Origin of the sequence: Aporhodopirellula rubra (assembly GCF_014192335.1) — a bacterium.
GTDB lineage: Bacteria > Planctomycetota > Planctomycetia > Pirellulales > Pirellulaceae > Rhodopirellula > Rhodopirellula rubra.
Window position 1 is genome coordinate 486,443 of record NZ_JACHXU010000002.1, and the last position, 57,671, is coordinate 544,113.

Sequence of the window (57,671 nt, forward strand, 5' to 3'; positions counted from 1 at the left end):
TCGTCATCATATGCACCGAGATAAATCGAATGCTCGACGTGCGTCAACGCTTCGGTGAAGTCCAGGTTACCCGGTGCGGTGAAGACGACGTTGGCATCGACGACCAACAATCCGTCGACCTCGCCGCCCTTCATCTTCGAAACCAACTTATCCAATCCGACGCGGTTCTTCAGGGCATTCTCAGGGGCAGGCGAGAATGTCTGGATCGTGCCGAAGGAACCCAACTTCGAGTTCATCTCGACACCAGCGGCGATCATTTCGGCGCCGAGAGTTTCGCCGACGACAACAACGCCCCTATCTCCTGCGGCGGCCAAATCGGACGCGGCAGAATCCAAGAATCGCTCCAACCGCCCTTGCGCGTCGAGCTCATTGAACGCTTGATCTTCTTCAACGACGGCCTCCACCGCCAGGCCCGCGTTTTCGAGAGCACCCGACTTGGCTTTCTCGACGCGCCGGCCCAATTCAGCGAGCAAGGCTGGCATTTGGCTCGGACGGATCGCCAACCGGGCATCCGCCGCGGTGCCGGTGGTCGTGTAGCCACCTTCGGCAACATACAGGCGACTCATTTCGCCGAGGTTCGGATCGCGTTTCTTCGAGAACGTCCGCGAATTGACTAGCGACGAGTTCTTGTTTCCGAGGAAGTCTGACTCGAGCGAAACGATCACTTCGGCGTCGGAGAAGTCGAAATTCTGCCGAGCTTCCTGACCGAAGATCTCTTTCGTCGCTTCGGCCATCACGCCGCCGTCGATCGGATCATAAACGCAGATCGTCGCGGCAGGGAACTTCGACTGCATCTTCGAAAGCATGCGAAGAGTCGTCGGAGAAGTCGTCGGCCCCAACAAAACGGCCAAACCGTCGCCCTTTCCGGCTGAACGGAATAACGCGGAACCGTAAGTCACAAACGACTCCCAGTCGGCTTCAACCCGTTTCTTCTCTTCTTTATGGATCGGCACGCCGGTTTCGCCACGCGAGCGATCCGGGTCATACAACCCGAGCATCGAGGCTTGTGCGTAGGTACCCGCGAAACCACCGGCAGGATGCTCCGTGTTCGGCTCGACCTTGGTCGGGCGGCCGTCGACGCAACTGATCAACAGGTGATAAACGTCGCCTGCGATTTCAACGTTCGTCGCCGAGAAGTACGACTCACCGGGCACACGACCGGCCGGACGCAGCACGAACGGCGAGATCAGCTCTTCGGGATAGCGACAACCGGCGACACCGGCCATCGCGAGCGAAGCTCCCATCAACTGCATCCACCGACGGCGCGAGACACCCTCGGGAAACTCCGACGCCGCGACGGGGAACTCACGATGCAGATGATCGTTCACAAACGACTCGTCACCGTTGAGCTCGGACAGACTGCGCCAATAACGCGGGCTAGCCGACCCTGATGTGGCATCAGAACCGTTGGCGCCGGACGAAGCGTTGGAGTGCGAAGTGGTGGTCATATTCTGCAGGGCTGGCTATGCGGTTAGCTGGAAACGATGGAGTCGTCAAACAGACTGGCTAAAAATAAAAACGCGTTCTCAACGGTGACAAACTGCACAGTGAGTTTGCGGATGGATGTTGTATTTTTCGCGATGAGATTTCGCAAACTCTTCTTGGTCCCAACCTTCAGGCGGCGTCCAATCGAGCTTCGTGACGAACTCCTGCGGGCGGAGGTGCTCGTTCGGATTGCGGTGACAGGTGATGCACCACGCCATCGACAGTTCTTCGGCTTGATAGACGACTTCCATTTGGTCGATCCGGCCGTGACAGGACTTGCAACTGACACCCGAATTCACGTGCGCGGCGTGATTGAAGTAGACGAACTCGGGCAGGTTGTGGATTCGCTTCCACGCCATGCTGCGGCCGGTCTTCCAACTCTCGTGAATCGGCTGCAACTTCGCACTGGTCGTGTGCACCGCACCGAGAGCCGGCGGCTGGCCGTCTTCTCCGGCAGGCGAGTGACAGTTGACGCACGTCGCCGTCGGCGGAACCGCAGCGTGGGCGGCATCGAAGACGGTGTTGTGGCAGTACCGACAATCCATCTTCAACTGACCGGCGTGCAACGCGTGGCTGAACGGCACCGGTTGCGTCGGCATGTAGCCGACGTTCAGCGTTTTCGGATCAGTGATCAGACCACCCATTGCGGCAGCGTAAACGCCACCACCAACGGCGGCTAAACCGAGCACACCCAGGAATGGATTAATCCAACGAGGGAACAGAAATCGCTTCATGATCGACCTAATGAACTCTGCGGCAAAAAAACTCACGCCCCTGTATCCGAAACCCGAAACCGGGCTCCAGGGGAATCGCCCCTGAAAACACCCATTCCACGGCGGAACAACGACGTTGCCTGCGAGCGAGAGAATAGAGAGTTGTCATCTAACGAAGATTGAGGGCGGGGATTATCAGCCGCAGACCACTCCGGCGACAAGGCCAGCGCTCGATCCGCGACATTGTGTCGCACAGGAGAGTCCATATTGTCGCGGCTGAAAAGGGCGCTTGCGGCCCGTTTGCCCCGCAAACAAACAGACCGCCCCTCCCAAGCCTCGCCAGCCCCCTAAAACGCCAAATTCAGGAAACTCATCCCACACAAACGAACCGCTACGCTCGTAACTGTTCGTTCATTTCGGCCGTCGCGGCGCGAACGGCGTCCTGCCACCGAGCGTCGCCGAAAGTGCCCGCGAATTCCTTGCGGGCGTGTGCGAAAATGATCCCGCGCGAGCTGTTAATCACGGCCCCGCGGCCAGACGCATCGAGAGCCGCTTTGACGTCCTTGGCCGCCCCCCCCTGGGCTCCGAAACCGGGCACCAAAAGGATGCTGTGTGGCATCGCCGCCCGCAGCTCTACGAGCTGTTCGGGGTAGGTTGCCCCGACGACCGCGCCGATCGGCCCATAACCGTCTGCGTCAAGTCGCCCCGCGTTGAGCTCTGAGACCAGATCTGCGACGCTGCGATAGACTGTTCGCCCGTCGCATTGCAGGTCCTGGAGATAGCCGCCGCCGGGGTTGGATGTCTTCACGAGGACAAAGATCCCCGCCGCCCGCTGGTCGCAAACCTCCACAAACGGCTCCAAACTGTCACGTCCCAAATAGGGACTGACCGTCAACGCGTCCCCGCCCCAGGGGCTGGCCGTCGCCGGATCTCCACCCGCGGCCGCGACACTGGCGGTGCTGCCGAGATACGCATCGGCGTAGGCGGTCGCCGTGCTGCCGATGTCATTCCGCTTGCCATCGGTGATCACGATCAGCCCCGCGTCGGCGGCGTACCGGATGACTTGGCCGAGCGAGACCATCCCGGCCGGGCCGAGCTGTTCGAAAAAAGCCGCTTGTGGTTTGACGCACGGCACCATCTCTTTCACGACATCGACGATTTCACAGCAAAACTGTGTGTACGCGGCTGCCCAAGCGTCCGGCGTGTCGCTGCTCACCGCGTCACGGATCGGAGCAGGCAATTGTGCCTTGCGAGGGTCCAGCCCTACGCAGGTGACCGATCCGGTTCGAGTAATGGCTTCGTTGATACGCGTGGAAAAGGTCATGGCAATCGTGGGTTGGGCAAAAAGTAATAATGCATAAGAGAAACCGCCACCGAACCGAGGAGTCACACGCGACCGATGGCACACACCGAGATCGACACCTCGCGCACCGGTCGGCGGCGAGGTGAACTCCGAGTCGGCGTCCACAACATAGAAAAACGCCGCCTCGCCAGCGAGCCACCTATCAGGGCGGGTATGCTAAAGAACGACTCACTCGTCTTCGTGCTCGTCTCATGTCGTTTGATGCGGTGCCCTCAATCGAACTGTGCGTCGGTCACGAAGACTTTTGCGCCTGCCACGAAATTTCCCCACGTTCGTCATGCCACACACCGCCCAGGATCTTTTCCGCCAAATCGATGACGAGATCGCTTCGGCGGGCGGATTGATCGAATCAATCCGCCAATCGAACCGAGCCGCTGCCCATCGCACGACGGCATTAATCGAGAAACGCACCGACGCCTTCGTCCGATTGGCCAAACACTACCTGCCCGATCTCTCGCGCCAGACGCTCGCCGACGCCTGGCACGAAGTCCACGGCAGGATCCGCGAAGTCATGCTCGCCCAGGCCGACACGTGCCGACAATTGCAGTGGGAACTGACTCGGCTCGACGCCCGCTGCGAAAAACTCACTCGCCAACTCGACGAAACAAACCAGCGGTTCGAGAAAGCCCGGCGGGACCTGATGTCCAAAACGGGCAGCTTTCAAAAGACGCTCCGCGAAGATCCCGAGATCGCTCGACTGTCGGCCGCGATCACCGAAGTGGATCGCGAAGTTCAATACGGAATCACGTCGCTCGAAATGGTCACCGCCGACGCCAAACAAAAACTGCCCGACTTCGAAGAGTGCGATCTCTTCCGCTACCTGCGCGAGCAACGTTACGGTACACCGGAGTACCACCAAACCGGGTTCGAACGACGCTGGGACCGCTGGATCGCAAAGCTAATTAATTTCGACAAAGCCAACGCGAGCTACGAATACCTCACCGAAGCCCCCGCATCGATCAGCGATCTGATTCGAAAGAAACAAGCACGCTACAAACAACTGCTCGTCGCTCTGGAAACTGCTCGCACCCGTGCCGCCGAGCAACACGGCATCGAAGAACAAACGCGACTGCGAGACCAACTCGCCGAGGAAGTCGAATCGCTCGAACGTGAATGCACCGAAGCCACCTGGGACCGATCCATTCTCGAAGCGGACCTGCAATCGGCCGAAGACATCAACGGCAAGTACTACGAACGTGCGCTGTCGATCTACACCGAGTTCCTCAAATCGTCGGAACCCGACACTCTCGTGATTTATGCCGCGTGCACCGAATCACCGCTCGATGATGAGATCTGTGCACGGATCCGAAGCCTGCAATCCGAGATCGAAAACGAACGCGCCGACTCAGTCGCTCACGCAGAACGAATCGTCGAACTCGGCAAGTACCGCGCCGGACTGAGCGAGCTTTCACGAATGCTGCGGAACCACATCCGGCATTCATCCAGCGAGATCCGACTACGTGACGACTTCCGCTTCGATATCGTGCTGAGCGACATGCGTGACCTACACTTGTCACCAATGAAGACGTGGCGGCGGTTACTCGCCGCGATCAGCGATCCCATTCGCAGCGTTCCGGCGGCAAGCCGTGCATTCACATCCACCCCTACGTCGCAAGACAACATCACGTCGCAAACCAACACCACCGAGAACGACTTCGGCCCCGTCGATGCCTTGTTCCTCGCCGCATCGCAGAACTCGCCCAACGTGATTAGCGGCGGTCCGTGCGATCCGTCGGGGATCCTGGTCCGCCCCGATCGTGAACCGTCGATGCAAGCCGGACATCCGATGTTCGACACCCTCGCGATCTGTCGCAGCGAAACGGAATCGAAATACATTCTCTCGTTGTTACAACTTCATGGCATCCGTTGCTTCACGCACAACCACCAACTCGACCTTTCCACGCCCGCGGTCAGTGCACACGGCGGCACATGGGAAGGCAACGCACGACGGCAACTCGCGAACGCGGCAACCGAACAAGCCGCAGGATGCGATACGACGCCGCATCTCGACGCACTGGATTTCTCCAGCGTCGTTGTCGAGTCGGCCCGGTTCAATGAAGCCCGGCATCGATTGCTCGTCGAATTGCGACTCCATGACACCGCGTGGGATTGCCCGGCATGCGGCTCCTCGGTCGACCGTGGCTACCATCACTGCTGGCGATGCGGACGCACCAAGCCGATGGTTTAATCGGGTTCAGACGGCAAAACGCCAGCCAGAAAGCCCTTCGGTTTGATTTCGCACACGCAAACAATCCGCCCGCTCGATCGCTTACAATGGGAACACCCGTTTCCCGTTCGATAGCAGAAGACGTGAAGAGCATGATGAACTGGAGCCATGAAATCGACGACGCGATCCAAACCAGCGATCCTCGTCTATCAAACTTCAAGATCACGCGACTGCACTGGCTACTTTCCAACGCCTTGTCCGAGGAACTCGGCCACGACGTCGGCGCCAATTTTCATTCGTGGGCGGTCTGGGGTTCTCGCAAGGCCGGCGTTACGATCCGCCAAGCCGATCGAGACCAGGCATCCCGTGACGCGACAATTGTTGCCGGCATCGTCGGTGGACTCGTTGGCGTTGTGGTCGGATGGGCCGTCGCTCGAACATCAACGATCAGCCTGCCAACCTCCATCATGACCTGGGTCACGATCGGAACCATCACCGGCGGCATTTGCGGTTGGCTGCTGGCGCGTTACACACGCGTTCGCGCCGCCTCGCTGATATTGCGAGGCAACCGGATCGTGCTCGATGACATCGGACGCGTCACGGCGAGCTATCTGAATTTCCTCTCTCGTTCCCGATCGTTACCCGCCGAAACAGCCGACTTTGCATCATGGCGTGCGTCACTACGACCGGGCAAAAGCGAAGACGACGGGCAAGACCTGCTCGCCCGAGCGTTCTCCTGTTACGAGCAAGCACGCACGAGCGACGACGCAAAAACCAAACACGAGCAAACGTACTTCGGAAACTGCCTCGCGGTCTTGCATGAACACTACCGCCTCCAACCGATCATCGCCCGGTCACTGCCGTTTCTCATCAGCAGATGTGTTACCCAACGCTTGATGACCTACAGCGTCGGCGAAACACAACTCGCCGTCCATGATGACGTCCCGCCATTGGACGAGACGACGTTTCCACCCACCCTGATGAAGATCCAATCGATCGAACTGGGCGAGTTCCTCCACGGAAGCCACGGATGGGACGTCGGCCGTGATCAATTGACCGACACCAAAGCACACGCCTGGACCGACCTGCATCAACGCATGGGCTACATCGTCAACCTGTTCCGAACTCGCCACCTTTCGCCCGACGTCGTCGCCTCACCCTACGACGACGATCAGCTAAGCGACATCGCCGAAGGAAAGCTCCCACAACAACCGTGGTAGCGTCCGCCTCCCACCATACTTCCACGATGAAAACACTCATTAACCGAAAACGGGCACGTTGAGATCCGCGTGGCGACTCGGACGCTCACTCAACACAGTCGCCCCGATATCGCCGCCCGATATCGCACTCATGATCGCCACCCGAACTCACTATCCGAACAACTCTTCGATCGCGATGTCCCAGTCCGCCGTGAACGGCGATTCTTCATCGCTCGCTTTTCCATCCGTGCTCGAGACACTCGAACGTGCCGCGGGTCGTGTTGACGCCGTCGTATTACCACCGCGAGCCACGAATTTTGCCTGCTCATGTATCGTGCGTGGGTCATCAAAGCCGACCGATGCGGTCGCGATCTCATGATGGTCGTCGTCCGCACGATTGCCAAACGACTCGCCTTCCGCGTCGGGCGACGGGCCCTGCTCGAACACCAAATGATTAATAACCATCAGAGCATCCAACGCGGTCACCCGTTCGTCGCCACTGACGTCGAAATAGTATTTCTCATCAATCCCGCCATTGGTTCCTATACCGAAGTCGTTGGTAGGATCGACCGGTATCGAACTGGCGTTGGCGCCCGCGGAGTTCAAGAGGTTGATGATGTTCAACGCATCGAGCGAAGTGACCAGACCGCTCGCGTTAACGTCGTATCGGTTGCGAGGGTTTTCGAGGCGGCTGCGCACCGTATTGACCGAGATCTGCGTCGGCAAACTCTTGATACCATTTTGGTCATCGACGGTGACAGTAATTGAGTCCACTGCGACTGCCCCGGGATCCGGCGTATACACGATCCGCCCCTCGACGATTTCCACCGATCCGCCGTGAGGACCATAGAATTCCGCCGGGTTCGTCCCTGGAATCGGCCCGCTCAGGATTGTGATCGTTGTTAGATCCAAAGGCGTCTGAGAAACGAAATGGGATTCGAGATCGACCGTCACATCTCGATCCACCGAGGTACCGGCAACAATCGTTGCCCCAAAAGGTCTCGCAAACAAGCCAACGGGGGTCTGTTCGCTCGCTGCATTCTCGTTGTCCATCACGATATAGACAAACGAGTCTTGACCGGTGAATGATGCGAAAGGCATGAACGTCAAAACGCCATCCTCTCTGACGAGTTCCCCAAACTGAGGCGGTGTCACGACAATGATGGTCGACGGGACCACTTCACCATCAACATCAAAGTCATTTGCAAACGGATCGATCACCGTGCTGCCTTCGACATTGACCGCAATCAAATCAGCTACCGCGACGGGCGTCTCATTCGTATTGCCGACAACGATCGAGAACTCCGCGTTGGCCGATGCGCTACTGGGGTCAGTCGCCACGACCTGCACCTCGATCGCCCCCACGTCCTCATCGGCTGGCGTCCCAACGAAGGCACGCGTCGCGGGCGTGAAAGTCAACCAAGTTGGAAGGTCATCACCACTGGCGAGCGTCACAGTGTAAACGAGCGCATCGCCATCAACATCGAGGAAAGTCTCAAGCGAAACAGTGAAACGAAACTCGAAATCTTCCGTCGCCGTTTGGTCTTCGATTGCGTTGACTAGTTGAGGCGAATCGTTCGTGTTTTCGACAGCGATCGTAAACTCATCCGTCGCCGTCGCGTTGCTAGGATCCGATGCAACAATCTTCACCCCCAACGTTCCCACGTCATCATTTGCGGGTGTCCCAACAAACGTGCGTGTTGCAGACACGAACGTCAACCAAGCAGGAAGCGGCGAACCGTCGGCGAGCGTCGCGGCATAGCTGATCTCGTCACCGTCGACATCGACAAACGTGTCGGCTGCGAACATGAAACTGAATTCAGAATCTTCGCTTGCCGTTTGATCGGCGATCTCACTCACCCGCTGTGGCACATCGTTCGTATTGTGAACCACAATCGAAAACTCATCCGTTGCCGACGTATCAATCGGGTCTGTCGCAACAACTTTCACGTCCAGCGTTCCCACGTCTTCATTTGCCGGCGTCCCCACGAACGCGCGTGTCACAGGCACGAACGTCAACCACGCAGGAAGCGGCGAACCGTCGGCAAGCGTCGCGGCATAGCTGATCTCGTCACCGTCGACATCGACAAACGTGTCGGCTGCGAACATGAAACTAAATTCAGAATCTTCGCTTGCCGTTTGATCGGCGATCTCAAACATCCGCTGCGGCACATCGTTCGTGTTGTGAACCAAAATCGAAAACTCAGCCGATGCCGACGTATCACCCGGGTCTGTCGCAACAACCTTCACGTCCAGCGCTCCCACGTCTTCATTTCCCGGCGTCCCCATGAACGTGCGAGTCACAGGCACGAACGTCAACCAAGCAGGAAGCGGCGAACCGTCGGCAAGCGTCGCTGCATAGCTGATCTCGTCACCATCGACATCGACAAACGTGTCGGCTGCAAACATGAAACTGAATTCAGAATCTTCGCTTGCCGTTTGATCGGCGATCTCAATCACCTGCTGCGGCACATCGTTCGTGTTGTGAACCACAATCGAAAACTCATCCGTTGCCGACGCATCGCTCGGGTCTGTTGCGACAATCATCACGTCTAGCGTTCCCACGTCATCATTCCCGGGTGTACCGCTAAACGCACGTGTCGCGGACGTGAATATCAGCCAGTCCGGCAAAGACGCTCCATCGACAAGTGTCGCGGTGTAGTCCAATTCATCACCGTCAACATCGTTGAACGTGTCGATGTCAAACACGAAGCTGAATTCGGAATCCTCCAGAGCTGCTTGGTCTGCGATCCCGTTCTCGAGTTGTGGCGGGTCATTTTTACCGAGAACAAGAATTGAGAACTCAGCTGTGACTTTGGTATTGATCAAATCGGCCGCCGTCACCTTCACACCAACCGTTCCGACGTCGTCAATCCCAGGCGTGCCGCTGAAAAAGCGTGTCGCGGGCGTAAAAACGAGCCAATCAGGAAGCGGCGAGCCATCAGAAAGCGACGCGGAATAAGTGAGCTCTTCGCCGTCAACGTCAACGAACGTATCGCCGGCAAAGGTGTAACTGAACTCAGAATCTTCCAATGCCGTTTGATCGGCGATTTCGTTGGCGAGCTGTGGTTTGTCGTTCGTGTCGTGGACGACGATTGTGAATTCACCCGTGGCGGTGGCTTGACTCGGATCGGTCGCCGTCACCTTCACCGCAAAATGCCCCACGTCTTCGTTGGTCGGTGTTCCACTGTAAACCCGAGTCGCTGGCGAAAAGCTCAGCCATTCGGGCAAAGGCGATCCGTCGACGAGCGTTGCGGCGTAAACGAGCTCGTCACCATCGACATCCACAAAGACCCCCGACGCAATCAAAAACTCGAACCCGGAATCCTCCAACGCCGGCTGATCGACAATTTCGCTAACAAGCTGCGGTTCGTCGTTCGTATTGTGAACCAAAATAGCGAACGCCCCCGTCCCAGTCGTATCGCTCGGATCGGTCGCGGTCACCTCAACATTGATTGCCCCTACGTCGTTGTTCAAAGGTGTACCACTGAACGTTCGGGTCTCAGGCGAGAACGTTAACCAGACGGGGAGAGACGAACCATTGGCAAGTGCAGCGGTGTAGGACAACTCATCACCATCGACGTCAAAGAACGTGTCGACGCTGAATGCGAATTCAAACCCAGCATCCTCGGTCGCCACTTGATCGGCGATCTCGCTGGCGAGTTTCGGCGCGTCATTCGTATTGACAACAACAATTGAGAACACATCCGCAGTAATCGCATTGCTCGGGTCGGTCGCAGTCACTTTGACGGTAACCGAACCCACATCGTCGTTGGCAGGTGTTCCACTGAACGAACGAGTTGCGGGAGTGAAGGTCAACCAAGCGGGAAGTTCCGACCCATCGGCCCGTGTTGCGGCGAATGTCAGTTCGTCACCATCCACGTCAACAAACGTGCCCGCGTCAAATGCAAAACGAAACTCAGCATCTTCAGTTGCCGCTTGATCAGCAATCTCGCTCGCCAGGACCGGCACATCGTTTCTGTTGACAACGACAATCGAAAACTCGCTCGTGGCGACCGCATTGCTCGGGTCAGTTGCCGTCACTTTCACATCAACGAATCCCACATCATCATTGCTCGGTGTTCCGCTGAACGAACGACTCGCAGGAGTGAACGTCAACCAGGCTGGAAGCGCCGAACCATTGGCCTGCGTTGCGGCATACGCCAACTCGTCATCATCAACGTCGACAAAGATGTCGATGCCAAACGCAAATTCGAACTCAGCGTCTTCGGTCGCCACTTGATCCGCGATCTCGCTGGCGAGTTGCGGCGCGTCGTTGGTATTACTGACGACAATGAAGAACTCATCCACAGCGATCGCATTGCTCGGGTCGGTCGCAGTCACTTTGACGGTAACCGAACCCACATCTTCGTTGGCAGGTGTTCCGCTGAACGAACGAGTTGCGGGAGTGAAGGTCAACCAAGCGGGAAGTTCCGATCCATCAGTCTGCATTGCGCTGAACGTCAGTTCGTCACCATCCACGTCAACAAACGTGCCCGCGTCAAAAGCAAAGCTAAACTCAGCATCTTCAGTTGCCGCTTGATCGGCAATCTCGCTCGCCAGGACCGGAACATCGTTTGTGTTGACAACGACAATCGAAAACTCGCTCGTGGCGACCGCATTGCTCGGGTCAGTTGCCGTCACTTTTACATCAACGAATCCCACATCCTCGTTGCTCGGCATTCCGCTGAACGAGCGACTCGCAGGAGTGAACGTCAACCAGGCTGGGAGCGCCGAACCATTGGCCTGCGTTGCGGCATACGACAACTCGTCATCATCAACGTCGACAAAGGTGTCGATGCCAAACGCAAATTCGAACTCAGCGTCTTCGGTCGCCACTTGATCCGCGATCTCGCTGGCGAGTTGCGGCGCGTCGTTGGTATTACTGACGACAATTGAGAACTCATCCGCTGCAATCGCATTGCTCGGATCGGTCGCAGTCACTTTGACGGTAACCGAACCCACATCTTCGTTGGCAGGTATTCCACTGAACGAACGAGTTGCGGGAGTGAAGGTCAACCAAGCGGGAAGCTCTGAACCATCGGCGCGGGTTGCGGCGAATGTCAGTTCGTCACCATCCACGTCAACAAACGTGCCCGCGTCAAAAGCAAAACTAAACTCAGCATCTTCAGTTGCCGCTTGATCGGCAATCTCACTCGCCAGGACCGGAACATCGTTTGTGTTGACTACGACAATCGAAAACTCGCTCGTGGCGACCGCATTGCTCGGATCGGTCGCGGTCACTTTCACATCAAACGAGCCCACGTCCTCATTGCTTGGTATTCCGTTGAACGAACGACTCGCGGGAATGAACGTCAACCAGTCGGGAAGCGCCGAACCATTGGCCTGCGTTGCGGCATACGACAACTCGTCATCATCAACGTCAACAAAGGTGTCGGTGCTAAATGCGAATTCGAACTCAGCGTCTTCGGTCGCCATTTGGTCAACGATCTCGTTCACCAGTTGCGGCACATCATTCGCATTTACGACGACAATTGAGAACTCACCCTTCGCGGTGGCATTGCTCGGATCCGTGACCGTGACCTCCACATCGACCACCCCGACGTCGTCATTTCCGGGCGTTCCGCTGAACACGCGAGTCGACGGCGAGAAGTTCAACCATGCCGGGAGGTCGCCTCCGCCCGCGAGCGTTGCGACATAGGCGAGTTCGTCACCATCGACATCGACAAATGTGGCATCGCCTAAGGCAAAGTTGAACTCGATGTCTTGCGTTGCCGCTTGGTCAGCGATCTCGTTCGTCAGTTGCGGGATGTCGTTTGTATTGACAACAGCAATGCCGAACCTCTCCGTCGCGGTAGTATTGTCTGGGTCGGCCGCAGTCACTTCGACCTCGATGTCCACCACGTCATCATTGGTTGGCGTCCCGCTGAATCTGCGAGTCGCGGGAGTGAAGGTCAGCCAACCCGGAAGCCCTGCCCCGCCAACGAGCGTCGCGGTGTAAGTCAAATCGTCACCGTCAACGTCGACAAACAGATCGGACGCGAACGCGAAATTGAACTCGGAATCCTCCACCGCGGTTTGATCGGCTATTTCGCCTGTCAGCAGCGGAACGTCGTTCGTATTGACAACAGTCAAAACAAACTCATCGGTTGCCGTTTCGACATCAGGATCGCTCGCGACGACTCGAACGTGAATCTCGCCTACGTCCGCGTTCAACGGAGTGCCGCTGAAGGTGCGACTGCCGGGTTCGAACGACAACCAATTCGGCAGTTCCGCACCGTCGTCGAGAGTCGCGGCATACGTGAGCGAATCACCGTTGGGATCGCTGAACGTGTTGAGTGGAATCACAAACGAATAGGGCGAGTCTTCCGTCGCGGTTTGGTCTGCGATCGCGTTGTCCAAAACGGGCGGCAAATTGAGGACTTCGTTATCCGTCACGAAGACCTCCGTCATTTCATTGGGATGACCGTCGGCGGACGCCGTGATGTTGACGGTTTGCGTGCCATCCAGATCAAAATCATCGACGGCCGATATCATGAACGGTGCCGACGTCATCTCCCCTGAATCGATGATTACGGTCACGGGCGGCATCGCCTCTCCCGAATCACTTGTGCTGAGGGACACGGTCAACGCCGCCGTCGTCGCTGTATTCCGGCTCACCGTCGCCATCGTTCCGGCACTAACTTCGGAAAACGTGGCTTCATCAATCGCTAACGTCAACGCGGGAACGTCATCGTCAGTGACCTCGACCTGATCGCTGCCGCCAACATGGTCAGCATGAGTTGCCGTGAGCGTCACCGTTTGTGTGCCATCGACGACGAGATCATCCACTGCCGTGATAGAGAAAGCTGCCGACGTGGTCTGCCCGGCCTCGATCGTGACTGTCGGCGGAACGATCGCTTCGCCCGTATCGTCACTGGTCAACGTAACCGTCATGGTACCAGCCGTGTCGGTATTTCGACTGACCGTGGCAGTCGTGTTGCCACCGTTCTCCGAGATTTCTGCGGCAACAATCGAAACCACAAGCGTCGCGATATCGTCATCGGTGACCTCAATCATATCGGTGCCATCGGCGTGCCCGGCCGCACTCGCGGTGACTGTAACGGTTTGTGTGCCGTCGACAATGAGATCGTCCACACCCGAAATCGCGAAGGCGTCCGATGTTGTCTGACCGGCCGCAATGGTCACCGTCGCAGGAAGGATCGCTTCGCCGGCATCGCTGCTAACGAGAGCAACGGTCAGAGCGTCAGTCGTGTCAGTGTTCCGAGTGACGGTAGCCGTTGTCATCCCGCCGTTTTCACTCATCGAGGCTGCGTTGATGTCAACCGTCACCGCATAGTGCAGATAGTCCGATAGCAACACCGCATTGTCCGCTCCGCCGTACGTAACCAGGAACGAACCTTCGCCCCCGACCGTCTCGAGTCGCTGTCCATTGGCGACGTTTTCAAACATCCCCGACGGGCTTGCGCCGGAGACTAAGATCGCAAACGTGTCCGTCGGCGAGGGTTGATAGGTCTCTCCACCTGCCTGAAGCAACGAGACGCTCAGAGCCCCGCCCAACATCGCCGAGCCCGCCAACAACTGGTCGTATTCGGATCCCGCGGCAGCCCCACCGAGTTCGATATCGAAAAACGCGCCCGACGCGAAACTCAAGTCATCCACCGACAGGGTTCCAACGCTCGCCCCCGGAGAGAGCCGCCCGCCGGAGTTCACCATCACCGCCGATTCAATGGTTCCGTTGCCGCCGAGCCTAGCGTTGGCGTTAACGGTGTAGTCACCTCCACCGGTGTGGGCCGCGTCGACTTGCAGTAGCCCACCGGTAACTGTCGTCGCCCCCGTGTACGTGTTGTTGCCCGAAAGAACTTGCGTCCCCTCGCCTGATTTGACCAGCGAGACCGAGGATGAAATCACCCCCGAAAAATTCGCCTCACTAGAGTCAAACGCAATCTCCAAATCGGCGCCCGCAGCCGCTGATGCGTTGCTCGAAACAACCTGCCCGGTTCCAAGTAACCGGCCGACTTTACCGGGCAGGACGCTATCGTTGGTGCGGCTGTTCAAATCCAACTGACCGTCGACAACGACATCGTCCTCAGTGTTAAACGTGTTGTTGCTGATCCCCGAAATGGACGCTCCGGCCGCAACCGTCAATCCATGCCGAACAATGCCGGTTCGGCCCGTGACATGGCCCTCGGCGACGATCAAGTCCCCCTCATACGTACTGGATTTTTCAATGGACAGTTTGCCCTCTCCGCGTTTCGTGAGGTCCCCCGTTCCTTGGATGCGACCGACCAAGAGCTGATTGTTTTCGTCGCCACCAACGCCTATCGAAGCATCGCCGTCGAGGAAGACCGTGCTTTCGTCGCCATTGCTCGAGGAGCCGAAACGTGCGCCATCCCCGGCCGTGTACAACGCTCCCTTCCCATCGACCCCGTCGCCCGTGATCGTCAGCATCTCGTTCGCGATCCGGATGCCCGCGAGAAGCTCCAACGTTCCACCATCGGCAACAACGGACGCATTCGACGCCAATGTTCCGTCGGCCGCCGTACCGTTGTTGCCCAATCCGGCGACATGCTCGAGCACGGTGTGTTTGCCGGTGGGCACCAGTGAAACCCCGTCGTAATGGTTTTCTTTGCCGTTGGTGATGACGTATCCGATCGATCGCCCCGTGTTGCCCGTCGCTTGCTCTCCGAGCAGCAACATCATGTTCGTGTCGTTGACGATCTCCGAGTTGATGTGGTCGTAGCCGGCGAGATCCGGCTCGGTAACGTCAACCAACTCCCGCCAATTGTTCCAATAAAATTGCGACGCGCGGAACAGGTGAACGTCCTCGAAATACTCCGCCGGCAGATCGCTGGTGATGTTGACGTCGACATTATTGCCGCTGACGTACGCAAGAGCCACGTCGTGCTGAAGCGGCGCGTCCCCCACCAACTCGACGTCGATGGATGAATTGGCGGAGTTGTCCTTGTCGATCACGACCAATGGACCGTTGACGGCGTCTCCTTTCGCATTGGTGATCGTGGTGTTCGACTTAAAATTGAAGGCGTTTTCTGTTTTGTAGGCTTCCACATTATCGAGCGTGATCGTGCCCGAACCGAGCGTCACGGCGAAACCGGTTCGCATGCCCGTGACCACCACGTTCTCGACCGTAAGCCCCGACGCCCCCGTATACATCCGGACGCCACCCTCGGCCCCGGAGATGTAGATGTCCTCGGGAATCGGCCGGCCCCAGTAGGTATGCCCGTACTGTTGGTAGGTGGGATGATCGAGGACACCTTGCGAAGAAAACAGCTCTCCCGTGATCGTGCTATTCGTCAACGTCGTGTTCGTCGACGCTTGCACGAAGAAGCCATGCCCAAACGTATTGACGTCCAAATGCATGTCATTGATGACCGCATTGGTCGCTTCGCCGACTCGAAACGCACTCGCCTTCCGGTGCGCGATGAACGGGAACAGACTCCCTGCGCTGCCCTTGCCGAACGCATCACCGAGACCGTAGGTGTCCGTCCGCGAACCACGGGTCACGACACGCACGCCGTCAATCGTATTATTGTCACCGGATAACTCGACGTACTGCGTCGCCCAATCCGCGTAGCGCTGCGCGTTAGGGTCGGTATCGAGCGCGATGTCCTCCCCGATCACGGTCAGCTCCTGCACGAGGTTATCGGATCCGGACACCCGCACCACATCCACGCCGCTGTCGTGGCCGAGCGCTCGCCCGAAACCATCGAGCTTCCGAGTATCGAGCCTAAGCGTCGTCCCGGTGAAATCGTACGTATTCCCCGTTCCGCTGAGTTCTAAAAAGATCGGTTTTGAATTCCTCGGATCTGCATAGTGGTCGCCGTTGATCCAATACTCCCCCGGTGTCACGATCCCCGTCACCGGGTGCGGGTCACCGCCGGTGGGACTCAGCGTTACGGTATCGTTATTAACCGTCGTGCCGAACAACCGTAGTTCCGCCAAACTGTTCGCGACACTCAACACGATGCGGGCCTCCAGTTGCTCGAACAATCGGAGCCGCCGCTGCCGGCCCACGTGACGTTGCCGATTCGGCCTTGCTCGTTTTAGCACCGCTCGTTTTGAAACTGCTCGACGTGATGCTGATCGGCGTGACAACAGATCAGAAGCCCAATGAGTGGGATTCGACATTAGATTTCCGTGGGGACTCAGGCTCGAACAGCATCCAACGAACGAAAACGAAAATGTCGTCCTTGCGGACAGGCACTTCGGTCGCGTGACCGCGGTAGGCCACTCAACGCCATCAACGCCTTAACGATTCACGATTTCGTCTCGTTCACTCTGCTGGTCAACCAATGGGTTTAGCTCTAGGGGGTTGGCTGATTCGGCAATTCTGTCCAAACACAAACCGCCCCCCAGTCACCAACGAACTGGGCACACCCCAGCGGGGCATGCGATCGTGTTGCTAGACAAGGCCTTCTGTCACAGGGGAACAGAAAGACACCGAGCACGCCCGCAATGGCGTCCCACCCGGATTTCTTAACACTTCATTTGGTTTTTCAGTAAAGAAAGTCACCCTTATCGGCGGCTCAAAGTTCGCACGCCTCCCCAAACACGGATCCGCACCCCCGTCTGCAAAAGATCAGCACACCCTGAAACTGGCCCCCAACCAAAGTACCTTCGAGGCGGCGACGCCATCGCGAAGGGCGAGGAATGTCCCGCGCAACGACACTGCTGCAGACCACGGAGAACTGCGTCCTCATCAATACTCGCGAACCTAGATTCCGATGGTTGTCCCCCTGTCGACGGATCGCGATCGGCCGCAGTATCCGGGGATGTGAACGCGTCAACGAAGGGCACAACGCCGCTGTATCACTGACGCGCAGTGGGTCGACACGGATGTCCGGTGCGAGTGAATCTGGTAGCCTTAGAACTCCGATTGAATCACGCCATCTCGACAAAAAGGCTCCGCTTGATGACTCCACGATCGCGTCGAAACTTTGGCCTCGGTTGCCTCATCGCTCTGCTCTTACCGGCAATCCATGGCGTTTATCCCAGTGGCGTTCACGCTCAGTCGTCGGGCACGTCGCCGGTACAAGTCGACTTCGATCGACTCACGAACGAGACCGCCGACGCGTGGGCGGAGTTGGTGCTGGAAAACATCGACATCGAATTTCCAAACAAAATGTCGTTGACCTATATCGACGCCAGCCAACTCAAAACGCCAAAGCAGAATTTCCCGGCGTTCTATGGTTGTTTCGATTGGCACAGCAGCGTTCACGGACACTGGGTTCTCGTCCGCCTGCTACGGTCGATGCCCGACTTACCAAGTGCAACACAAATTCGGGCAACACTTGACGTGCACCTGAGTCAAGAAAACGTGGAAAAGGAAGCTGCGTTTTTCAGTCGCGACGAACACAAGTCTTTCGAACGCATGTATGGATGGGCTTGGTTCCTGCGTCTGGCGATGGAACTTGAAAACTGGAACGATCCCGACGCACTTCGATGGCGTGAGAACCTCCGTCCGCTCGAACGCGTGCTGCGTCAACGCATCGACGCGTACCTGCCGCTGCTCTCGTATCCCATTCGAGTTGGCCAACATACCGACACCGGTTTTGCGCTGGGTCAATTGCTCGACTATTCCAAGGCAGTCAACCATCCTGATCTCGCGGCAGTGGTTACGCAAACCGCACGAAAGTTCTACTTAGATGACAAAAGCTACCCGGTTAACTACGAACCCTCCGGACACGATTTCTTTTCGTCATGTTGGAATGAAGCGGATCTCATGCGACGCGTCTTGCCCGCCAATGAGTTTGCACAGTGGCTGGGAAAATTTGTCCCCAACGCGAAAGCGCAATTGACCGACGGGACCATCGAGCCGGTCGAGGTGCCGGACGTCACCGATGGGAAACTGGTTCACCTCGCAGGGCTGAACCTGAATCGTGCGTGGTGCCTGCGTGCCGTAGCGAACGCGTTGCCCGCCAACCATGAACTCAAACAACCTCTTTTGATCAGTGCACGCCGCCACCTGCGAGCGGGCGTGAAGTACGTCAACAGCGGTCACTACGAGGGCGACCACTGGCTCGCCACGTTTGCACTCTTCGCGATCACCGAACCTGGTCTTTCTCATGGCTCGACGGGATTACCCGATTCAGCGGCGTCCCCCGCCTCAACCGGGACGGAACAGTGACCGCGGATCAGGGTGCCGTTTCGTCGCCGCGCAAAACACCCTTCGGTCCAGGCCTGTTAGTCACGGCCGCGTTTATTGGGCCGGGAACGGTCATCACGGCGAGTCGAGCGGGAACCGAATTCGGATGCGAATTGCTGTGGACGATTCTGCTCGCCAGTGTCGGCACCATCCTGCTTCAGTCGCTTGCCGCGAGGCTCGGTATCGAAACAGGAAGCGGATTGAGCGAAGCCATCCGGTCAACCTTGTTCGGAACGAGGTGGTTATTGCCAACGCTCGTGTTGATCCTTCTGGCAATCGGATTCGGTAACGCCGCCTACCAAACTGGAAATCTCACCGGTGCGGTTGTTGGAGTGACCGGGTTGCTCGGCGGCTCAGCAAAACTCTGGCTCGCGTTCTTGGCCGCCATCGTGATTGCACTGATCGGGTTCGGAAAAGACCGCGTGCTCCAACGAACTCTCATCACCCTGGTTTGCGTCCTGAGCGTTGCCTTCCTGATCACCGCGGCGATCGCGTTGCCACCGCCGTCTCGAATCTTGAAGGGATTGTTCGTTCCCAAAGTTTCCACGGCGAATCTCTCGCTGGTCGTCGCACTAATTGGAACAACAATCGTTCCGTATAACCTGTTCCTGCATGCCAGCCGATCGGCGACGACTTGGAAGGACACGCCACGAGATTCCGCACTGCGTTTATCACGCCTCGATACCGTGTTCGCCATCTCGCTCGGTGGGCTGTTGACCGCAGCGATTTTGTTGACGGCCAGTAGCGCGTTCCACGACCAAGGAACCAAATGGGACTCGCCTGACCAGATCGCGATGCAGCTTCGTCCAACGCTGGGCACGTTAAGCGGAGTGACGTTCGCCTTGGGATTGTTCGCCGCCGGATTGACCAGCGCGATCACGGCGCCACTCGCGACGGCCTACGCCGTATGCGGATGCTTGGGCTGGTCCACGCAAACCGATTCGCCGAGATTCCGCGGCATTGCGATTTTGGTGGTGCTTACCGGAACCGTGGCGGCGATCTTCCTGGACGGAAGCCCCGTCTCCACAATTGTGGCAGCGCAAGTCGCTAACGGTTTACTGTTGCCCGTGATCGCGGTGATCATGCTGGTAGTAGTTCAGCGTCAAACCCGCGTCAATCAAACCAAAATGTCGACGCCCTCACTCATTGCAGCTTGGATCGTCGTCTCGCTGATCGGTGCCCTCGGACTGTGGCGCATGACAACGGGAGTGATGAAGCTGTTCTAAAGCAAAGCACTCAAACACCGCCCAATCCCAATTCGTAGTCGGCGCAGGCTCTGTGCCATCCAGCAAGAAACAGAAGAAGCCTGACGCTGGACACGTACGACACAGATCCCAAAGATCACAGAACACAAAGAAAACCGAGTTCGCACACCCACTGCCTCATCCAACTCAGAAAAGAATCTCCGGGGGAGCGTACGGGTTGCCGGCATCGTCGACACGTTTGGCTTGAAACTCGACTGGCTCAACAACGCCCATTTTCGACAATGCTTCAATCCAGAGCCGATTGCAATCGTTGCAGCTAGCAACGAGGTCATCACGCGAGCGGATCAGTCGTGCGGGACCGCCAATGGACTTGAGTCGCTCCTTGTGAATTTGAACGATTTCCGAGACCGCCGCATCGGGATGATAAACGTTGTCGCTATAACCAAGACCGCCAAAGCTCTTCTTCCCTTTGACCGTTGCGATGAGCGTCGACTCAGAAGTCCAACTGAGGATCGACACCAACCCCTGGGACACACCGGACTAGTGAACTGAAAATGCAATATTCAGTAGCGATTGCTGATCCTGCGATCGCAACACTGCGCCGTATCCGGTTGTCATTAAATTGTTACCATCGACGCACTCTTGAGTCTCGAGAAGCAATTCTTCGAAACCCAATGCTTGCACTTCTTCAATCCTTGGTTTCATATAGTCCTGAACCGCATCAGGTAGGTTTCCCCACATGATTTGACAATCCAAGACATTGGCGTGGTGTGGCAACACATTGGGCGGAATGGGTATGATTCGCAATCGATCCAGGCTCCACGCGATCAATACCGACACCGGATTCACTGGACGGCAAATCTGAATGAGCTCCCGCAATCCGAATCGCCCCGGATACATTCGAAAGTACTGAGACGCATGCATGAAAACGTTCCAATGCTTGTTGAACGATGGCTTTCTGGATCGGGACTCGCACAAGACACAACGGTCGGACGTGTTGGTTTTCGTGTGGTTCGAATCGTTCGTGCTTCAAAATCCAAGACGAATCAGAACGCGAACGCGTTGCACTTGAATTTCCATCGTCGAGAGATACGCTTCGGCTGGTCGCAACAATCGCCCTTCGCAATCCGCCTACTGAACCAAGCCTTCAGTGACTTGCAAGAAGACGTCTTCGAGGCTCTTGCGGTGGGAGGTGACTTCGGCGACCGCGTAACCTTGACCGACCAACCACGCAACCAATTCGGCTTGGTCTCGCAATTCGCCCTCGAATCCAAATCGCAGTAGTTCGCCATCGAGGATGATCTCACCGAGCACATGAGTCGCGGCGTCGGGATCTTGCTGGATCGCGGAAAGCTGTTCGGCGGCCTCGTCGGCCCGTTCGAGAATGCGGAGGGTGATTTCGCGGGTTTGGTTGCGTTGTCGTTGGATCTCGTCAACGCTGCCGGTGGCAAGCAATTGCCCCTGTTCGATGATCCCGACGGCGTCACACATCTCGGCGAGTTCGGTCAGGATGTGGCTGCTGATGAGGATCGTTTTCCCACGATCGGCGAGTTCGCGAATCATCTTGCGGAGCTGGATCCGGGCTCGCGGATCGAGACCTGCGGCGGGTTCGTCGAGGATCATCACGGCAGGATCGTGAACGAGGGCGCGGCCGAGACACAGCCGCTGTTTCATTCCCTTAGACAGTCCACGGATCGGCTTGTCTTTCATACCGAGGGTGCCGGTGAACTCGAGCACCCACTTCAAACGCTGTGTCCGCTGGCGTCCGACGAGGCCATACGCGCGGGCGAAGAAATCGAGGTACTCTTCGCAGTTCACGTCACGATAGGTACCGAATGAATCAGGCATAAAACCCAATCGCCGTCGAACCAACTCAGGATCATTGACGACCGAAAAACCGTCCACGAACGCATCACCATAGCTCGGCAAATCGAGCGTCGAGAGGATCCGCATCGATGTCGTTTTGCCCGCTCCGTTAGGCCCGATGTAGCCGAACACATGCCCCCGCGCGACCGAGAACGAAATGTCATGAACGGCTTTCGTCTTTCCGAAGTACCGATACAACCGCCGCAGTTCGATACATTCGCTGCCATTGGCGTGAACCGGGGCAGGAGAGAGCAAGGTCTGGGGAGGCACTGCTCCGTTCTCGAGTTCGCGGGCGATGGTGGTTTCTTCGCTCATGGCAGCGACCCGATTACGTAGTGGATGCTGTCGGTCACGTTTGCCCCCGGGATTGCGATCGAATCTTCGGTCAGGTCGGCGAGGGCGAGAAAACTGTTCGCCGGCAAATCCGACTGCAACTGCATTCGCTGTTGAAGTTCGTACTCAAAGACTCCATCGGTCGGTTTGACAACGCTCTGAAACGCATTGAGTTGATCGGACAGCAGATCGCTCATCTCGTTTTCGTAGTCTTGCCGGTACGCCGAGTTGCTTTTCCGACGTTCGACGACGGCACTGATTAACCATTGGCGTTTGTACATCTCGCCCATCCGTTCGGATGCGTGTTTCTTGCTGATCTGAACGGCGACCGCCGAGGCGTCAGCATCAACATGCTCAGCAAAATAGTATCGCCGCTTGGAATCACAAACGATGACTTCATTCAAAGGCACGGGGCCTTCGCAGTGGACCATGATTGACGCGGGGCCCTCGAGCGGTTTCTCATCGCTGACCCTACCGGTCGGCATCAACACGTTTTTCTCCGACAGAGATTCAACTACCGGCAGTGGAGCATCAGACACATTCTCGCTCGTCCGAACGCGTCCCCACCCTGGCATAGGACGATGGACTACGAATTGCCGCTGCTGACGACTGGGCAGGAAGTCACGACTAAACATCAACTCGCCATCGGTGGCCACAACGAGCCCGCGGGATTCGAACCGATCTTCGACTCTTGATTCCCAACCTCGTGATTGGTTGTCGGGATACAGCGTCACTTCGCTGTCGCCGGGAAAGCTCAACCCCTCCGACGGACGAATGCCGGCAAAATACGTCGAGCGGAACCGGGTGCTGGCATCGCCGCTCTCCCCATCGACCCAGGTGATTTGTCGTATTCGTGCACGGGTTTCAAAACCGTCCGCGATCACGCCGTAGCCGAGCATCGCGGCTGTCGTGGCGATCGCCAAAACCGGGGCAATCGCGAACATCAAATAGCTGCGTCCGGCTTTCGCGGTTTTGCGATAGGCAACCGGCCCGACGAGGACAACAAAGACGCCCAACAATCCCATGAACGTGTAGACGGGTGGCTGCGACACGCCAGGGATGACCCACTGAAAAAAACGTTGGCTGCCGATGATCGGATCCACGCCGCTGCGGATCAATCGTGACCGACGCCACTGAGCAAGTTCCGACGCGGCAGCCCACTGCATGACCTCGATCGAGGGCGATTCAGGCGGCCCATCAACCTCCTCGTCTTCACTCGCACTTGAATCGTCACGATTGACGTTGAGACCACTCTCCGGCGTTCGCTCGCCCAGGAAAATGATCATCCCGGCCAACTCGTCTCTCGCTTGAACCCCCGCTTTCTGGCTCGCGAAATAGGTGGTGTAGTTACGCAGCGATTCACGCAATTGCTGTGCGGCCTTTGGCAACCACTCCTCCCAAAGCTGCATGTCCTCCTCGGTGGTCACGATGTAACTCATCTCGCGAGAAAAGCCTTCGTTGTTGGATTGTGCGAGCGTTTCGTATTGTCCCGCTATTGCCAAGATTCGTTGCGTCGCTTCGTTCAGCGATTCTCGTGATGCAACTTGGTAACGGTCCGCAGGCAATGACTCATGATCCTGAGCAGTCGTTCCACGGAGAATCAAGATTCCCCCGGCCTGGATCCATTGGCGAAGAGCCGCAGCGGCCGGCGTTCCGAGGTCGGACATCGACCGCCAATCATCGCCGTGCATCAACAGTGCATCGTAGGGACGCAGCGCCCGCCAATCATGAGGCAGTTCCTCCGGTTGGACCAACGCGACCACTGCCGCGTCGCCATCGCTATCACCTCGACGGAGTCCCTGCTCCCATTCCTCGGGCGTTGCGGCGGTGTAATAGGGAAACGAACCGTTAACCATCGACCACAGTTTCAACGATTCCACGCGAGAGGATTCATCAATCGGTGACTGAACCCACAAAGCTCGCCACTGCATTTGTTGGCTTTGGTTGATGTACATGGCCGAGTCACGTCGAGTGACCTGATCGCCGATCGACGCTTTGCAATCAGGAACGGATCGCCCGTCCTCGAGCAACTGCACGTTGTAAAAGTTACCGAATGAAGACTTCGGAAGATGACGGGCGAATCGAATCTGGCTGGTGCCTTCGGGAATGCGAAGCGGCAGGGAAGCACGCAGACTTGACTGCGGCGGGGCATGTCCCAAGGGTGTGGGCGTGAGCAACAGGTTCAGATTCAAATCCGCAGTGGTGGGGCCACCTGTTGTTGTGAAATCAACTTCCACCCGCATCGTGTCCGCGGTCAATATCGAGGGAGTCCGCACGACCATTCGCCACCCCAAACGGTTCTTGGCGGACGTGGGGAACACGACGGCATTGGAGGTCGTTTTGTTTAAAAACCGAGCGGGCTCCGACGACTCATCAACTGACGACGTTCCACGTGACTGAGCGTGCAACCGCCCCGGCACCGCGAGCACGCACAACAACGCGGTGGCAACGCACGCCGAACGTAGCCTCCAATCCGAGCGATCGAGAAACGCCATCACAGTTCCGGTTCGCGTGGCTTGAGCAGTTGCGGGGGCAATTGATCTTTGGCAAACGGGTTGCCTTCGCGTGAGTTATCGAATTTACCGATCACGAGCTTGGCCGTCGCCCATGACATTAAAAATGCGAATCCGGCGAGCAGAAAGAAAAACGCGATTGAGACGACCGCAGCAGTGACCGCTTTGGCGAACGTCGCCCCGTCGCCGGCGGCCCTCGCGACCGCCGCGATGACGGCCGCAATCACCGTCCAAACCATCATCGCACGAAACGAGACCCGGGGCAGCACACGGCTCCGCACGATCGGCTGCATGGACGACGGATGAACATCCGGTGAAGTTGACGATTCGTTAGGCATACCGACGAGTGTAACGAATCTGTCACGCCGACGTGCAACCGAGAAACGAAATCTCAGTCCGAAGGTCGGTGGGCTTCAAACACCATCCGCGAACTCTGCTTGAGCTGCCGAATCGAATCGATCGTGTTTCGATAAAGCGTTTCCTGGACACGAAACGGTTTCTGTTTCTTGCCCGCGACAATCCGCTTGTAGCTGCCATCGGGCTGCATCGCCCACGCGTTCTGATTGTCGCGAAAATACAACTGCAACGTTTCGCGTAACCGTTTACGAATGGCGGGATCGATCACCGGCACCAACAGTTCGACACGTCGGTCGAGGTTACGAGGCATCCAGTCCGCACTGCTGATGAAGATTGACGCGTCGCCGCCGTGCCGAAAATACAGCACGCGGGCGTGTTCCAAAAATCGATCTACGATCGAGACAACCTGGATCGATTCGCTCAACCCGGGAATCCCCGGACGCAGACAGCAAACACCGCGAACGTTTAACCGGATCTTCACGCCCGCCTGGCTGGCCTCGTACAACGCGTCGATCACCTCGGTGTCCACCAACGCGTTCAATTTCGCAATGATCTCTGCTTTCTGTCCCTGTTTCGAACGCTCGGTCTCACCCCGGATCATCTCCAAGACGGTACGGCGGAGGGTCAGCGGAGCGATCGCGAGCTGTTGCAACGGTTGCGGTTGGCTGGCGCCGGTGACGGCGTTGAAGAACATGGTCGCGTCGGTACCGAGCGTTTCGTCTTTCGTCAAAATCGAAACGTCCCCATACAGGCTCGCGGTGACTTCGTTGTAGTTACCCGTTCCGAAGTGAACGTAGCGAACGAGACCCTGCGGTTCGCGGCGGACGATGATGCAAACCTTGGCGTGCGTTTTCAATCCGCGGATGCCATAGATCACCTGCACGCCGGACTGTTCCATCTCGCGAGCCCATTCGATGTTTCGGGCTTCGTCGAACCGTGCTTTCAATTCCACGATCGCGGTGACGTACTTCCCACGTTCGGCCGCCCGCTTGAGCGCCGCCACGATCGGGCTGTCACGACTCGTCCGATACAAAATTTGCTTGACCGCGAGCACGTCGGGGTCCGTCGCCGCCTCTTCGATCAATCGCACGACCGGATCAAATGATTCGTACGGGTGCATCAACATGATGTCGCCGGCCGCGATCGACGCGAACATCGGTTCGGACGGATCGATCGCAGGGCTGCGTTGGGCAGGCCAGGATTCATCGCGGAGCGAATCAAAACCTTTGAGCGAGTGCAGCCCAAAGAGATACGTCAGATCCAACGGACCGTTGGTTTGGAAAACGTAGTCCGGATCGACATAAAAACTCTCCATCAGGTAGTTGCGGATCGCGTCGCTCGCGGTGGAATCCATTTCCAACCGAACGACATCGGACAACCGACGACTCTCGAGGACCTCCTCCATGCCGCCGAGCAAATCGCCCGCGCCGTCTTCACGCAACTCGACGTCCGCGTTTCGGGTGATTCGGAACGGTTTGCACTGCACGACCTCGCGACCGGGAAAAAATTCATCAACGAAATGCGTGACCAAGTCTTCGAGCAAGACGTAGTTGAATCCGCTCTCATGCGATCCACTGCGTGAACTGCTCGATTCGCCTGATCCGTGCTTGTCGCCGTGATGTTTGTCTGATGGCAGTGGCACGATTCGCGGAAGGGTGCGTCCGAGCGGAATGACTGCGAACTGCGGTTCGAGTTCTTCGGGCTGCTTCGATGACGCCTGCCCGGACTCGTCATCGTCGGCCCGTTTGATCTTCGGCGTGTTCTGCGGTGCCAGTTCCGCGACACCGCGAAGCTCGACGCACAAATGAATGCCGAGGCCCGGCAACATCGGGAACCGTCGATCGTGCAACGCCTGCGGTGACAATACCGCGACCACATCGTCTTGAAAATGTCGCCGCGCCGCCGCTTCGATGCGGTCGCTGCATTCGTTCAAATCGATCCGCGTGATGTTGCGTTCGGCCAACGCCGGTTGGATGTCTTCGAGCAAAATCTTGTATTGCCGAGCGACGTGACGACGACACCGAACCGCCACGGCGAGCAATTGTTCCGTCGCCGTTAAACCGGCCGGGTCACGCCGACCGCCCCCGCCGCTGCTCTGTAATTTCAAACTGCCGACACGGACCATCACGAATTCATCGAGGTTGGATCCCGTGATTGCGAGGAATTTCGCCCGTTCGAGCAACCGCATTTTGGGATCGTCCGCTTGGTCGAGCACTCGCGAATTGAATTCGAGCCACGCGAGTTCTCGGTTGAGGTAACGTGGTTCAGCAGTTTCAGGCGTGGTCGGTGACAACGAAACAGTCTCGCAATAGAAGTGGAGGTGAAACGACAGAACGAAAACTCGGCGGGCCGAAACCCGGCGACGGCAGTCCCGGCCACGAAAGCATAACAACCGAGAGCCAACCTCCCGATACCACTCGTGGACGGCATTCTGCGGTGGCCAATTCGTGCGGCGGCCGAACGGATTCGCATCGATTCGGCAAGGATTGGTTTTCAACGTTGGCAAACGGGATACCGTCCGGGTGGCACACCGACACGCCCACCTGAGCGAACCTCAAAAGCCTGAGCGGAGCTCGAAAGTCAGTGGAGCCCACCAGACGGCGGACCTCACCAAACAGCGACCGCCCCGGCGATCGCGCGAAAACGGTCAGCCGGACAATTCAGCTGGCCGGACAACTTAGCCAGTCCCAACTCAGTCGGCCGCAGCGAGTGGTTGCTGATCGATCGCATCGACTTCCTCAATATCCGACTCCTCGATCTCGACCGCCTCGACTTCGATCAATTCCGTCTCGTCCGATTCGAGTGGCTTGCCTAGCAGAATGCTGAACGCTTTCGGATAAAAGCCCTTCCCGTACGTTAACTCGCCGCCCTGGTGCCCCACCGCGCCGACCAACCCCGCAACCAGCAGCAAACCGATCTTCCAAGTCGAGGTTAACCGTGGGGAAGGATTACGCAGCGACATCAGGGCGATCACGGCAAACACGGTCGCCGATACCGTGACGATCACCGCCGACCAACGGTGCCAAAAAATTTCCGCATCGAAATCGAATCGGTTCCACGATCCGTAACCCTTCTCTACGCTGAATGACCATCCCATCATCGTTGCAGCAATCGATGAGACCGCACCGATCAGCAGACACGCCAACGGGATCTGTGTTCCGACCGCGGGCCACTTCCATCCCAGGACGACGAACAAAGCGCCGACCACCAACATCGCGATCGGAAAGTGAACCGTTGCCGGATGCAAGAAACCTTGGAACGACCAAACGCGAGCCACCAACCCCATGTCTTCGACCGACATTTCCTCAACCGTCGGTAACGGAGCACCGGCCCCATCGAGCATCGCGTCCTCGGGCCAATTTGCTCCCTCGTCGATCCACAAACGCACCAACGCCAATTCACCGGCACTGAGCGGTCCACCGTGTCCTCGTGGCGGCATCAACATGTCATCATCGTCGGTCGTCATGTAGTCGGTGAACAGACTGCTCGACATCGCGTCCTCGGCCTCGACGTAATCAAACACCAAATCAGGATCGTCAATGCGAAAGTCATTTTTGGCTTCGTCCGGCCCGTGACATTCGAGGCAATGTTCGCGAAAGATCGGTGCGATGTCGCGGACGAAATTAACAACGCGTCCGTCTTCATCGACCGCCATGCGTTTGATCACAACGACATCAACGGTCTCCTTCGTCGGTTCCTCATCCGCATGAGCAACGGTTGCCCCCATGACAACACACATCGCAACGAAAACGGTACAGGCGATCACGAACCGAGAAGTTTTTCCGATCGACCGCGTGAGTGTCTCGTCACATGAACGACCGAAAGAGAAACGTCGGCGCGGCGTCTGATGAGAAGAAGGTGAGTTTGAAGGTGAGAGGTGGGAACGTGTGGAGTGTGGAGAGGTAAGCATGGTGAATCCGTGCCGCCGGGGAGGCATCCAAGGTGGGAAGGCGAGTTTCTTCAGCTGAAAAATCGCATTGTAGTAGGATTTGCGCCCCACCACCAACCACGCTCAACCGCAACGAAAGCGAACAAAGCCAAACCGTTGAACTGAGCCTCTGGCGATTTACAAACCAGCCTGGTTTCCAAACCGGCAACACGCATCGCCCATACAACGAAACCGCATACGATTACGCAATCGCACGCGGTTTCAGAGGGTGTTGTATAGAGCGTGATGGCCGCGTCGGTAACCTTGCAGAATGTTTATCCGCTGCCCGGAATGGTACGCCGCGACGGAGCGTTAACGGTTTTCGTCGCTGCTGCCGGTGCCCGCGTTGGATTGGAAGGTCGGTTTGACGGGTGCGTCTGATGCTTGATCCGGCTTCACATCGGAATCCGGTTCGCCATCCGGGGACGCCCATGTCTTTCCGGGCGTTTCACCTTCGAGACCGTACTCCTCCAACGACGTGCCGTTATCGAACATCGAATCCGAATAGCTGGTGTCGATGTTTTCGAGCGAGTCGACTTCGCTGTCACCGACCGGGGCGTCACACCCCGCGGTCAAAACCGCGGCGCAGCCGATGGCGAGAAAGAGGTAGAGCAATTGAATGCGCATTTGGCGTTGAGACATGTTTTGGCACCACAGTTGGGTCATTTCGTCGGTTGGTTATTCGTTCGCCGAGCCGATTCGAACACCGATTCCGATTCGGACCGTCCACTCAGGCAACTCGACTGGACGGATTCGATCGATCCGAAATCAATCGCCATAGGCTGATCAGATCGGTGCGTGAATCGCGGAAAACACGGCTCCGCAGCATCATGGCGGACGCAAACTCCATGCCGAATCGCATCGGCGGGGGACGGACCGGGGCGTTAGTGTCCTGAATCTCCCCGCCACAGAAAGAATTCTTATCAGCCATCGCGTTCTCGGCCCCTGACGTGTACCCTGGTTCGCTCGAATTTCCTAAAACGGCATCTTTGGCAGGACCACGGGTGCGAGACGACTTAGGGAACGCTTGTTTTTCCACCAATGGGATTGATGACGGCATGGATTGGATCGCCGAGGACCAAATCGGATCGCTCGGGCTGCTGTTGGGCGAAGCGATCGAACGACTAGTCGATTCTCACGATCAAGAGTTCGACAAACGGGCGGCCATGATGAGCGTGAAAACGCCAACGCTGACCCAGGGCGATGACGGCGTTCGCTTTGAATTCCAAGTCCAAGGTAACCGTCAACGGTTGCAAAGCGTCGTGATCACCGTTCATCCCCAGTTCGATCAGGACGATCCCGGTGCGGAAGCGATGCAGTTGCGTGCCGACTGCGAGTGCGGATGCGTTTCGCATCAACGCGACCTGCGCTGTCCCCACACGCTGGCGTCGGGATGGTGGTTGCAGGAACAGATGGCTCGCCGACGAGGCAACGGCCAACTGATCGAATTCCTCGGTGGGCTAAAAGCTGACGCGGTCGCCGCGGGCAAGCAGTTCGTCGACGAGTTATTGCGGCGGGCCAAGAACGCTCGCCCCGAACCGTCCGACCAGGAACCGTCGCGTTTGCAGTGGCGCCTGCGCGTCAACATCGCCTCCCAAGCCACGCCTCTGACGATCACACCGTTCGAACAACGCCAACGCAAAGGCGGCAAGGGTTGGACCAAAGGCCGCGAGGTTCGCAGCTTTGACCTGCTCGAACAAAACCTACTCACCGATCCGCTCGACAGCCAAGTCGCGTCGTTGACGTCGATCCCGACGCACGGATTCCGTGAAGATCAATTCGGAATGTTCCAAGCCCTGCGTTTGCTCGCCGGTCACGAGAACGTGATGTGGGACGACCAAAACGCATCGCCGGTGGAAGTCTTCAGCAGCCAATTGAGCCTGACGTTGCAGCCCGTCGAAGTGGACCAGGCGGCCAAAGCCAAACCGGCGCAATCAAAATCGACGGCGAAAACCGGCACGAAGTCTTCCGTCAAAAAGAACACCAAGAAGAAAACGTCGCGTTCGAAATCACTCGGCGAACTCGTCGGCACCGACAACTCCTCCGCCGGCGACATTGCTGAGTCCGAAACCAGCACAGCCACACTGACCGCCGTCGCAAACCCAACCGACGAGAACGCAAACGACGGCCCGAGCGGAACGCCCAACGACGTGCTCGCACTGCCACCGGGCGAAACGATCGCGGTGCAGTTTCGCCCTCGGCTTTCCGTCGAAGGCATCGACATCGATGTGCATGATTGCGAAGTCATCTTTGGTCAAACGAGCCCCGTCGAACCGGTCGTTGTCCTGGCCGACCGCAAAAGCGACCGGGTGGTGGTTTGCACGCTGAACGATTCCGCCGCCAGCGGTCTGGTGCAATTCCTCCTGCGTGATGACTACCGCGACACAATGCTCGACGAGAAGTCAGCGGCGAAACTCGCGCTCTCGGCAGGAACCATCGATCCCTTCATCCATGTTTCGTTGCCGCCTCAATTGGCAGGCCCGATCCAGCCGACGACATGCGAACTGATCCTGCAAATGCGACCACGTCCGGGTGCGGGCTTGAAGGTCGCACTGCGTGTTCACGACGGACGCTTCCGGAACGATCCGGTCCCCGGCCAACCACCCGAACTCGTCCCCTGTCTCAGCGACCAAGGGCCCGTTCGTGTCCAACGGAACCTGACCAACGAGTTAACCGATTCGCAAAAAATCATCGAACGTTTCGGGTTAAACAAACTTTCCAGCGACGGAGACCACGAGTGGGTCGCCGTCAGCGATCACGCGGCCCTGGATCTGCTCGGCCGGTTGCACGACGCGGGCGAAGAAGCACCGCGGATCGTTTGGCCCGAAGGCGAAACCTTCCGTGTTCGCGGCGAGATCACCCCGAAATCGCTTCGCGTTCAAATCGACGATTCCCCCGATTGGTTCGGTGTGACCGGGTCGGTGACGATCGACGGCGTGGAAGTGCCGCTGCAAGATCTGTTGATCGCCGTCCGCGAAGACCGTCAACTCGTTCGCGTGGGCGATCGCAAATTTGCAAAAATCAGCGAAGCGTTCCGTCGCCGCTTGACCCAACTGGCCGACACACTGGTCGCCGAAAAGGGACAACTCAAACTTCCTAGTGCCGCGGTCCCGATGGCTCAGGAAGTCCTCAGCGATGACGTCGTTCTGGAAGCCACCGCCGCGTGGCATCAAGCGATCGAACGCCTCGAATCACTTTCAAATTGGAACCCGGATCGGCCCGATGGTTTGGACGCGACCTTGCGTGATTACCAACTCGACGGCTATCGATGGTTGTCACGTTTGAGCCGATGGGGCGTCGGCGGCGTCCTCGCCGATGACATGGGTCTCGGTAAGACGGTACAAACGCTGGGCATCCTGATCGACCGCGCCTCCGAAGGCCCGGCCTTGGTGATCGCACCGACGAGCGTCGGGGAAAACTGGGTTCGTGAAGCGGCCAAATTTGCACCTTCACTCAAACCGGTTCTATACCGCGACTGTGACCGTGACGAGATCATCAAGATCTCCGGCCCCGGCGATGTCCTGATCGTCAGCTACCAATTGATGCAGCGAGACGCGAAACGATTCGCCACGCGTCCCTGGAGCACACTCGTTCTCGACGAAGCTCAGTTCATCAAGAACTCGCAAACGAAAACGTCCCAAGCGATCCGAATGCTCGAAGCCGATTGGCGACTCGGCCTTTCGGGCACGCCGCTGGAGAATCACCTCGGCGAACTGTGGAGTTTGTTCCGCACGCTCAGCCCCGGATTGCTCGGGTCGTGGCAGCGGTTCCGCAGCCGATTCGCCGAACCGATCGAACGGCACAACGACGCCGAACGCCGAGAAGCGTTGGCGCGTCTGGTTCGCCCGTTCATCTTGCGACGTACCAAAGACAAAGTGCTCAAGGAATTGCCGCCACGGACGGAGATCACTCTCCGCGCCGAACTCAGCGACGCCGAACGCAAACTTTACGAAGACGCTCGTTTGGCCGCACTCGCGGAATTGACGCACGCGTCATCCGATGGTGCCAAATCACACGAAGGCCGCCGACGGATTCAAACGCTGTCGTGGCTCACCCGACTCCGGCAACTCGCCTGTCACCCCGCACTCGTCGAACCGACCTGGAAAGGCACCTCGGCGAAACTCGAACTGCTGCTATCGCTCGTCGATGAACTGCGTGACGGCGACCACCGGGCACTCGTGTTCAGCCAATTCGTCAAACACCTCAACGTCGTCCGTGAAGTGCTCGACCGCCGCGGGATTCCGTATCAATACCTCGACGGCGCGACGCCTTCGCATGAACGGCAACGTCGTGTCGACGCGTTCCAAAACGGCGAAGGCGACCTGTTCCTGATTTCGCTCAAAGCCGGGGGCACCGGACTGAACCTCACCGCGGCCGATTACGTGTTGCACCTCGACCCGTGGTGGAACCCCGCCGTGGAAGACCAGGCCACCGACCGTGCGCACCGCATCGGCCAGGAACGCCCTGTCACGGTTTACCGACTCGTCGCCGAACGCACGATCGAGGAACAGATCCTGCAATTACACGCCGACAAACGCGAACTCGTCGCGGGCGTGCTCGACGGTACCGATGCGGCCGCCCGACTGCAGACGCAGGACCTGATCAATCTGATCAAAAACGAGATGGCGTAAAGACTTCATCGGATCTTCATCGTTTTTCCATATTCATTTCTCCGAAAGTCAACACAATTCGTGGCGGTGAATACAGAGACAGAAGTCTGGGAAGCGTTCCCAACGCTCTGCGATTGACCACGGTTCGCTGAGGCGGAATTGGTATGAGTCGTCGGACGATTGTTGTCGGAAACCTTTGTTTTTGCGTTTTATTGGTTTGTCGCCTGGGCGTAGCTGCTGAGCCCACCACGCTCACGGCCACCGCGGATGCCAATCCGATCTCGGTCGATTTGGTTGCGACCGTTTCCCTGGACGGATCCGTCCACGACCTCAGTGGCGAGCAGGGAACACTGGAAGACGGCTCCGCCGCGGACCAATTCGGCGGACTTTCGGCGATGGAATACAGCGGCGAAGGAAACCGATTCTGGTTGCTGGCCGATCGCGGAGCCGGCGACGGAGAGGTCACCTACCGATGCCGTTACCACGAAGCCGAGCTGACCGTCGATCCGGAACATCACACGATCAAATGCGAATTGGTCGCCACGCGGTTGCTGTCCGCCCCCAACGGGGAACCGATTGTCGGATCAGCCGTCGCCGATGAAGCCCACCTCGTCTCGACAGATCCGAATCACCAATGGACGGCACTCGACCTGGAAGGCATCCGGCGACTGCCCGACGGCAAACTGCTGCTCAGCGATGAATACGGGCCACATGTGTTGATTGCGGATTTGTCGGGCAAAGTGCAAGAAGAGTTTCCGGTCCCCGAGAAATTCCTCCGTCGTGCTCGCACCGAAGGCGGATTCCGGACTCGCGGCGTCGCCTATAACCGCGGCCTCGAAGGGATCGCGATCACGCCGAGCGGAAACCGCGTACTCACGATGCCACAAAGCCCGTTGGTTCAAGACTCGGTCGAATACAAGGGCATGAGCCTCGGTGTGAACTGCCGCTGCATCGTGTACGGGGCTCACCATGAATGCGTCCGTGAAATCGTTTACCAAATGGACAGCAAACGGAACGGATTGAGCGAAGTGCTCGCGATCGACGAAGACCGCTTCCTCGTGCTCGAACGCGACGGCAAAGCGGGCTTGGAAGCCAAAGAAAAGAAAATCTACCTGGCCGACATGCGCGGCGCGACCGACGTCTGCGACATCGAATCGTTGCCTGAGACCGGATTGCCCCAAGGCGTTGTCGCGATGAAGAAAACGCTCCTGATCGACTTGCTCGACCCTCGCTTCGGGCTCGGCGGCGAACGGGCGAAAGAGAAAGCCGAAGGCTTGTGCTGGGGGCCGAAACTCGAAGACGGACGGCAAACCCTGTGGGTGTGCTACGACAACGACTTCGATTCGGCAAACCAAACCGAGTTCGACTGCTTCGCCATCACCGGCCTGAAAGACTGAGCCGGAACGCCGCCAACCGGTCGCGCCCGCGAGTGGATTCCGTGTCCCCATCGCCAGCGGCGCCGGATGGAAACAACTCCATGCACCGCAGCGAGGCCTCAGCACGCGGACATCCGCAAACGAAACCGGCCTCGTTCACAACAGGCGTTGGTAGCACGCGAAAAAGAGCGATGCGTGCAAAACCAACAATACCGCGGCACTGAACTGGCGAGAGGAAAACAGCCCCACGGAGGCGAGCCCGCACCCCAACGCCGCGACAACCACGCCACCGCCTGGGAACATGGTCACGCAGGCGGCCGCGAAGATCGCAACCCACGCGGACGCCCAATTTGCCGCCCGGAGCACGCCCCATTCGGGATCGAGCATCTCGTGAGTGACCACCCAATCTCCGCCGCTGCCCGCACCGGATGCCGCCTCACTGGTTGCCGACGCCGAAGACGTTGATTTGGCAAATGGGCTGCCACGACGAACCGGTCCGCCGCCGGACGCGTCATCTCCTTTGTCACCGCCGGAGACATCCGTCGGGACTGCGTCCGCAGAAACAACGCTCAGCTCATTCGGAGGAATCGGCTCGCTCGGGGGAACAGGTTCGGTCATGGAATGGTGCGTCGAAGGGATCGGATGCCACGTTCCCGCGGAACGCAAATTTGACACAAAGGCTTAATGAGTTGCAGTTTAATGGATTTACGCGGCCGGAATCTTGTTCATTTCTGCCAACTGAGGCTATCCTAGAGAATGTCGCCCGGATTGTCTGGTTTCGCCGTGGGTGACCATCGCAACGCCGCCGACTCTCTCTTCTCGCGAAACCAAAATGATTTTTCCTATGAAGCATCTTCTCCGCGCTTCAATGCGCCGCGTATCGAATGGAGTTTACAGGCGTAACGGTTGGGCTCCGGCCCTCGCGGGCGTGCTCTCGGGAATCTTCTGCTTTTCGCTCGCCTTTGCCGTCGATTTAGGAATCGAGCAAACCGTGACGGAACCCGCCGAAGATGCGGAGACGACCAACAATCCGGACGAGGCGATGTCGGTCATCCGCATCGAACCGGACTGGAAAATCGAACTGTTCGCCGCCGAACCCGACGTGGCAAACATTGTGGCGTTGGACGTCGACTCCCACGGGCGAGTCTATGTCTGCGAATCGTTCCGGCAAGACCGTGGCGTGACCGATAACCGGGGACACGACGAAACTTGGTTGCTGGCCGATCTCGCTGCCCGCACGGTCCAAGACCGAATCGATTATCACAAACGCTTGCTGGGCGAGGGCGCCGCCGCCTACGCACAGCAAGAAGATCGCATCCGCCGGCTCGTCGACCGCGATGGAGACGGCAAGGCCGACGAGAGCACGATTTTCGCCGACGGGTTCAGCGCCCTTGAGGAAGGCACCGGCGCCGGCATCCTGGCTCACGGCGATCACGTTTACTACACCTGTATCCCCAAACTGTGGCGGATGACGGATGCGAACAACGACGGCATCGCTGACGAACAATCGGTGATGTCGGACGGCTACGGCGTTCGAGTCGCTTTCCGTGGACACGACCTCCACGGCCTCACGATGGGCTACGACGGACGGCTGTACTTTTCCATCGGCGACCGCGGCTTTCACGTCGCCACTCCCGATGGACGCGTGTTGTCCAATCCGGCCGAAGGTGCTGTGTTCCGTTGCGAACTCGATGGCAGCGATCTGCGAGTTTTCGCGCACGGCCTGCGAAACCCTCAAGAGCTCGCTTTCAACGACTACGGCGACTGGTTCACAGTCGACAACAACAGTGACAGTGGCGACAAGGCTCGAGTGGTGGCATTGCTCGAAGACGGCGACAGCGGTTGGCGAATGCACTACCAATACCTCCCTGACCGTGGCCCGTTCGGTCGTCAAAAATTGTGGGAACCCCATCGCAACGATCAACCCGCTCACCTCGTTCCACCGATCGCGAACCTGACCGACGGCCCCTCTGGATTCGCTTATTATCCCGGAACAGGTTTCGGATCACGCCTGAAAGACCGATTCCTGATTTGTGATTTCCGCGGCGGACCGAGCAACAGCGGCATCCGATCGTTCGAACTGAAAAACGAAGGCGCGTTCTATTCCCTCGGGGACAACGACCAACCCATTTGGAATGTGCTAGCTACCGACCTCGCCTTCGGCCCCGGCGGTGAACTCATCGTCAGCGACTGGGTCGACGGATGGGAGGGTTTAGGCAAAGGTCGGATCTATTGCATCACCGACCCGACCGAACAAGAAACCTCGCTCGTCGATGAAGTCCGCAAATTGCTGGCGTCGGATTGGGCGGCCTCCGATGTCGACTCGCTGAGCCAAAATCTGCAACACGCCGATCGCCGCGTGCGACTGGCCGCGCAGTGGGAACTCGCACGTCGAGGCGAAGTCGACGCTTTAATCGCAACAGCCACAAACACGGATCTCGATGCGAGATTCCGATTGCACGGGTTCTGGGGCGCCGAACACGCGGTGCGACTGCATGGCGAACTACGAGACCATGTGATCGAAGCTTCGCGGGCTTGTCTCGATGACGAGAACCCATACGTCCGCGCCACCGCGTGCGACCTCGCCGGTGACCAGAAGGATGCAGCCGCAGTCGAAAAGATGGCCACGTTGATCAATGACGAAAACGCCCGCGTTGCCTACCACGCATTGATGGCGCTGTCCGACCTAGTCGCTCGCAACACCACACCATCGCCCGCGACCGCCGCCATGTTGTCCAGCGTGATCAGCCGCGTCGAAACCAACGCGAACAAAGACCCGGCGCTGCGTCACGCGGCCATCCACTTCCTTGCCACAGCCGCCGAAGACCAATCGCTCGTCGACCTCAAGAGCGACCCGAGCGTGGACGTGCGACGCGCCGCAGTCGCCGCCCTGCGAAGCCGACGCAGTGAAAAGGTTGCCGAATTCCTCTCTGATCCCGAAACCATCGTAGTGGCCGAAGCCGCGATGGCGATCCATGACGAACCGATCCCCGTCGCCGAAGAGGCCCTCGCCGAACTGATCTCCGCTCCCGATTTGCCGATCGATTCGGAGCCCCTACTCCGCCGAGTCCTGTCCGCGGGTTTCCGGATCGGAACAACGGAAGCCGCCAACGCGATCGCCGGTTTCGCCGCATCGGACCGCTCGCCCCGATGGGCCCGAATCGAAGCGATCGACTCGCTCGCCGACTGGACCAAACCGGACCCTCGCTGCCGGGTCACCAACGAATACGATCCGTTGCCGCCACGCCCCGAACCGACTCGAACACCGTTACCCGGCACGACCACGAAACCGCCCGTCGCGGGTGACTCAGTTGCCAAAACGGCGTTATCCAGCCGCATCGATGAATTGATGCTCGCCACCGACGCGGTCCGCGAAAAAGCAATCGACGTCGGCTCGAAACTGGGCATCGCAAAAATCGCTCCGAGTCTCGTCAAACGGTTCACGAACAAGGAACTCCGCCCCTCGACTCGTGCGTCCGCCCTAACCGCACTCGGTCGACTGCAAAAATCGTTGGCAATTGAATTGGCCCGCGAAGTCGACCTGCAACAGCCCGTGCAAATTGTGCTCGCGAGTCTTCGGGTTCTCGGCAAATATGACTCGGCGGGATCGATCGAACGGCTGATCGCCGCAACGAGCAGTTCCAGCCAAGTCGTCCGAGGCCTGGCATGGGACCTCATCGCGGAAAACGAATCACCGCTCGCGATCGAGCATCTCCAACTCGGTTTGAAACAATACCTCAGCGGAGAGCTTCCCACGGATGTTCGATTGAATGTCGCCGAAGCGGTGCGGAAACGATTACCCCCCGCAGCAACCGAACAGATCGACGCGTATCGGAGCGAATTGCAGGGCACCGAACCACTCGCGAAATGGATCGACTCGCTTCACGGTGGAGATTCCGAGGCTGGCGAAAAGATCTTCCTCGGCAAAACGGAACTCTCCTGCGTGCGTTGCCACAAAGTCGATCGGGCGGGCGGCGAAGTCGGCCCGAATCTGACCGTGATCGGCAAGACACGCGACCGACGCACGCTGCTCGAATCAATCTGCCTCCCCGATGCTCGCATCGCCGAAGGGTTTGAAACCGCCGTGATCGCGGATGAAGACGGTGGCGTTTTCACCGGCATCGTGGCAACGGAAAACGAAGATACCGTGGAACTCATCGCCGCCGACGGAACCCGAAACGTGATCGAAAAGGAACTGATCGTCGCGCGAAAGAAAGGCAAGTCTTCCATGCCCGCCGGTCTCACTGATCTGATGTCACCGCGTGAGCTTCGCGACCTAGTCGCCTATCTCGCGAGCCTCCAAGTCGACCCGCGAACCAGCTCCGACATCGAATAACCAGCGACCAAAGTGGCCAAACCAAAGTGGCCGAACGCTCCCAGGTCGGTACAACACCTCCGACCGCGGAGCGACCGGACACATACAAACCGCAACGGTAATCCACGTCAGCCTAAAAACGCCAACGGGCCAAAAACGACTGTGTCGCTCGGCGCAAATAACACTACGCCGCGTCGGCGATTTCGCTGCCATACAGGTTGCGATAGAAACTGTTCTCCACCATCAACTTTTCGTGGTTTCCGACTGAGGCGATCTTGCCTTGGTCCAAAACTGCGACACGGTCCGCCAACGCCAACGTGCTGGCTCGGTGCGTGACCATGATTCCCGTACGCCCCTTCAAGAAAGTTTCCAAGGCGCGGTGGATCAACATTTCGCTCTCGATATCGATCTGACTCGTCGCTTCGTCGAGAATCAAAATATCGGGGTTGCGTAAAAACGCGCGAGCCAACGCGATCCGCTGCATCTGTCCGCCCGACAATCGCACACCGCCACTACCGAGATACGTTTGGTATCCCTTCGGCGTCTTTCGCAAAATGAAGTCGTCCGCAAACGCGAGCTTAGCCGCCCGCACGACATCGTGACTGTCGGCACTCGGACTGCCGTAACGAATGTTGTTTTCGATCGTGTCGTCAAACAAGACCGTTCGCTGCGAAACCAACGCGATCCGGCGCCGCAGGTCCCGCGTGGCCATCTGATTGATCGGACAATCATCCAAACAAATCTGGCCCTCGTTCGGGTCATCAAACCGACACAACAGACTGATCAACGTACTCTTGCCACAACCGTTCGGGCCGACCAATGCTACCGTTTCGCCATGCGAAATATTCAGGTCGATCCCCTGCAGAACCATCGGTCCCGACGGATACTGAAAGTGAACATTTTCAAACCGAACGTCATTGTGAGGCCGTGGCGGTTTGATTGCGTTAGCCGGCTCCGTGACGCGGACCGGGGCGTCAATGATTTCATAGATCCGAGCGGATGCGACGATGCCACGCTGCAACGCACTCCAGACGTCCGTCAGTTTTCTCGCTGGATCCGAAGCACCGATCAAGAAGGCGAAAAACAACAGTACCTGAGAATCGTCCAACGGTTTGTCGCTCATTCGCAGTCCGAGCAAATGAGTTTCTTGATTGATCGCCAAATAGCCACCCGCCAAAATCGCCAAACCGACCGTCGTCAGCCCGAGCATCTCGCTCGTGCCACGGGCAAATGTGTTGTAGAACGCGACCTTCATCGAACGACGAAAATACGCGTCGGCGTGTGTCCGAAAACGCGCTCGCTCTCGCGATTGAGTGTTGAATGATTTCACGACACGAATGCCGTTGAAGGCGTCATTGAGCATCCCGTAGAGGCCGCTCATCTCTTCCATCACACGACGACTCGCTCGGCGAATCGCGCGGCTCAATCGCTGCGTCACGAACGCAACTACCGGCGTCACCACCATCACTAATAACAACAAACGAGGGCAAACGATGAACGCCGCCCCGACACAGACGATCATCTTCAGAGGTTCGCGGATCAATCGACCAATCAGCGTACTCAACCCCACGCCCACGTGAGCAACGTCGTTGGTTAATCGACTCGTCAGATTTGCCGAACCGTTCTCGCCAAAATGATCGAGATCGAGGCTCAGCGCCTTGCGGAAAAATTTCTCACGCAACTCCATCACGGTCCCCTCCGCGATGTACTGCACCAACATCATGTTAATCGTCAAGGCAACCAGTTTGATCGCCGTGCACACCAGCAGAAACCCAACAACGAGCAAGAGAGTGTTGAACGGCCCCGGAGGAGCATATCGGGTGACTAGAGGTTCACACCATCGCAGCCAACTCAACGAATACGTGACCGCTTTGTGGCGAAATTCCAATTCGGAACGTTCGACTGCCGGAAGATCCGCGTCGGCTAACTTTGTATTGATTTCCTGAAGATCTTTTTCGGTCGTCCCAATCTGCGTGTGGACGTACGCACCGAGGTCGTCGCCTTCGAAAACGACCTCGGTCATCGGGTACAAGATGCTGATATTGCCGCCCCACATCGCTGCGATGATCAACGAAGTCACGACAATGCCTAGCATCGATAAACGTCGCTGCGCGGCTAGGTGCAATACTCGGCGGAAAGACTTCATATCAGCGGTGAAAATCTAAATGACGGTGCGCGTAAAACATGACCGTCATTCATATCAGCCCCCCAACATCAACCGCCAGAGAGATTTGAGCCCGCGAAGACGAGTTTCACAGGGAAACAGGGAAACAAGAGGACGGTGAAGCTGGCAAACGGGGGGAGGGAATAGGCACCAGCCTGCAACCTGTCACCTAACCCCCGCCATCATATCGATCGTTCCTCTCACTTTTGCCGCACACGCGCGAAACAAGTCCGCCTCGTCCTCGGACAATGGTGGATGCAGAACTCGTGTGACTCCCTCCCGACCGATCACTGCGGGCAAAGATAAGCACACGTCGCTGACGCCGAGAAATCCATCGACCAGCACGCTGACCGGCATCGTGTGGCGGAGGTCGTAGACGATCGAATCGACAATCGTCATCGTCGCCAAGGCGATCCCGTAGTTCGTGTAACCCTTTCGGTTATAGACTTCATATCCGAGGTTCACCGTCTCGCGGAACAACCGACGCGTCATTTCACTGGGAAAAAACTTTTCGCCCCCGGTCATTGCGACCGAATACGCCGCGAACTGATCGTCACCGTGTTCCCCCAAAATGTACGCACGAATATCGTCGGCATGAATTTTCAGTTCGGCCGACAACAGCGATCGATAGCGAATGCTGTCCACCAACGTTCCTGTCCCGATCACTCGAGCAGGCGGAAACCCGGTCAAACGAATCGCCTCGTACGTCATCACGTCGACGGGATTGGTCACCATGATCAACACCGCGTTAGGGCTCAACTCCGCGAGGCGAGGCAACCACTCCTCGAGAATCCCACGGTTTCCGAGCGCGAGGTCCGAGCGTTTCCAATCGGCTCTCGTCGGCGATACCGATGGCGTGAAAACGATCACATCCGATCCCGCCGAATCTTCGACCGTCCCCGCCTGGATCGTCATGTTGCTGTTTCGCAACACGCTCGCGTGGGTCAAATCCATCGCGTCGCCTTCGGCCTTTTCGATCGATCGATTCAACAACCAAAGTTCACTGACGATCGGCTCCATCGTCGCCGCAAACGCAATGGCAGATCCGACACGCCCCATTCCAACGATGCTAAATTTCATATCGCTTTGCGACCATTCTGTAAATTTAAACGAACAGCAGTTTGAAGATTGTGGGGAATAGGCTCGCCGCCACGGCGCAACCTATCTCGCATGGTGACCCATGATCGGTAAAAAACCAGTCCCCTACCGACCGGTGCTCGCACGTCGAGGTGCAACACATTTCTCGGCGTGGATCATCAGATTGATTTACACTATCTGCGATCATCTACCGTCCCGTCCGATTTGAGAAAACCTGATGCGATTTTCCGATAACACAGCACCGCACAATCAAACCATCCACGATCGGACTGTATTGTTCAAGTTCCTGACCCTCTTTTTGTTGCTAGCGACAATTGGAGATACCGTTTGCGCACAATCGCAAACATCCGCCGTCGGATTCCCACGCGAAACGAGCGATTCCAACCCATCAGCAGCGACCGCAGTCGCCAACGCGGTCGCCGCCACCGGCGTCACGTCGCACCTCGGTTATCGCACCGAAATGTCGTCGAATGATCCAAAATCTCCCGTTTGGCAAATCTACCGTGGCGACCAAGCAATCACGACATATCACGCAAACTTAAAAGGAACGCCGGGTTTGTATCCTCTGCTATCACCCCGTGGATTGCCACTGACGCGAAACTTTCCGATGCAAACAGCTGTTGCGAATAATGACAACACAGAGGCCGCCCGGCGCTTCGAACGTTCTGATCACGATCATCATCGTTCGGTGTGGTTCACGCACGGCATCGTCAACGAATACGACTTCTGGCTAGACGATCCGGGGCCGGAAACGGGGCGAGTTGTCCATCGCAGCGGTGATGTCCGTGTTCGCCAAACGGCCTCCGTGATCAATGGCGAGGAAACCTCCTCCAGTTCATGCACGATCGTAACAACGAACGATTGGCTCACCCCCGACGAAAAACGCCTGCTATCCGACCGACGGCAATTTCGTTTTGGCGAACACCTCGGCGACACGGTCATCGACATCACGATCGAACTGACCGCGGCAGACGACGACGTGATGATGGGCGACACAAAAGAAGGCACACTCGGAGTTCGTGTTGCCGGAACGATGAAGGTAGACGCTAAACTCGGCGGCGAAATCCACAACGCCGAGGGCCTCCGAGACGCTGCCGCATGGGGCAAACCCTCTCACTGGGTTGATTACAGCGGCCCGATTGTCCCGAGCGACTGGACACTCGATACCGACGAGACCAACGCGGAGAACGCTGCATCGTGGCCGCGAGCGGGCATCACAATGATGTACCACCCCGATAACAAATTACCGACCTGCAACTGGCACGTCCGCACCTACGGATTATTCGCCGCGAACCCGTTCGGGCGGCGCCAATTTGGCGACAAAAGTGCTAACGCTGCGAACTACGAAGGCGTGAAGATCAAAAAGGGACAAACACTCACGTTGAACGCCCGCATGATTCTGCACGACGGCGGGTTCGATGCGACCAAATCCGCCGCCCACTTCGACGCCTACTCCGCCACAAAAGTGAAGTAACCGACGTACCAGGCTACTTCACGAATAAAATTTCAACACCACGTTATTGGTGTGAAATTTCGTCTTGGATCTGCTGTGCCGAAGCAGGCAACTGCTTGATCTTCGGCCGACGTCGCTTGCGAACTTTCTCGGGAACCATACTTCGCATCGATTCAAGCTTGCCGAAACACAACAACCGATCGTTGGGTTCGAGCGTTCGCTTCAACCGCGGGTTCGGGATCACCGTCGTCCCTCGGTAGAGCGTCAACACGTTGATATCCTGTTCCGGTAACCCTGACTCATCGATCGTTTTACCGACGACCTCAGACCCGTCCCGGATGTGAATCTCCGTCACGCCGTAACCACGACTGACCGTCAATCGCTGCCGAACGTCGACCTCGGGGAAGTCCACCTGAGCGATCATGTAATCGATAATCGCACCCGCGATGTCCAACTTCGTGCACGATTCAATTCCCTCGAGGCCTGGCGACGAATTGATTTCCATCACCTGCGGCCCATCATTGCCTTCGAGCATGTCGACCCCGGCCACTCGCAGGCCCATGATCTGGGCCGCACGTACCGCGGTCTCGGCATAGACCGGGTCGAGTTCGATCGACTCCGTCACGCCGCCCCGGTGCACGTTGCTGCGAAACTCAGTACCAACGGCAACCCGCCGCATCGACGCCACCACGCGATCCCCAACGACAAACGCCCGAATATCGCGGCCCTTGCTCTCGGAAACGAATCGCTGAACCAGAACATTCTGCTTCGTGCTGTGCAACGTCTCGATAATCGCTTCGGCGACTTTCACCGACTCGGCCAAAATCACACCAACGCCTTGGGTGCCTTCGAGCAATTTGATGATGACCGGTGCGCCGCCGACTCGTTCGATCGCGGGCAAGATGTCTTTGCGGTCACGCACGAACGTTGTCTGCGGGATACCGATCTGATGACGACTGAGAATTTGCAAACTGCGCAGTTTGTCTCGCGAGTTGCTGATGCCAGCCGACGAACACGCGCTGAACGTATCCATCTGCTCGAACTGCCGAACAACAGCTGTTCCGAAATACGTGATCGACGCGCCGATACGCGGCAGGACGGCGTCGTAATCACCCAAATGCTTGCTACGGTAATACAAGTCCGGCTCACCCTGCTCGAGGTCGATCGCAAACTTCAGCGTATTGAGCACCTTCGCCTCCGCACCACGATGCTGGGCCGCTTCCAACAATCGTCGCGTTGAATAGCACTTAGGGCTGCAGGACAGGATGGCTAACTTCATGAGTATCTTCTTTGGGATGAGACGGAGTGTGCGGCTGAATCACTACTACGGTAACGCATATTCAGCAGCCGTGTAGAATTCAAATCGCCGGGTGTATATCGATCGACCGTATTACGGATTCGCTCGACTTAGTGGAATATTTCGACGCGACGACTGACTCTCGGTCTGCCGCGTCGTTGTCGCTCAACGGCGTTTTTTGCGACGATGATGACGGCCTGCGAGAAACGATGCGGCTGGGTCGACGAGAAAATGATTTCGAATCGCTTCCCGCCCGACCAACATGCGAAAACCCATCGCGTCGCGGTTCGCGAGGGTCAAGTCGACGAACGCGCGACGCTGCAGGATCTCGAGCTGTGTTCGGATCACGATCCGCTCGGCGACCTCACCGTTGCTGCTTCGGACGTGCCGACGTTCGAGGATCGGCACGTCCGCATTAATGTGGACATCGTCTCGATTCTGGAACGGGTGGATCGAAAACCGAACTCGCTCAATATCGTCTTGCATATACGTTTCGACGTCGAACGCATGAATCGAACTGGACCGCGCTCCGGTATCAATCTTCGCCTTGATCTGGCGAACGTTCAAATCAGGCAACCCAACCCACTCCCGCCACCCGATGATGAACATCGGCTCGGTCTCGATGTTGGGAGGATTGTCCTTCTCGGGATCGTCCATATCGTCGAACTTAAATGAAGGAAGTGAGGTGGTGCAGTTGAACGTCCGCCCACCGATCATGAGGTGCAATCACCTCGTCTATGCCGTATGAATGGCTCGGTCGTCAACGTCCATCGCGGCTTCGTGAACCGCTTCGGCGAGCGTCGGGTGAGCGTGACAGGTTCGCGCAATGTCCTCGCTACTGCAGCCGAACTCCATCGCCGAAGCCGCTTCGGCAATCATATCACCCGCCCGCACACCGATAATGTGCACGCCGAGAACGCGATCGGTTTCCGCGTGCGCCAGAATTTTGACACGGCCTTCTGTATCACCGAGCGTTCGGGCACGCCCGTTCGCACCAAAGGGACACACACCCTTATTGTACGGAATCCCCGCTTCGATGAGCTGCTCTTCGGTCTGCCCGACCATTGCGATTTCAGGATGAGTGTAAACGATCGCGGGAATCACGTCGTAGTTCATTTCGCTGGCAATTCCAGCCATCCGCTCGACGCAAACGACGCCCTCTTCCATCGCCTTGTGAGCCAACATCGCACCGCCGATGCAATCGCCCACGGAATAGATTCCTGGGACGCTGGTCTCAAAGTTGTCTTTGACTTCGATGAACCCACGCCGATCCGTTTGCACACCCGCGGCCGCGAGCCCAAGATCGTCGGTTGCCGGTGTGCGACCGGTCGCCAACAGCACGCGATCACAATAAATCGGATCACCGTCTTTGATCTCAACCGTGCACGGCTTCGACTGCGACGTGTCCACGCGTGCCGATTCGACCATCGTACCGGTGCGAAATTCGATGCCCTGTTTCTTTAGCGAACGGTGAGCCAAATTGCCGAGCTCTTTGTCCAAGCCAGGCAAAATGCGGTCGAATGCTTCCAAGACGATCACTTTGCTGCCCAAGCGATTCCAAACGCTACCAAGCTCCAATCCGATGTAGCCACCGCCGATCACGACCAACACTTCCGGGACCTCCGGAAACGACAACGCCGTTGTGCTGTTGCCGATCCGATCGCCGTCCTCTTCGACCGATGGCAACCGAGCCGGCACGCTGCCGGGACAGAGCAGAATTTGATCCGCCGTAACCACTTGCGGTTGATCGTCCGCGGCACCTTCGCTGGCGGTGATCTCGATCGACTCGGAATCTCGCAATCGCCCTCGCCCGTGATACGCCGTCACCCCCCGTTTCTTGAACAGGAGATCAATGCCGCCGGTGAGCGTGTCGACGATTTTTTTCTTGCGAGCCATCATCACGTCGAGCTTCAACTCCACGTCTCCAACGACCACCCCGTGGTCACTGAACCGATGCTTTGCTTCCTCGTAGAGATGACTCGATTCCAACAACGCTTTGCTGGGAATGCAGCCCACTCGCACGCAGGTGCCTCCGAAGCGAGGGTTATCGTCAATGCAGGCAACATCAATGCCGAGCTGAGCAGCCCGAATCGCGGCGACGTAACCTGCGGGACCGCCGCCCAAGACGACGAGTTCGTGGCGAGCCGTTTTTGTCATGCGAGTGATTTTCAGTTTTGGAGAGCAGGGGGGTGAGTTCGCGAACATTGTCCTGGATCACCAACCCCTTGTCGACTCCACTGCAGATTGCTTCATCACCGATTCGGCCATCGGTTCCGCGTTCGCCCTCCCGCCAAAGACGCGATCGCCCTCCCGCCAAAAAATCGGAGCCTACCGCCCACCCCAATCCACACGATCGATCGCCAAAGCGGTCCACTGAAAACCGCTAACATTGATTCCGGCCAGAGAGAGACGCCAAAAGAAAGGAAGGCAGAGAAAGGGGCATCCATGGGCCTCCGCTCGATACGGTATATCCAGCGTGAAAAACGGCCCCGTATCAATCACTGCCCCGTATCAATCACTGCCCCGCGTAAAAAGTTGCCCACCGCCCGACGATGTCTGCAACCCAGCGGTCGAAGGCCCTCAATCACAACGTGCTAGCGAATTATTCGCTAGCGAGAGCACCGTCGAGAGCAATCGTGTCTGCAAAGTCATACGAGTGAAACACTCGTGAGATCCGCTGTGCGAGCATCCCCAAGAACAACTTTCGGAACTTCGGCTCCGTTGTTTCGCTGGTGTATTGCCCCGCGTTAACGGGATACATGAATTCGTCGATTTCCTTCCGGAAGACGACCTTTTCCTCTTCGATGTCATAGACGATGAGTTGCACTCCGGCCCGCCCGCGATACAGCGTGGCGCCGTCTCGCAGACGCATGTCCGTCAATTCGATCGCGAGCACCCTGTCTGCTTTGATGCCCTTGCCGATATCGAGATAATCGACGCTATCCCACCCGTGTGTATCACGCCATTGCTGAACCGCGTCCTCGTGGACCAACGTCATTCCCTTGACTTCCATCGACAAAATGTCGCGTACCCGGCGGGTCAACAGGCGGGCAGCGATGTCGTCGGTGTATTGGCTCTGGTCGGTCATCGTCACGACCGCGACTTTCGCATTTTTGAGCGCATCGCACTCTGCAGGAATTTGATCCGCACCGACCGCGTGCATCAGGTTACTAACCACCCCCAAACACCCCGTTTGCGTGACCATCCCGCACGCCACCACCAGGCCCAACCCAACAATACCGAACCATCGCCGCGATCGCGGGCGATCTGATCGAGAATCCAATGGCGAATGGTCGATGGAACGCGAGTTCAAAGGCGTCGGTTTCATAGGACGAGCGGCAAAATTGCGGAACACGGCATGGACGGAAGGGTGTCGATTTCTTGTGTTACGCATTTTCTGGCGATCGTTTCCACCCCAGTTCCCGGGTTGGGCCCGCCCTCAGCCCCGCTGAACACCGCGAAACGACCGCCAAAGCACCGCAGAAATGTCCGCCCGCGGCCTTGACGCCCCCGGCCCCCTCTCGATAAACTCCCCGCCTCACCACCCAAAGTGAAGGTTTTCCGTTCACCGGAACACCACCCCCGGGGGATTAGCTCAGTTGGGAGAGCGCCTGCATGGCATGCAGGAGGTCATCGGTTCAAGTCCGTTATCCTCCACTTTTCAAAGCCTTGCGATTCGTCGCAAGGCTTTCTTTTTGCTCGGTTTACAGCGATTCTCGGTTTTTCACAAACCGTCCGTATCGCCGATGTATCCGATTTGGTGAGGAAGTGTATCCGATTTGTGAAATCTGATACTGGATTCAAGCCGTTCGTTGAATCAATTTCGTAGTTGTTTAAAAGCGATTCTGTCTGCCCCCCGAATTCCTGGGTCGGCTTATCAAAACCTAAATCACCTTTGTCGGGAATGGGCATGGAACGGCATCCCATAGCGGTTGCAAACATCGTTCATATTCCTCCAACGCTTGGAATACTTTTCGGAACGGACGATTCGTGTAGATTTCCGCCAGATTGTCAGTCTTCACAGATTGGTTTCGTGCACGGAACACCGCCATCACTTCGCCATCAACGATGTCGCGGATTTCATTGCCGCTCGTTTTCCGCAGGCTCTTCGGGGGCAACATCCTGAAAGTAGGTTGAAGTTTCAGAACTCTCCGAAGTAGCGACTCACGCCACATCCCGTAGACCTTAGTCGAAAGGTTTCCTCCCTTTGTTTGACTGATGTAGCTCAGACCTGACTTGGTCAACATGACGATCTCGTCATTCCCCTTAGTTTGCATCTTGCGACGCGTGTGTCCAATCTCACACACTCGGCCATAGTGGTCAGGGTGTGGATGGGAAATGAAAACTCCAAGCAGGCTCGGATCGAATGTGCGAAGCCCGGCAATGTCAGGCAATTCAATTTGCCTGTCTTCCGTTAGCGGTAAGCCGATGTCGAGAACCATTCGCTTTCCATCAGCTTCGATTTCTACACAGTTGCCACCAATCTCATGACAGCCTCTGTGGATTCGACAACGCATTCAGTTCTCCCGAACTCGGTCAGAAACTCCCGTGAGCCTAGCACCGAAGTTCTTGCATAGAGTATCTGTTAGCCGACGAAAATGTGCTGTCTGTGATAAGCGAGATATTTCTGTTGGCTTATTGAAAAGGAGCCGCAGTTTTCATTGAAGCACGACACACCAAGCGAGTGCAGCGTTTCAGTATCCACAAGGGTTGAAATCATCAGCGTGCCATCATCGTTGAAAGAAATATAGCCTCGGTCAAACAATCGGTCGATGTTCGGTGACAGAAACAATCCATTCGCACTGTCCAGTCGCTCGACGTTATTGCAAGCTGCCCACGGTTTGATGTGACTGGCAATCAGAAACCGGGCATCATCAACGCCAGAAATTCGACAAGCACTCTCAAGCTGCTGGATGTTTTGGCGAAACTTTCCCTGTCCGATTCTCGACTTGACCAGTTGCTCTTTCTCAGTTTGCGTCACCGTCGTTGAATTGCTGATGGCGGCTTCGATTTGATCCTCGATGTCGCGGAGCATCTTTTCCTGCTGCTCTCGATCCGCTATTTCGATGATCCCTTGATTGATTTGATATAGTAACCAATCCATTTCGAGAAAGTCATCTGCACCAAGTTCGGACTTGAGGTTTTTCGCGGCTGATTGGAATTCCGCGAAACCTTTATAGCTGACGTGAAGTTTCTTGAATGCTCCCTCCGTCTGCTTGTTCATGATCGCTATCGCTTCTGGATGCAGAAGGATGACGAGGCCGGTAGCGGTGGGGAAGCCGAATCCGGGAACGGACGCAATCTGCGTGGCCTTATCAAATGGTGATAGTGTTGAAGCGTTCAGAATTCTGAGAGCGTTTCGTACATGATTCAGCTTCTCTTCATCAGTTGCAGTTTGAAGCGGGGAACCGTAAATCGTCGATCCAGGTCGCCAAACATAATTCCCATGCAACTCCAATGTGCCTGCATCCAGTGCGGCGGCAACCTGTTCTGCGAAATCTTTATCAAGGAGGCCGGAGTCAAATAGCTTGCCTCGAATGTCTTCGCCGCCAAGAAGCGTTTCCGATTCCAATACCCAGACTTCACGATTAAATTCATCGAGAGTTACGTCGTTCCAGTCAGCCAGAACCTCTCGAAGTTGAGCAGCACGCTCACGTCGGAGTCTAACTCGTAATTGTTCAATCGGAGACTTGTGAAACAAAGAAAACGCTTCGGCAAGTGAAACGCCATGCGTTGCAGTCCGTGGACAGATTGCCTCTAGCGAATCGGCCTCACTCTTTGTCAGTGGAAAATTCGTTCCTCGCGTTTGTTTTAAAATCTTGGCGGAAGATAATTCAGGATTGTTTTGAAGCGTTGCTCGCGAAACGGGATGATCGAAAACGGTGTCGATTTCAATGGCAGCACGAAGCCTGTCTTCCTCTTCATTCAGTTCGACGACGAAGGGCAGTTCTTCGGGTGCCCCTCCCATAATTTGCGGATCGGTGATTACCGTTCCGTGAGCGACAAGTCCTCCGTCAGTGCCGGTAAGCCACAGGTAAACATCGTCACCGGCTCGAATATCGTTTTTGAACTGGTTAATCTCCCAGCGAAATATGCGAAGATGATTCAGAGCGTTCGTTAGATCGAAATACGCTGGAACCGCCTGGAAAATCCAAGCACGTTTTTCGGATTGTTGGGCACTGGTCATACTGACTTGTCATTCTGTTCAATACGGTAGTTTTTAAACGTAAGCAAAGGCTGGTTTTCGCTGGTTGCTTCTCACTTGTAGATTTCTTTACGCTTCTTTCGCCACTTCTCGATCAGCTCGAATGCTTGATTCCTCTCATTGATCTGACCGATTGTGCCTTGTCCGCTGAGGTTCCAGTCCGGCCACTCCTTGCGGCTGAAGACATCGGCGAAAAATGTAAGCGACTTAACAAATCGGAAATGACGGAACACGATTCCTTCACGACCTTTTGCCAGTCTGTCGTAAATGTAATCGCTTGCTACGACGCACAATGCGAGCGGGGCACTGTGCGGAGCGATCAGCACGTAATCGCCAATGTTTATTTCGTGAGCAAATTTCAGATAGTTCGTATGGTTGCTCTTTGCCAGAACTTTTTCCGCCTTCTCGCGTTCGTCAATCATGTTGCAGTCGAGGCCCCGGTCATCAAGACCAATGCAATTCTGACTGAGCATTCGGCAAGCAAATTGAGTCGAAGCCTCGCTATTAACGCCCGGATGGAGTTGCATCTTCCAGTATTTCGCGGCATCGGTTGGTGTTGTTTCAATCATTACTCGGACCTCTCGTTCCTGTATCAAGGATGCGATCGCGATGAATCAGATTTGCAGAAGTCGATTAGCCGTTTATTCATGGCTAGTCCACGATCTATTCACTGCCATGCTACCGATGCTTCTTCATTGGGACTAAGTGCTTTGACATCATCCAGCCTTCACGGGATAACCCACTTTCGAGGTCGGTCCACTCGACATGAACCGACTTGCCTCTTTTCTCGCAAACGCGAACCACGTCCCCAGCGACAAGATTGGCAATTCTCATTGAACGACGGCGGCGAGTTGCTTTAACTGGGGCAGAGCGTCTTGAGACTATCCGCAATTCTGCTCGGTCGTTGGTCGGAAGCGGTTGCTGCTCGATGTGTTCTCGTACATCTCTAATAATGATTTGGATTCTTGGGCTATTCTCGTGCGAGTGGGACAGCAAGTTGGGGACGACATTGATGCTCAACCAAAAGATAGTTGATGCGATTAAATTGATGAGCAGTGAAATCATGTGCTGTCTGGACTGTGCATTGTCTTGACGCTGCGTCCAGTCGATCAAATAGTTAATCTGCTCCTCGACGGTCCATTCATCAGCATCGGGATGTGCCGCGATGTCCGACTCAAGCTGTGCGGCAAGTGCATCGCTTTGCCCCTCCGACCATTCAACGGGAAGAGCATCACCTGCCGGCAAGTCCTCTGCCATCTGAATAAGCTTATCCAGCCGCAAGGTATTCAGGCGAGTTGTCACCGCCTGCAACGTCGGTAATACCTGAGTGCGAAAGGTGGAAGCCGCTTCAACTGTTTCCCGCACTTGCCGAGAGATAGAGTCTCTCGCGGCTATGGCAGCACGAACACTTGATAGCACATTATCACGGACCAACTTCCTTGCTTCGGTTGCAGCCTTTAGAGTGTCACGTACTTGGGATGCGAACGACGCTCTGACGGCAAGTGCCGAACGTATTTCTGACAGGATGTTTCCTGAGAGAGCTTGCCGAACCATTGACGTTGCTTCAACTGTCTCACGAAAATGTCTTGAGATTGCAGCGTTTGCAGCTGCCATCGTTTGGACTTCGGCAAGGACACGGTTTTGTGCTGTCCGCAGTGCAAAGGCTGTATCAGCAAGCTCTGACCTGATAGTTTTCTGAACAGCGACCATCTTCTGCACGTCTTGGAAAATCTTGACTGATGCCGGCGTGAGTGCGGCGGACAAGTCAGGAATCGTCGCCACCGGCTTCAGCAACGCTTGTTGAGCAGCGAGAGATCGCTGCAATTGCAAAACGGGACTATTGAGTATGTCCGCGTGTATAGGTGAGCGGCGGCGTCTACCCGGCTGGTTATTCGTGTCGGTCATATTTCACTCCACTCCTAACGCTTTGAACGCCGCGTCTGATGGGTCGGAATAGAAGCTGGTTTGGAATTTTGCGAATAGTTCGCCGGGGATGGTTGGGATGTCGCTGACGCTGGCCATTCGAAGCAGGATGCGTTTGGCTCCAGCGTCGAAGGCGACTTGGAGTGACTCGGCAAGATTTTGCACCGGGATGATGTTGCCGCCAAGACTCATGCTGCCCAGGATGACGATCTGTGACTGGAGTGGCTTAAGCTCGCAGCCAAATCAACGTTGATAGATCGGCAGGAAACCGCGGTCGATTTGCAGCATCGTCAGGTTGCACGCCGTCACGTACACCGGGTGAATTTGCCCTTCCCACGATCCATCGGCCTGCTGTTCAGCAGAGATGCGATCGTAGAGCCGGTCGCGAAACGGGAACCACAATTCGTCGCCCTGTCGATAAACGACTTGGCTGTAGTAAAGGTACGTGTAGTGCCAATGGCCGAATGACTGCCCCGCCTGTCCGATGTCGTGCAGCGACTCTTTGCTGTACGCAAGCATTTCGGGCACGTGCTCGCTGTCGTAATCGCCCGCGTTGTAAAGCGCCGCGAGTGCTGCCGCGGTGATCGCGGGACGACTGCTGCCCGTCTGCCGACTGCTGTAACTGATTCCGCCGTCGGGATTCTTGCAGCGGTAGATGTACTCTTTCGCTTTCTCGATCACCTCGCTGCTGACCGGGATGCCGGCGTTGCGACATCCGCGAAGCCCTTGGACTTGCGTGATCGTCGTGCTGCCTTCATCGAAATCATTGCCCTCTTTGGCCGAAACGTATCCCCAACCGCCCGCCGCCGTCTGGGCGTTTCCGCTGAACTGCACCGCCCGGCTGAGCACATCGACCAACTCCTCGCGGCGGTCGAGCAGCCCTTCCTCACCGAGCACTTGCGACAGAAACAGCATCGAAAACCCGTGCCCGTACGTGTATCGCGAGTCCGTCTGTGGGTCGCCGATCAGGCCGTTGCCACGAGATTTACTGATCAAAAAGTCAGCCGCCCTGGCAATTTGGCGAGCGTAGGGCCCCTGCGTCGTCGTACTGCCGCTGGCGATTAACGCCGTTCCCGAGAGTGCCGCCATCGCCGTCGGATAAACCGTCGTGTTCCACTGCCCCCGCGAGGATTGCTTGCTGCTCAGCCATTCCAGGCCGCGATTGATCGCCTCCTGCCATTTCGGTTTAGGGATCGCCGCATCCGCCCGTCTGGGCAGCCCCCCCACCATTGCCGCAACACCGCCTCCGACAGCGAGACCCCGGAGGAATTGACGGCGGTCGAACGGTGAGAGATTCATAATGGACCCTAATTGGGAAAATGACGTCATTTCGGGAGCGATCCGGCACGATCCAGGATAGCAGGAGTTCGCCAGATCGAGAAACGCACGTTTTTCCACGAAACCAGTGAAGTTATAACGCCTGTAACGTCGATAACGATTGTGCCACCGATTGGCTGGACTCGAATCGCACGAGAGGCGTACCACGATGACAAACACGATGAATCTACGAACGACCGTCACCACTTTCGTGGCTGCGACTACATTGCTCACTCTGCTGACCGCAACCACCGGTTGCCAGGTCTCGCTCAATGGTCAAACGCTGCCAAGCCCGTATTATCTACAGGACGATGTCCAGTATTTCCCTGCCGGGCCTGAGTTCAAGCTGCCACGTGAGGCGGCTGCTCTCCGCGCAGCCAAAGCCGAAGAAAAATTGAATCAGCGATGAACCGAACGCCGCACCAAGAAAAGATCATTCGCAATTACTACCAAAATCGCGATGTGATCGGCCTGCAAAAGGCCTCCGAAGCGGTCACGGACCTGTACCTCAGCGAAGGGAAAAAACGCGCCACCGTCTGGAAACGGTTGGCCAGCCATTTGGAAAAGATTGGCGTCCCCGAACCGCAAATCGAGGCTCTTCGGGAAGCCGACGATCCTGCCGCGGTCGCAAAACTGCTGGAAAAGTTCTCGGGCTAACCTAGCTGTCTCGATCCTCCGCATCCGGTTGAACACTATTTTCAATCGGACGGAAAATTCGAACAACCATCGAAGTGGACAGTCTCATCCACTTCCGCCCGCACGATCCCCAGACCACCGCAATCGGCTCGCGACGATGATCGCGATCGCAGGGTGGTCCACTCGTGGGATTCAAGTGTTCGCGGCACTGGCCCGAATGTGGCCCACCGTCTGGTGACGGTGGCTACGTAAAAACGGGCTACGTAAAAACGGGAAACTCGGCAAATCAAGAGTCGACTACGTCGCCGCAACTGCCGACCGTGGACGCTCGCCCGTGCTTCACGTCACTTCCCAGCGGATGGCGAGCAACCGCGCCGCCAACAGCAGCACGAACGCGGTCGCCATCAACACGCCGAGTTGTGGCCCCAGTTCGCTCGGCGGCAGTTCCCGCCAAAACACCTTGTCGTAACCGTCCAACGCCCACGCGTTGAATGTCCACAAACCGGCACGCTGCAGCGGTTCGCTCATCACATAACGCGGCACCATCGAGCCACCCAGAGCACTCATCGTCAACACCGCAACGACTGACAATCCGCCTAACTGCCCACGTGTTCGACACAACGTTGCCAAAAACAGACCAAACGAGGCGGCCGCCGACGCCGTCGCCAGCGTCATCATGGCAAACCCGTCGAAATGCTCGAACAAATTTAAACCAAACACGAGTTGAGCCCACAGGAACATCACCGTGACCTGAACGCAGCCCAAGAGGGTTAGGTAAAACCATTTCCCCAACAACAAATGATCCATCGTCATCTGTGTCGCGAGCAACCGTTCGAGAGTCTGGTTCTCACGTTCCTCTAACAACACACCCCCACCCGTCGTCGCACCAAACAACAAAAACATGACGGCAATCCCAGCGGCATAAACACTGATCACCGGATTCGTTTTTCCCTGACCGATGATATTCACGACTTCAATCTTTGGCGGCGCAAACGATTGTGGCGAGAAAGCCTCGCCCGTCGTCGAAGACGTTCCCGCATCAGAGCTAGCATCCGGTTTCGACGCAACGTTCTGTACGAACTCCGCGAACTGAGCCTGCTCGGCACTGAGTTCATCATCCGCCGCCGGTGCCTGCCCCGGGATGCCCGACATCGGAGCGGTGCCGATCATAATTTCACGAGTCACCAACGCGCTGACGACTTGGCTGGCGACTTGGTCGGACGCGTCGTTGAGCAGTTCCGCCGAAATCTGTTCTCCCTGTTGATCGATCACCACCGCGATCGTGGCCGTTCCCCGCCGAACCATGGTCTCCGCCGTCTTTCGATCGACGGTATCCGCATCGGACGAACCACGGATCACTTTCAGACCCTCGTTTTGCCCCAAGTTGTCCAACACTTTTTGGCACCGGTTGGCCGCGTCCGGATTATCTGCCGACTCCGCCGCACCGTTCACCAACGCGACTTTGACTCGCGGCGTTGAACCGACGCCACGCGTAAAGATCAACGCGAAGATGCTGAAGAACGCGATCGGCACCACAAACGTCAATAACCACTCGACACGGTTGTGGCGAAGGCGACGCAAATGGATCTCGATGACTTTCCAAATCACGTCCGTTCAGTCTCGCAGTTCGTGGCCGGTCAAATGTAGAAACACGTGATGCAGCGACGGGCTTTGCACCTCCACGTCGACAACTCCATAACCGGCCGCTCCGACCGCATCGATCAATCGAGGCAGCCCCACGGCGATCTCGGGCAACTTTGCCGAAACCGATTGCTCGCCTGGCTTGACTGTCATCGTCAACCCGCACGTCGCCAGCGGTTCATTGCCGGCGCCCCGCAGAACCCGATCCAGTCGCACGGTCACGTTGCGATCACTGCCGATCGTTTGCCGCAGCAATTCATCGAACGTCCCGGTCGCCACCACGCGTCCGCGATCGACGATCACGATCCGGTCGCACTGCGTTTCGGCTTCGTCGAGATGATGAGTCGTCAACAGGATCGAGGTATCGCGTTCGCTCAATT

38 protein-coding genes and 1 tRNA gene (2 of these 39 running past the window's edge) are annotated in these 57,671 nt (G+C 57.1%); 11 read left to right on the plus strand and 28 right to left on the minus strand.

What is annotated here, in order from left to right; genetic code table 11:
* From FHS27_RS04450 to pyrF, 3 genes are all read right to left on the minus strand, one after another.
* On the minus strand, positions 1-1,448 hold the 5' portion of the coding sequence (locus FHS27_RS04450; protein ID WP_184302178.1) for a TAT-variant-translocated molybdopterin oxidoreductase. It extends 1,969 nt beyond the left edge of the window; the window shows 1,448 of its 3,417 coding nt (coding positions 1-1,448); it begins with the start codon at positions 1,446-1,448; its stop codon lies beyond the left edge, outside the window.
* A 78-nt stretch (positions 1,449-1,526) separates the two neighbouring features.
* Positions 1,527-2,219, minus strand: a complete 693-nt coding sequence (locus FHS27_RS04455; protein ID WP_009098374.1) for a cytochrome c3 family protein — start codon at positions 2,217-2,219, stop codon at positions 1,527-1,529.
* A gap of 370 nt (positions 2,220-2,589) precedes the next feature.
* On the minus strand, positions 2,590-3,522 hold the full coding sequence (gene pyrF / locus FHS27_RS04460) for an orotidine-5'-phosphate decarboxylase (RefSeq protein WP_184302180.1): 933 nt from the start codon (positions 3,520-3,522) through the stop codon (positions 2,590-2,592).
* A 316-nt stretch (positions 3,523-3,838) separates the two neighbouring features.
* Between pyrF and FHS27_RS04465 the strand changes: the two genes are divergently transcribed.
* Together FHS27_RS04465 and FHS27_RS04470 are read left to right on the plus strand one after the other, a co-directional pair.
* On the plus strand, positions 3,839-5,749 hold the full coding sequence (locus FHS27_RS04465; protein ID WP_184302183.1) for a hypothetical protein: 1,911 nt from the start codon (positions 3,839-3,841) through the stop codon (positions 5,747-5,749).
* Positions 5,750-5,835: 86 nt separating this feature from the next.
* Positions 5,836-6,948 (plus strand): hypothetical protein, encoded by a 1,113-nt coding sequence (locus FHS27_RS04470; protein WP_184302187.1) that lies wholly within the window; start codon positions 5,836-5,838, stop codon positions 6,946-6,948.
* Between the two features lie 150 nt (positions 6,949-7,098).
* Here the strand turns inward: FHS27_RS04470 and FHS27_RS04475 are convergent, their stop codons facing one another.
* Positions 7,099-16,872, minus strand: coding sequence for a putative Ig domain-containing protein (locus FHS27_RS04475; RefSeq protein ID WP_184302190.1), 9,774 nt, complete (start codon positions 16,870-16,872; stop codon positions 7,099-7,101).
* 949 nt (positions 16,873-17,821) lie between these two features.
* Between FHS27_RS04475 and FHS27_RS04480 the strand changes: the two genes are divergently transcribed.
* Together FHS27_RS04480 and FHS27_RS04485 are read left to right on the plus strand one after the other, a co-directional pair.
* Complete coding sequence (locus FHS27_RS04480; RefSeq protein ID WP_184302193.1) at positions 17,822-19,036, plus strand: DUF2891 domain-containing protein; 1,215 nt, start codon at positions 17,822-17,824, stop codon at positions 19,034-19,036.
* Positions 19,033-20,280, plus strand: coding sequence for an Nramp family divalent metal transporter (locus tag FHS27_RS04485; protein ID WP_184302196.1), 1,248 nt, complete (start codon positions 19,033-19,035; stop codon positions 20,278-20,280). The genes FHS27_RS04480 and FHS27_RS04485 overlap by 4 nt, the downstream gene beginning before the upstream one ends.
* Before the next feature lie 165 nt (positions 20,281-20,445).
* Here the strand turns inward: FHS27_RS04485 and FHS27_RS04490 are convergent, their stop codons facing one another.
* The 9 genes from FHS27_RS04490 to FHS27_RS04530 all read right to left on the minus strand — a co-directional run bounded on the left by FHS27_RS04490 (position 20,446) and on the right by FHS27_RS04530 (position 30,316).
* Complete coding sequence (locus FHS27_RS04490; protein ID WP_184302198.1) at positions 20,446-20,778, minus strand: hypothetical protein; 333 nt, start codon at positions 20,776-20,778, stop codon at positions 20,446-20,448.
* A gap of 21 nt (positions 20,779-20,799) precedes the next feature.
* Positions 20,800-21,183, minus strand: coding sequence for a hypothetical protein (locus FHS27_RS04495; protein ID WP_184302200.1), 384 nt, complete (start codon positions 21,181-21,183; stop codon positions 20,800-20,802).
* A 207-nt stretch (positions 21,184-21,390) separates the two neighbouring features.
* Positions 21,391-22,440, minus strand: coding sequence for an ABC transporter ATP-binding protein (locus FHS27_RS04500; protein ID WP_246419081.1), 1,050 nt, complete (start codon positions 22,438-22,440; stop codon positions 21,391-21,393).
* Positions 22,437-24,953 carry a hypothetical protein gene (locus tag FHS27_RS04505; protein ID WP_184302203.1) on the minus strand — a complete coding sequence of 839 codons (2,517 nt, stop codon included), beginning with the start codon at positions 24,951-24,953 and terminating at the stop codon, positions 22,437-22,439. Before FHS27_RS04505 ends, FHS27_RS04500 begins: the two co-directional genes overlap by 4 nt.
* Entirely contained in the window at positions 24,953-25,309 is a 357-nt protein-coding gene (locus FHS27_RS04510; protein ID WP_184302206.1) for a hypothetical protein, read from the minus strand. Before FHS27_RS04510 ends, FHS27_RS04505 begins: the two co-directional genes overlap by 1 nt.
* 53 nt (positions 25,310-25,362) lie before the next feature.
* Complete coding sequence (ppk1, locus tag FHS27_RS04515) at positions 25,363-27,621, minus strand: polyphosphate kinase 1 (protein ID WP_246419082.1); 2,259 nt, start codon at positions 27,619-27,621, stop codon at positions 25,363-25,365.
* 399 nt (positions 27,622-28,020) lie between these two features.
* The gene (locus tag FHS27_RS04520) at positions 28,021-29,055 is read right to left on the minus strand and encodes a c-type cytochrome domain-containing protein (protein WP_184302218.1); all 1,035 of its coding nucleotides are present in this window, start codon (positions 29,053-29,055) and stop codon (positions 28,021-28,023) included.
* A 513-nt stretch (positions 29,056-29,568) separates the two neighbouring features.
* Positions 29,569-29,898, minus strand: a complete 330-nt coding sequence (locus tag FHS27_RS04525) for a membrane or secreted protein (RefSeq protein ID WP_246419083.1) — start codon at positions 29,896-29,898, stop codon at positions 29,569-29,571.
* A gap of 88 nt (positions 29,899-29,986) precedes the next feature.
* Complete coding sequence (locus tag FHS27_RS04530) at positions 29,987-30,316, minus strand: hypothetical protein (RefSeq protein ID WP_184302219.1); 330 nt, start codon at positions 30,314-30,316, stop codon at positions 29,987-29,989.
* Here FHS27_RS04530 and FHS27_RS04535 point away from each other — a divergent pair.
* Positions 30,315-33,887: a DEAD/DEAH box helicase gene (locus tag FHS27_RS04535; protein WP_184302220.1), complete on the plus strand. Its 3,573-nt coding sequence runs from the start codon at positions 30,315-30,317 to the stop codon at positions 33,885-33,887. The two genes, FHS27_RS04530 and FHS27_RS04535, sit on opposite strands and share 2 nt — an antisense overlap.
* 143 nt (positions 33,888-34,030) lie before the next feature.
* The gene (locus FHS27_RS04540; RefSeq protein ID WP_009099552.1) at positions 34,031-35,263 is read left to right on the plus strand and encodes an esterase-like activity of phytase family protein; all 1,233 of its coding nucleotides are present in this window, start codon (positions 34,031-34,033) and stop codon (positions 35,261-35,263) included.
* A 135-nt stretch (positions 35,264-35,398) separates the two neighbouring features.
* Here the strand turns inward: FHS27_RS04540 and FHS27_RS04545 are convergent, their stop codons facing one another.
* Positions 35,399-35,860, minus strand: a complete 462-nt coding sequence (locus FHS27_RS04545; protein WP_184302224.1) for a hypothetical protein — start codon at positions 35,858-35,860, stop codon at positions 35,399-35,401.
* A gap of 250 nt (positions 35,861-36,110) precedes the next feature.
* Between FHS27_RS04545 and FHS27_RS04550 the strand changes: the two genes are divergently transcribed.
* Positions 36,111-39,578, plus strand: a complete 3,468-nt coding sequence (locus FHS27_RS04550; RefSeq protein ID WP_221224886.1) for a PVC-type heme-binding CxxCH protein — start codon at positions 36,111-36,113, stop codon at positions 39,576-39,578.
* A 163-nt stretch (positions 39,579-39,741) separates the two neighbouring features.
* On the opposite strand, the gene FHS27_RS04555 is transcribed toward FHS27_RS04550, so the two are convergent.
* Together FHS27_RS04555 and FHS27_RS04560 are read right to left on the minus strand one after the other, a co-directional pair.
* A complete protein-coding gene (locus FHS27_RS04555; RefSeq protein ID WP_184302227.1) occupies positions 39,742-41,703 on the minus strand; it encodes an ABC transporter ATP-binding protein in 1,962 nt (653 codons plus the stop codon).
* Positions 41,704-41,886: 183 nt separating this feature from the next.
* Positions 41,887-42,801 (minus strand): lactate/malate dehydrogenase family protein, encoded by a 915-nt coding sequence (locus tag FHS27_RS04560; protein ID WP_184302231.1) that lies wholly within the window; start codon positions 42,799-42,801, stop codon positions 41,887-41,889.
* Positions 42,802-43,036: 235 nt separating this feature from the next.
* Between FHS27_RS04560 and FHS27_RS04565 the strand changes: the two genes are divergently transcribed.
* Positions 43,037-44,293 carry a DUF6807 domain-containing protein gene (locus tag FHS27_RS04565; RefSeq protein ID WP_184302234.1) on the plus strand — a complete coding sequence of 419 codons (1,257 nt, stop codon included), beginning with the start codon at positions 43,037-43,039 and terminating at the stop codon, positions 44,291-44,293.
* Between the two features lie 43 nt (positions 44,294-44,336).
* On the opposite strand, the gene FHS27_RS04570 is transcribed toward FHS27_RS04565, so the two are convergent.
* The 4 genes from FHS27_RS04570 to FHS27_RS04585 all read right to left on the minus strand — a co-directional run bounded on the left by FHS27_RS04570 (position 44,337) and on the right by FHS27_RS04585 (position 48,852).
* A complete protein-coding gene (locus FHS27_RS04570; protein WP_184302236.1) occupies positions 44,337-45,551 on the minus strand; it encodes a RimK family alpha-L-glutamate ligase in 1,215 nt (404 codons plus the stop codon).
* A 183-nt stretch (positions 45,552-45,734) separates the two neighbouring features.
* Complete coding sequence (locus FHS27_RS04575; protein WP_009099573.1) at positions 45,735-46,226, minus strand: ATP-dependent zinc protease family protein; 492 nt, start codon at positions 46,224-46,226, stop codon at positions 45,735-45,737.
* 78 nt (positions 46,227-46,304) lie between these two features.
* A complete protein-coding gene (gene lpdA, locus FHS27_RS04580; protein WP_184302239.1) occupies positions 46,305-47,726 on the minus strand; it encodes a dihydrolipoyl dehydrogenase in 1,422 nt (473 codons plus the stop codon).
* Positions 47,727-48,171: 445 nt separating this feature from the next.
* On the minus strand, positions 48,172-48,852 hold the full coding sequence (locus tag FHS27_RS04585) for a hypothetical protein (protein ID WP_246419084.1): 681 nt from the start codon (positions 48,850-48,852) through the stop codon (positions 48,172-48,174).
* Between the two features lie 301 nt (positions 48,853-49,153).
* Here FHS27_RS04585 and FHS27_RS04590 point away from each other — a divergent pair.
* Positions 49,154-49,226, plus strand: a tRNA-Ala gene (locus tag FHS27_RS04590).
* Between the two features lie 227 nt (positions 49,227-49,453).
* Here FHS27_RS04590 and FHS27_RS04595 read toward each other — a convergent pair.
* The 6 genes from FHS27_RS04595 to FHS27_RS04620 form a co-directional block, all read right to left on the minus strand.
* The gene (locus FHS27_RS04595) at positions 49,454-50,086 is read right to left on the minus strand and encodes an MBL fold metallo-hydrolase (protein ID WP_261363907.1); all 633 of its coding nucleotides are present in this window, start codon (positions 50,084-50,086) and stop codon (positions 49,454-49,456) included.
* Between the two features lie 68 nt (positions 50,087-50,154).
* Positions 50,155-51,756, minus strand: coding sequence for an HNH endonuclease (locus FHS27_RS04600; RefSeq protein ID WP_184302248.1), 1,602 nt, complete (start codon positions 51,754-51,756; stop codon positions 50,155-50,157).
* Between the two features lie 71 nt (positions 51,757-51,827).
* Entirely contained in the window at positions 51,828-52,343 is a 516-nt protein-coding gene (locus tag FHS27_RS04605) for a hypothetical protein (RefSeq protein WP_184302250.1), read from the minus strand.
* 109 nt (positions 52,344-52,452) lie between these two features.
* Positions 52,453-53,679, minus strand: coding sequence for a hypothetical protein (locus FHS27_RS04610; RefSeq protein WP_184302253.1), 1,227 nt, complete (start codon positions 53,677-53,679; stop codon positions 52,453-52,455).
* Positions 53,680-53,682: 3 nt separating this feature from the next.
* Positions 53,683-53,889, minus strand: coding sequence for a hypothetical protein (locus FHS27_RS04615; RefSeq protein WP_221224860.1), 207 nt, complete (start codon positions 53,887-53,889; stop codon positions 53,683-53,685).
* Positions 53,890-53,940: 51 nt separating this feature from the next.
* Positions 53,941-54,996, minus strand: coding sequence for a prenyltransferase/squalene oxidase repeat-containing protein (locus tag FHS27_RS04620; protein ID WP_184302256.1), 1,056 nt, complete (start codon positions 54,994-54,996; stop codon positions 53,941-53,943).
* Positions 54,997-55,195: 199 nt separating this feature from the next.
* Here FHS27_RS04620 and FHS27_RS04625 point away from each other — a divergent pair, with 199 nt between their 5' ends.
* Both FHS27_RS04625 and FHS27_RS04630 read left to right on the plus strand, forming a co-directional pair.
* Positions 55,196-55,423 carry a hypothetical protein gene (locus FHS27_RS04625; RefSeq protein WP_044256665.1) on the plus strand — a complete coding sequence of 76 codons (228 nt, stop codon included), beginning with the start codon at positions 55,196-55,198 and terminating at the stop codon, positions 55,421-55,423.
* On the plus strand, positions 55,420-55,671 hold the full coding sequence (locus FHS27_RS04630) for a hypothetical protein (RefSeq protein ID WP_009102933.1): 252 nt from the start codon (positions 55,420-55,422) through the stop codon (positions 55,669-55,671). Before FHS27_RS04625 ends, FHS27_RS04630 begins: the two co-directional genes overlap by 4 nt.
* Positions 55,672-55,989: 318 nt before the next feature.
* On the opposite strand, the gene FHS27_RS04635 is transcribed toward FHS27_RS04630, so the two are convergent.
* Both FHS27_RS04635 and FHS27_RS04640 read right to left on the minus strand, forming a co-directional pair.
* Positions 55,990-57,258 carry an ABC transporter permease gene (locus tag FHS27_RS04635; RefSeq protein ID WP_184302259.1) on the minus strand — a complete coding sequence of 423 codons (1,269 nt, stop codon included), beginning with the start codon at positions 57,256-57,258 and terminating at the stop codon, positions 55,990-55,992.
* A 6-nt stretch (positions 57,259-57,264) separates the two neighbouring features.
* Positions 57,265-57,671, minus strand: partial view of an ABC transporter ATP-binding protein gene (locus FHS27_RS04640; protein WP_246419085.1) — the 3' portion only. It continues 586 nt past the right edge of the window; the window shows 407 of its 993 coding nt (coding positions 587-993); its start codon lies off the right edge, out of view; it ends in the stop codon at positions 57,265-57,267.

What these genes read in the sequence shown, in the direction of transcription:
- FHS27_RS04610 (WP_184302253.1), bottom strand. Translation starts at nt 53,679, where the DNA reads ATGACCGACACGAATAACCAGCCGGGTAGACGCCGCCGCTCACCTATA.
- FHS27_RS04620 (WP_184302256.1), bottom strand. Translation starts at nt 54,996, where the DNA reads ATGAATCTCTCACCGTTCGACCGCCGTCAATTCCTCCGGGGTCTCGCT.
- FHS27_RS04545 (WP_184302224.1), bottom strand. Translation starts at nt 35,860, where the DNA reads ATGACCGAACCTGTTCCCCCGAGCGAGCCGATTCCTCCGAATGAGCTG.
- FHS27_RS04625 (WP_044256665.1), top strand. Translation starts at nt 55,196, where the DNA reads ATGAATCTACGAACGACCGTCACCACTTTCGTGGCTGCGACTACATTG.
- FHS27_RS04575 (WP_009099573.1), bottom strand. Translation starts at nt 46,226, where the DNA reads ATGGACGATCCCGAGAAGGACAATCCTCCCAACATCGAGACCGAGCCG.
- FHS27_RS04500 (WP_246419081.1), bottom strand. Translation starts at nt 22,440, where the DNA reads ATGAGCGAAGAAACCACCATCGCCCGCGAACTCGAGAACGGAGCAGTG.
- lpdA (WP_184302239.1), bottom strand. Translation starts at nt 47,726, where the DNA reads ATGACAAAAACGGCTCGCCACGAACTCGTCGTCTTGGGCGGCGGTCCC.
- FHS27_RS04630 (WP_009102933.1), top strand. Translation starts at nt 55,420, where the DNA reads ATGAACCGAACGCCGCACCAAGAAAAGATCATTCGCAATTACTACCAA.
- FHS27_RS04505 (WP_184302203.1), bottom strand. Translation starts at nt 24,953, where the DNA reads ATGGCGTTTCTCGATCGCTCGGATTGGAGGCTACGTTCGGCGTGCGTT.
- FHS27_RS04465 (WP_184302183.1), top strand. Translation starts at nt 3,839, where the DNA reads ATGCCACACACCGCCCAGGATCTTTTCCGCCAAATCGATGACGAGATC.
- FHS27_RS04510 (WP_184302206.1), bottom strand. Translation starts at nt 25,309, where the DNA reads ATGCCTAACGAATCGTCAACTTCACCGGATGTTCATCCGTCGTCCATG.
- FHS27_RS04520 (WP_184302218.1), bottom strand. Translation starts at nt 29,055, where the DNA reads ATGGGGGCAACCGTTGCTCATGCGGATGAGGAACCGACGAAGGAGACC.
- FHS27_RS04550 (WP_221224886.1), top strand. Translation starts at nt 36,111, where the DNA reads ATGCGCCGCGTATCGAATGGAGTTTACAGGCGTAACGGTTGGGCTCCG.
- FHS27_RS04470 (WP_184302187.1), top strand. Translation starts at nt 5,836, where the DNA reads ATGGGAACACCCGTTTCCCGTTCGATAGCAGAAGACGTGAAGAGCATG.
- FHS27_RS04535 (WP_184302220.1), top strand. Translation starts at nt 30,315, where the DNA reads ATGGATTGGATCGCCGAGGACCAAATCGGATCGCTCGGGCTGCTGTTG.
- FHS27_RS04480 (WP_184302193.1), top strand. Translation starts at nt 17,822, where the DNA reads ATGACTCCACGATCGCGTCGAAACTTTGGCCTCGGTTGCCTCATCGCT.
- pyrF (WP_184302180.1), bottom strand. Translation starts at nt 3,522, where the DNA reads ATGACCTTTTCCACGCGTATCAACGAAGCCATTACTCGAACCGGATCG.
- FHS27_RS04600 (WP_184302248.1), bottom strand. Translation starts at nt 51,756, where the DNA reads ATGACCAGTGCCCAACAATCCGAAAAACGTGCTTGGATTTTCCAGGCG.
- FHS27_RS04540 (WP_009099552.1), top strand. Translation starts at nt 34,031, where the DNA reads ATGAGTCGTCGGACGATTGTTGTCGGAAACCTTTGTTTTTGCGTTTTA.
- FHS27_RS04525 (WP_246419083.1), bottom strand. Translation starts at nt 29,898, where the DNA reads ATGTCTCAACGCCAAATGCGCATTCAATTGCTCTACCTCTTTCTCGCC.
- FHS27_RS04530 (WP_184302219.1), bottom strand. Translation starts at nt 30,316, where the DNA reads ATGCCGTCATCAATCCCATTGGTGGAAAAACAAGCGTTCCCTAAGTCG.
- FHS27_RS04605 (WP_184302250.1), bottom strand. Translation starts at nt 52,343, where the DNA reads ATGATTGAAACAACACCAACCGATGCCGCGAAATACTGGAAGATGCAA.
- FHS27_RS04495 (WP_184302200.1), bottom strand. Translation starts at nt 21,183, where the DNA reads ATGCATGCGTCTCAGTACTTTCGAATGTATCCGGGGCGATTCGGATTG.
- FHS27_RS04595 (WP_261363907.1), bottom strand. Translation starts at nt 50,086, where the DNA reads ATGCGTTGTCGAATCCACAGAGGCTGTCATGAGATTGGTGGCAACTGT.
- FHS27_RS04565 (WP_184302234.1), top strand. Translation starts at nt 43,037, where the DNA reads ATGCGATTTTCCGATAACACAGCACCGCACAATCAAACCATCCACGAT.
- FHS27_RS04615 (WP_221224860.1), bottom strand. Translation starts at nt 53,889, where the DNA reads ATGAGTCTTGGCGGCAACATCATCCCGGTGCAAAATCTTGCCGAGTCA.
- FHS27_RS04570 (WP_184302236.1), bottom strand. Translation starts at nt 45,551, where the DNA reads ATGAAGTTAGCCATCCTGTCCTGCAGCCCTAAGTGCTATTCAACGCGA.
- FHS27_RS04455 (WP_009098374.1), bottom strand. Translation starts at nt 2,219, where the DNA reads ATGAAGCGATTTCTGTTCCCTCGTTGGATTAATCCATTCCTGGGTGTG.
- FHS27_RS04560 (WP_184302231.1), bottom strand. Translation starts at nt 42,801, where the DNA reads ATGAAATTTAGCATCGTTGGAATGGGGCGTGTCGGATCTGCCATTGCG.
- FHS27_RS04555 (WP_184302227.1), bottom strand. Translation starts at nt 41,703, where the DNA reads ATGAAGTCTTTCCGCCGAGTATTGCACCTAGCCGCGCAGCGACGTTTA.